We start from the raw sequence: 56,045 nt of genomic DNA on the forward strand, positions 1-56,045 counted from the left end.
ACCCTTTTTGCAGATTTGTTGCACTTTCCTGAAAAACCATTTCTTTTCATATGTTTACTCTAGAGTAAGTCCGTCTAACGCCGGAATCGGCATCGAATCGTCGCGATCGCGGCCCGAAATGAGGGCTCGCGCTCAACACCGATTTTTTACCCGCACGCGCTAAGCCCCACTCTGCCTATCCGCGCCCGCGTGGTGTGGGGAATCAGTTCAGGAATACGCGAAGACATGGCCAACCCGGCGATCACCGTTGCAATGAGCGTCTATAATGGCGAGCGCTTTCTCCTGCCCGCCATCGAAAGCGTTCTGGCCCAGACCTTCACCGATTTCGAATTCCTGATTCTCGATGACGGATCCCGCGACGGCACGCGCGCCACCGTCGAAGCGATGGCCGCCCGAGATTCGCGCATCCGGCCGATCGTTCGGGAAAACCGCGGCTTGGTCGCCAGCCTCAACCAGATGATCGACGAAGCGCAGGCACCGCTGATCGCGCGGATGGATGCCGACGACATCTGCATGCCCGAGCGCTTGGCCAAGCAGGTCGCTTTCATGGCCGAGCATCCCGACTACGGCGTCGTCGGATCCTGGTGCGACGAGATCGATGCGAACGATGAGCCCTGGCCGGTCACCAACACCGGTCCGCATCATCCCGCCAATCACGAAGACTTCCTGATCGCCATAGACAAAGGCTGGCCCCTGCTGTGCCATCCGGCGGTTATGTTCCGCCGCGACCTTGTGCTGTCGGTTGGCGGCTATCACGGCGCGTTCCGGCACTGCGAGGATCTGGACCTGTGGTTGCGCCTCGCGTCCATAACGCGACTGGCCAGCATTCCCGAGCCGCTGATCCGGTATCGCCATTACGACGAGCAGGTCTCCAGCCGCCATGCGACCGAGCAGCAAATCGGTGCCGCCATAGCCAAGCTGGCCTATTACGAGCGCCTCGCCGGGCGCCCCGATCCCACCGAAAATCTGGAGCGGCTTCCCGGAACCGAAAATCTCGATGCCTTGTTCGGCCGCGAAGGCGTCGGCCGCGAGGTCCGCGCGCAAGTCGCACCTGGATTGCTCTACTCGAAGGCAGGACTGCGTGACCACGGCTTCGAACTGTTGTTGCGCTATCTGAGCGAAGGCGGAAGCCACAGCGGCATGTGGCGCACGGTGGTGCGGCTGGTCCGCTTCGGCGAGCCGGCGCGCGCCGCGCGCCTTGCATTGCGCCTGGCATCTTCGCTGACCCCCAGCGCCCAGGCAGCTGGACCGGCATGATTACTGCTTCCGACATTGACACGCCCGCAGGTTCCCGGCCCGAGCGCGAGCCGGCGCGGATGAGTGTTCGGCACGCTGCACTGTGGTCGGTGAGCGGCCAGTACATCGGCTTCGTCCTGCAGTTTGCCAGCTCCGTCATCATTTCCCGCTTCTTCCTCAAACCTGCGGAAATAGGGCTTTTCTCGATCGCGCTCGGCGCAGCCATGCTGATCGCGATCCTGCAGGATTTCGGGCTGACCCGGTATATCGCCAATCTCGATCATCCGGACGAAACCGAAATCCGCCGCTGTTCCTCGGTAGCGCTGATCTTCGCTTTAGGCGTTGGCTTCCTGTTGGCGCTGGGAGCATGGCCGATCGCCGAGTTCTACGGCCACGCCGGGCTCGCGAGGATCCTCCTGATCATCGCGGCAAGCTATCTCTTCGTGCCTTTCGCGATCGTCCCGACGGCCATGCTTTCGCGCGCGATGGCCTTTCGCGGTCTCTTTTTCGTCAATCTGGCCGCGACGGCCGTGCAGACTGGTGTCGCGATCGGACTGGCCTGGGCCGGCTATTCCGCCACGGCGCTGGCTTGGGCCATGGTCGCCGCGGCCTTGGTCAAGGCGGTCGTCGCGCAGGCTCTGCACCCGGCGCTACCCTTTCCATTGCGCTTCGACGGTTTACGACCGGTGCTGCACTTCGGCAGCCAATCGAGCACACTATTCGTGATCGGTGCGATCGGATCGCGATCGGCCGACCTAGTGATCGGCGCACTGCTCAGCCTCACCGCGACGGGGTTGTTCACCCGCGCGACGGGCCTTGCCAGCCAGCTGCGGGCGCTGATCTCGGGCGCAGCTTCCAGCGTGCTCTATCCCGCGCTCGCGAGACTTCAGCGCAACGGCGAGGCGCTGGGCGATCCCTACTTGCGCGTCGTGGCCTGTTTCACCGGTGCTGGCTGGCCGGCGATGGCCGGTCTGGCAATCGCCGCCGCGCCGACGGTGAACCTGTTGTTCGGCGCGCAATGGGCCGAGACAGCACCAATTCTCGTCTGGATCGCGCTGGGCGAAATCCTGTTCATCGCGCTTCCGCTGCATGTCGAATTGCCGATCCTGCGCGGGGCCCTCCGCCCGCTGATCGCGCGCAATATTGTCGACACGGTTGCTTCGCTGCTGCTGCTGATCATCGGCGCAAAGGTCTCTGTGGCCGCCGCGGCGCTCTCACGCGTGGGATATGGCGCGGTCTGGTTGCTGCTCTACACGGGCTTCGTCTGTCGGATGGCCGGGCTGCGACCGTCCAAGTTGGCCCCGATCTATCTATCGAGCGCGCTGGCCACGGCCGCGGCCGTCACCCCGATGGCCATCGCCGCGCTGACGCTGCCCAAATTCGCCTCCATCGGCTTCTTGCCACTCGCCGCGCTGGCCGGCAGCGGCGTCGTGCTGTGGTTGATCGCGCTGCGGCTGCTCGGCCATCCGCTGTATGAAGAATTCGCCCAGTTGTTGGGTGGCCTAGGTGCACGGCTGCGTCCAGCTTGGAGCGAGGCAGCATGAAATTCGCATACCTGATCATGGCGCATGCCGCCCCCGAGCAACTGCTCGCCTTGATCGAAAGGCTGGCGGCTGGCTCCGCCGAGAATCGCATCATCCTTCATCTGGACCGCCGCTCGTCGCTTTGGCGCGAGCATCGCGAGCGCTTCGCGTCGCTTCATTCCCGGCAGCTCGTTTTGATCGACCAGCCGGTGGCCGTGGTCTGGGGGCATGACAGCATCTGCGCGGCGCAAAGACTGCTGCTGAAAGCCGCGCTGACCGAAGGTTTCGACTATTGTCACCTGCTCAGCGGTGCGGACTGGCCAGTGGCCTTGCCCGGCACAATCGCCCGAGACATCGCCGCTTTCGAAGGACGCCGGCCGGCCTTCATCGATATTTACGGTGAAGAACAGTGCGAGCGCATGGAAGACTGGTGGTTCGATAGCCGCCCGCTGCGCCTTTCCGGCTTTCCGCGTATCAACGAGAACGTCAATCGGGCACAGACACGCGTCAGTTGGACCTTCTCGCGCTGGTATCGCGAACGCCAGCTGCAACGGCGACGCTATGCCGGTCTGCCATGGCTGAAAGGCAGCATGTGGTGGTCCCTACCCCACGATGTCGCCCACGTCGTTCACGCCGAAGTCACCGCGCTGGAGGCAAGCGGCCGACTGCGCTTCACCCAATGTCCAGACGAGCATGTCATCCCGACCGTTCTGGCCCGGCGCTTCCCGAACCGAATCGAGCCAGGTTTCCGCTACATCGACTGGAGTGCAGGCGGGTATCATCCCAAGGTCTTGCGGCAGGAAGACGAAGCCTCGATCGCTACCAGCGGCGCATGGTTCGCGCGCAAGTTCGACAGCACGACCGACGACTTCTTCCTGGCGCCTGAATCTTTCGGGCCGATCGCACAAGCCGCAGAGTAGCGATCGCTTCGCCTTCCCCAAGCAATGTGATAGAAGCGTGACATAATCATCGGAGAGGTGCGATGGCCGGCGCTGCCCTGGCTTTGCTCGCCTATGTGGCCTTCGTGACGATTCCCGCCGCGAGCGGCGCTCAGGACGCCAGCGAGGTCGAGGTCCTGCGCACGACGGCCGACTCCGCCGATCGGATGACCGTTCCCGTGCAGATCGGCGACAAGGGTCCCTACCGTTTCCTCATCGACACCGGATCGCAGAAGACCGCGCTGTCGACCGACCTCGCCCTTCGCCTCGCCCTGCCCGCTCACGACAAGCTGCGCATCGTAGGCGTCTCGGGCGCGCAGATCACCGATACCGCGGTGGTCGACGAACTCGCGCTCGGCCGCCGCTCGTTCTACGGGCTGACCGTCCTGCTGTTCCAGAGCGAGCATATGGGCGCCGACGGCATCGTCGGGCTCGACAGCCTGCAGAGCCAGCGCGTGCTGCTCGACTTCGCGCAAAGCCGCATGGCGGTGGGCGACGCCAAGACCCTGGGCGGCAATTCGGGCTACGATATCGTCGTCACCGCGCGGCGTCGCCTGGGCCAGCTGATCATGGCCCAGGCCGCCATCGACGGCATCAAGACCGACGTCATCATCGACACCGGATCAGACACCTCGATCGGCAATCGCGCGCTCCAGCGCGCTCTCGGCCGACGCGGGGCACTGGGCACGGCTGTGCTGACGAGCGTGACCGGGCAGGAGGCCACGGCCGACATGGGCTATGCGCGCGAACTCGCAGTCGGTGACGTCAACATCAAGAATCTGGTCATCGCCTATACCGACAGCCCGGCCTTCGACGCGCTGGGGCTGACGCGACGGCCAGCGCTGATGTTGGGCATGCGCGAGCTCAGACTGTTCAAGCGCGTTGCGATCGACTTCTCGACGCGCAAGGTCATGTTCGATCTGCCCAGCGGGTTTTAGGCTGGGGGGTTCAAGGCCGGAGGTTTTGAACCGCGTGGTCTTTAGTTTTCGCGCACGCTCTCTACATAGCCTGCGATGCCACCCGACAATCCGACCTCCGGCGAGAACGCGCGCCACGATGGCTGGCGCACGCTGCGCCGCTTCCTGCCCTATCTGTGGCCAGTAAATAACAGCGCATTGCGCTGGCGAATCGTCGCGGCCATCGTGATGATCCTTGCAGGCAAAGCGGTGACCCTAGGTCTGCCGTTCTTCTACAAGCGCGCGGTCGATCTGATGACGATCAAACCGGATCCCGCCCTTGGCCCGGCGCTGGGCCTCGCCCTCGCCTTCGTGCTCGCCTATGCGCTCGGCCGCTTCGCTTCGGTGCTGTTCGAGAACCTGCGCAACATCGTGTTCGAACGTGTCGGCCAGGATGCGACGCGGGCGCTGGCCGAGAACGTTTTCGCCCGGCTGCACAACCTGTCGCTGCGCTTCCACCTCGCACGGCGGACCGGCGAGGTCACCAAGGTGATCGAGCGCGGGACCAAGAGCATCGACGTGATGCTCTACTTCCTGCTGTTCAACGTCGCACCGACCGTGCTCGAGCTGATCGTCGTCGCGGCGATCTTCTATTTCCACTTCGGTTGGGGTCTCGTCGCCGCGACGGGCATAGCCGTGCTCGCCTATGCCGCGATCACGCGTTGGATCACCGAATGGCGCTCGGTCCTGCGCGAGAAGATGAACCGGCTCGACGGCCAGGCGATGAGCCGCGCAGTCGATTCGCTGCTCAACTACGAGACGGTGAAATACTTCAGCGCCGAACATCGCGAGCTCGAACGCTACAGCCAGGCGACGCGCGCCTATTCGGACGCCGCGGTGAAGAGCGAGAACTCGGTCGGCCTGCTCAACATCGCGCAAGCGCTCGTGGTCAATCTGCTGATGGGCGGGGCCATGGCCTATACCGTCTGGGGCTGGTCGCAGGGCAAATTCACCGTCGGCGACCTGGTCTTCGTCAACACCTACCTGGTCCAGCTATTCCGCCCGCTCGACATGCTCGGCATGGTCTATCGCACGATCCGCCAGGGTCTGATCGACATGGCCGAGATGTTCCGCCTGATCGACACCCCAGTCGAGGTCGCCGACGTCCCGAGCGCACCGGCGCTGGTGATCAAGCGGCCGACCGTGGTCTTCGACAACGTCGTGTTCGGCTACGAGCCCGACCGCACGATCCTCCACGGCCTCAGCTTCGAAGTGCCCGCGGGACAGGACGTGGCGATCGTCGGCCCTTCGGGCGCGGGCAAGTCGACGATCGCGCGGCTGCTGTTCCGCTTCTACGATCCGTGGTCGGGCCGCATCCTGATCGACGGACAGGACATCCGCGAGGTGACGCAGGCGAGCCTGCGCTGCGCGATCGGCATCGTCCCTCAGGATTCGGTGCTGTTCAACGACACGATCGGCTACAATATCGGCTACGGCCGCGACGGCGCGACGATCGCGGACATCGAGAAGGCCGCACGCGGCGCCGCGCTCAGCGGCCTGATCGACCGCCTGCCCAAGCGGTTCGAAACCGAAGTGGGCGAGCGCGGGCTCAAGCTGTCGGGCGGCGAGAAGCAACGCGTCGCGATCGCGCGGACCCTGGTCAAGAATCCGCCGATCCTGCTTCTCGACGAAGCCACCTCGGCGCTCGATACGCGTACCGAGCAGGACATCCTGGCGACCTTGCACGAGGTTTCGGAGAACCGCACGAGCCTGTCGATCGCACACCGTCTGTCGACGATCGCCGACGCAGATCGGATCTTCGTGCTCAACGAGGGCAAGCTGGCCGAGGCGGGCACGCATAACGAACTGCTGCGCGCGGATGGGCTCTACGCAGAAATGTGGAACCGGCAGGCGAGCGAAATCGAGGAATTGGGCGAGGCCGCGGAGTAGTCTCGTCTATTTGACGACGTCGGCGTCATGCCAGACCACCGCCTGTGCGACCTTCATTTCGCCGTTGAGCGAATCGAAGCTCATCGCCGGCGAGCCGTAAAGCCGCCAGCCCTGTTCGAGCGCCTCGGACACGCGATCGCAGAAGGCACGATCGTCTTTGCCGGTGAGCAGGCGGTAGATCGGCTTGTCGTCGGGAGGAATGGACATGGAGTTCTTTCAATTTCTCCCCGAGCAGAGCCCGGGGAGGAATGATCACAGAATATACTTCGACAGGTCGCTATCCTTGGCAAGGTCCTCGAGCTTGCCGCGGACATAGGCAGCGTCGATCTTGACGGTTTCGCCCATGCGGTCCTCGGCCTCGAAGCTCAGTTCCTCCAGCAGGCGTTCCATCACCGTCTGCAGGCGGCGGGCGCCGATGTTCTCGACGCTTTCGTTGACCTGCGCGGCGATCGTCGCGACCTCGCGGATCGCGTCCTCGGTGAAGTCCAGGGTCACCTGCTCGGTGGCGAGCAACGCCTTGTACTGGGCGATCAGGTTGGCGCGCGTCTCCGATAGGATCCGCACGAAGTCCTCCTCGCTCAGCGCCTTGAGCTCGACGCGGATCGGCAGGCGACCCTGGAGTTCGGGCAGCATGTCGCTGGGCTTGGCGAGGTGGAAGGCCCCGCTGGCAATGAAAAGCACGTGGTCGGTCTTCATCGGCCCATACTTGGTCGAAACCGTGGTGCCCTCGATCAAGGGCAGCAGATCGCGCTGAACGCCTTCGCGGGAGACCGAACCGCCACGCACGTCGCTAACGGCAATCTTGTCGATCTCGTCGAGGAAGACGATGCCGTTGGTCTCGGCGTTGGCCAAGGCGACGCGCGCGACGTCGTCCTGGTCCATGCGCTTTTCTGCCTCTTCGTCGACCAGCTTGTCCCAGGCGTCGGGCACCTTGAGCTTGCGGCGCTTGAGCTTCTGACCGCCGAAGGCCTTGCCCATCATGTCCGACAGGTTGATCATGCCGATCGAGCCGCCCATGCCGGGGATCTCCATCGGCATGTTGGGCGCGTCCTCGACCTCGATCTCGACCTCGGTGTCGTTCATCGCGTTCTCGGTCACACGCTGGCGGAACGACTGGCGCGTCGCTTCCGAGGCGCCCTCGCCCACGAGCGCGTTGAGCAGCCGCTCCATCGCAGCGTGCGAGGCAGCCTCGCGCACGGCCTCGCGGCGACGCTCCTTCTCAAGCCGGATCGCCTCTTCGACGAGGTCGCGCGCGATCTGTTCGACGTCGCGGCCAACATAGCCGACCTCGGTGAACTTGGTCGCCTCGACCTTGACGAACGGCGCGTCGGCCAGCTTGGCCAGACGGCGGCTGATCTCGGTCTTGCCGCAACCCGTTGGGCCGATCATCAGGATGTTCTTGGGCGTGACCTCGTCGCGCAGGTCGGCGCCCAGGCGCTGGCGGCGCCAGCGGTTGCGCAGCGCCACGGCGACCGCGCGCTTGGCATCGGTCTGGCCGATAATGTGCTCGTCGAGCGCGGCGACGATCGCCTTGGGAGTGAGTGAGTCTTTCAAGGGAATGTCCTGATCAGGAATCGATGGTCTCGACCGTCACGCGGTCGTTGGTGAAGACGCAGACTTCCGCCGCCACGGCCATGGCCCGGCGCGCGATCTTCTCGGCATCGTCTTCATAGTCGTCAAGCGCACGCGCGGCGGACAGCGCGTAGTTACCGCCCGAACCGATCGCGGTGATGCCGCCCTCGGGCTCGAGCACGTCGCCGTTGCCGGTAAGCACCAGCAAGGTCTCCTTGTCGGCGACGATCATCAGCGCTTCGAGATTGCGCAGGTATTTGTCGGTCCGCCAGTCCTTGGCGAGTTCGACCGCGGCTCGCATCAACTGGCCGCGATACTGTTCGAGCTTGCGTTCGAGCCGTTCAAAAAGGGTGAAGGCATCGGCCGTCGCGCCAGCGAAGCCGGCGATCACGTTTCCGCCCTCACCGATCCGCCGAACTTTACGTGCGTTCGGCTTCATGACGGTATTGCCCATCGAGACCTGACCGTCACCCGCGATGACGGTCCTGCCATTTTTCTTGACGCCGATGATCGTCGTCCCGTGCCACTGGATCAGGCCGTGGCTCGCCCCGCTATTGTCCATGAGGCCGGATATGGGGCGCTGAGAATGGGCGTCAAGAGACGCAGGAAATCAGCTGCCGTCCGGATCAGCTTCCGTTGGGGCCGGGGCCCGCCGGACCGGCACCGCCGCCCGCGCCGGGAACGCCGACCGCGCCGATATTGCCGAACAGATCCTCGATGAAGCTACGCTCGCGGCCCAAGGTCGGCGTGACCTTGCCGTCGGGGCTCAGGCGCGCCACCTTCTCCATGCCGGCGCGATCGATCGCAGCGACGTTGCCCGTCGGATCGAAACGCACGCGGAGCACGGTCTGCTGATAGGTCTTGGGGCGCTTGAACGCCGCCTGCTTGGTATCGACCGAAACGTAGTACCAGTCCTGCGCGCCGAACTGGCTGACCCAGGTCGGACGGCCGAGCGTCTTTTCCACCGAGGTGCGGTTGTCGACCTTCGGCTGGATCGAATCGACCAGAGCGGTGTCGACCAGATAGCCGCGGTGATCTCGGATCGACGAGCAACCGCCGGCCAGCACTGCCAGTCCGAGTGTCGCGGCTCCGAGCATCACCATCCGACCGTTCACGCGCATTGAGAAACTCCGATCTGGTGGCCTAGATGGCCCTGGGGCTGGTGAGCACGACATCTGATTGCCATATGCCCGTAGCCCCGTGTAACGGCGCAGCCTTAGGCTGCCGCGCTCGCCACCGCAATGGCGTTGCCCCGGGGCACTGGCTTTATCCGCTTGAATTGCCGCTGAACGAAAGGCTGCTCTCGTGAACCTGCTCTCCCGCCTCTTCAGCAACCGCCAGGATGCGCTGACGCCGCTGCGTCCGCTGTGGCACCGCGTGGTGGAAATCGCGCGCGAAAAGGCCTGGTATGCCGAGCATGGCATGGCCGACACCGTACCGGGCCGCTTCGACACGATCACCCTGGTCCTGGCGCTCGTCCTGTTGCGCATGGAGCGTGAGTCCGAACTGATGGAGCCTTCGGTGCGACTGACCGAGCTGTTCGTCGACGACATGGACGGACAACTGCGCCAGAACGGCATCGGCGACATCTTCGTCGGCAAGCATATCGGCAAGCTGATGGGCACGCTCGGCGGGCGCATGGGCGCGCTGCGCGAGGTGCTGCCGCAGGGCGACGCGGCCGTGGCCGAAATGCTCGCGCGCAACATGACCCTGATCGAGGGCGCGAAACCGATCCGCGTCGCGGTGGCCGCGCGCGCGCTCCAGGTGGCGCTCAACGCGACGTCGACCGAAGACCTTCTGGCCGGCCGGATCGCCGAACGATGAGCGAGTTCGCCCGCCCGTTCGACGTGCGCCAGCTCGATCACCGCGCCGTCAAGCTCGTCGCCGACGCCGCGGAGCGCCAGGCCTTGGCCAAACGCTTCGACATCGTGCGGATCGATCGGATCGAGGCCGAAGTCGTGCTCGAGCGCGACGGTGAGGCCTTGAATGCCAAAGGCACGCTGGAGGCCGACATCGTCCAGGCCTGTGCGGTTTCGGCCGAGGACCTGCCCGTCGCGATCCGCGAACCGCTGGCCTTCCGCTTCGTGCCGGCCGGCGCTGGGCATGCGCCCGATGAGGAAGTCGAATTGGATGAAGACGAGCTCGACGAGATCGAGTTCAGCGGCACGACGGTCGATCTCGGCGAAGCCGTGGCGCAGAGCGTCGCTCTGGCGATCGATCCGTTCCTGACCGGCCCCGAGGCCGATGCCGCGCGCGCGCTGCTAAAGGACGAGGATGTGAGCCCGTTCGCGGCGCTCAAGGGTTTGAAGCTGGGTAAGGATTGACCGTCATCCCCGCTTGCGCGGGGACGACGCAATGCCCTCAGAACGGAATGTCGTCGTCGAGATCGTCGGCGAAGCCACCGGCGCCGCCGCGCGAGCCACCACCCGAGGAACCGCCCGAAGAGCCGCCACCCCAGTCGCCGCCACCGCCGCCGGACCGCCCGCCGCCGTAGCCGCCGCCCGAGGACCGGCCACCGCCGCCCATGCCGCTGTCATCGAAGCCGCCGCTGCGACCGCCACCGCCGCCGCCAGCACCCGGGGCGCCGTCGAGCATCGTCAGCACGCCGTTCATGCCGACCGAGATCTCGGTCGTGTAGCGGTCGTTGCCCGACTGGTCCTGCCACTTGCGCGTGCGCAGCTGACCCTCGATGTAGATTTTGCTGCCCTTCTTGAGGAAGCGCTCGGCGACGCCGACCAGACCTTCGGACTGGAGGACGACCGAATGCCACTCGGTGCGCTCCTTGCGCTCTCCGGTGTTCTTGTCCTTCCAGTTTTCCGAGGTGGCGATGCGCAGATTGGCGATGCGCCCGCCGTTTTGGAACGACTTCACCTCAGGATCGGCACCCAGATTGCCGATCAGGATGACCTTGTTGACGCTGCCTGCCATCGAATCACTGTCCTTTGAATTTCGAGGCTCGGAGGTAATACCTGCGCCGGGCGGCTGCTAGACCGCGCGGTGCGCTTTTCACCGACGAGCTACAGCCCCGCCCATACCGCGGTCCAGTAGGTCACCCCCGCCGCGACGTAGGCCATGGCGAAGAGGTAGGCCAACATGAACACCGGCCATTTCCAGCCGTTGGTCTCGCGCCGCGCGACGGCGATCGTCGAGAGGCACTGCGGCGCAAAGACGAACCAGGCGAGGAAGGCCAGCGCCATAGGCAGAGTCCAGCGCGACTTGAGCCGATCGCCGAGTTCCATCGCCTGCGCGTCCTCGTCGGTCGCCCCGACCGCATAGGTCGTCGCCAGCGCCGAGACCGCGACTTCGCGTGCGGCCATCGCCGGTATGATCGCCAGCGCCATCTCGTGGTTGAAGCCGATCGGCCGCACCACGACCTCGAGCCCGCTGGCGATCCGCCCGGCGATCGAGACCTCGAGCTGGCTCTGCCCTTCGCCGGCGCGCGGGAAGCTCAGCAGCATCCAGAGCACCACGGTGATCGTGAAGATGATCGTGCCCGCGCGGCGCAGGAATATCCAGGCGCGCTGCATCAGCCCGATCGCCAGATCCTTGATCCGCGGTAGCTGATACTTGGGCATTTCCATGATGAAACCGCTGGCCTTGCCCTTGGTCACCGAGCGGCGGAGGATCAGCGCGACGACCATGGCGCCGACGATTCCGGCCAGGAACAGCGCGAACAGCACCAGCCCTTGCAGACCGATGCCTGGTCCGACCGTGCGGTTGGGAATGAAGGCGGCGATGATCACGGCATAGACCGGCAGGCGCGCCGAACAGGTCATCAGCGGGGCGATCAGGATCGTCGTCAGCCGGTCCTTGGGATCGGTGATCGAGCGCGTCGCCATGATGCCTGGGATCGCGCAGGCGAAGCTCGACAGCAGCGGGATGAAGCTGCGGCCCGACAGCCCGACGAAGGCCATGAGCCGATCCATGATGAAGGCCGCGCGCGCCATGTAGCCCGAGGCTTCCATCACCAGGATGAAGAAGAACAGGATGATGATCTGCGGCAGGAAGACCACGACCGAGCCGACGCCGTTGATCACCCCGTCGACCAGGAAATCGCGCAGCAGGCTCTCGGGCAGAGCGGCCTGCACTGCATTACCCATCGCCGCGGCCGTGTCCTCAAGCGCGCCGACGAAGGGATCGGCCCAGGCGAAAACCGCCTGGAACACAACGAACATCAGCGCGAGGAAGATTGCCGGGCCGAACCAAGGGTTCAGCAGCACCCGGTCGAGCCGGGCATGCAGCGCGTGAGTCGCGGTTTCCGAGACGATCGCCGCATCGGCGATGGCATGGGCGGTAACGCGCCGCTCGGTCTGCGTGATGTGCGCGTGCTGAGGCTCGGGCGCACGCTCAGGTGCCGCCTCGATCGCCGCGGAGAGTTCAGCTAGACCGCGGCGGCGCACAGCGACCGTCGGGATCACCGGCACGCGCAGCGCCTGCTCTAGCGCCCTGGGATCGATCACCAGCCCGTCGCGCTCGGCCAGGTCGATCATGTTGAGCGCGACCACGGTGGGTTTGCCCAGCGCGATCACCTCTTGCGCGAAGACGAGATGCTGTTCGAGGTTCGAGGCGTCGAGCACGATGACCAGCACGTCGGGCGAGGCCTCGCCCTCGTGCTTGCCGAGGATGACCTTGGCGGTCACCTCCTCGTCGGGGCTTGTGGCATGGAGACCGTAGGAGCCCGGCAGATCGGTCAGTTCGATCGGCTGGCCGTCGGGCAGCACGAGGCGGCCCGACTTGCGCTCGACGGTGACGCCCGGATAGTTGGCGATCTTCTGGCGCGCGCCGGTAAGGGCGTTGAACAAGGCGCTCTTGCCGGCATTGGGATTGCCGACGAGCGCGGCACTGCGATGCCGGGTCACTGCATGGACGTTCACTGCTCGAGCACCTCCACGCGCATGGCCTGGGCATGAACGCGGCGCAGCGCCACCGTCATGCGGCCGACCATGATCGCGAGCGGATCGGCCCCGCCGAATACGCCGCGATGCGAGACCGCGACGCGCGCGCCTTCGTCGATTCCCAGTGCGCGCAGGCGCTGCGCTTCCTCATCGACCAGTTGCGACCAGTCGACCGCGACGATGCGGGCTCGCCGGCCGACCGGGAGCAGATCCAAGGTGTTGCTTTCGCTCATTCGAGGGTCGCTGCCAGATTGCATGCGTTTTTGCAACTGGTTCGCAATATGACAAATTGTGTCCGCTCAGCGCGCCGGATAGCGCAGCCTTCCGAGGAACCGCGCCACGCTGAAATGCTCGACCTCGGGGCGCAGGATCTGCGTCTTGAACTTCTCGAAACGACCGATTCCGGCGAGCCGGCGATCGAGGAAGGCCAGCGTCTCCGCCTTGCCCTCGCTCTTGTCATCGACGAAGACCGCGAGCGTCGCGGCGTAGACCGCACCGAGCGTCGCACGCTTGGTATAGTGGTTGTAATCGGTCGCGGTGTCGCCCGCGAGCCGCCACATGGAATCGGCGCTTTCCCAGCCGAGCTTGAGCGAACGTGCCGCGTTCTGCGGCATGGCCATGATCGCCAGCGCGCGGCGCAGCGCCTCTTCCATGCCGGCAATCGCCTCGAGCCTGAACACCAGAAGCTGTCGCACGCGCTTGTGCACGGGCAGTTCGGCGAGGGATTCGGGCGGAAACTTCGCGAACATCGCTGCGTCGACCGAGGCGATCCAGGCCGAGATCAGGTCCATCGGTCCGTCGGGAAAGGCATAGGCGGCAACGTCGGGATCGACGCCGGCCTGCGCCGCCGCGCCGGCAACGGCCTCGGCGCTCCAGCCGTCGAACACCGCAGCCTGGGCGATCCGCGGCGCCAGCGCGAGCCGCAGTTCGTCGACGGTCAGGTCATCGGCAAGGGTCATCGTCAGAACGAGGGGCCATAGACACGGCCCGAGGCGGCGCGCTGCGCGCCCGGCTTGGTATTCGCCTCGATCTCCGCGATCATGGGGCCGGTACGTCCCTCGATCGTGGCATAGTCGCGCGCCGAACGGCCCGAATTATCCTTGCGATCGGGATTGGCGCCGGCCTTGAGCAGGATCCGCATCATACCGATGTCGCGACGGTGCACTGCCGAGATCAGCGGCGTCTCGCCGGCATCGTTGGGCTCGTCCACCCGCGCCTTGCTCGCGACCAGCACGTCGATGCCCTCGACGAAGCCCAGGCTCGTCGCGAGTTGCAGCGGCGTCACGCCGCGCGCGTCGCGCGCGTTGACGTTGGCGCCCTTGCCGATCAGGAAATTCATCCAGGTGAGATCGCGGCGCTGGGTGACGATGTGCAGCGCAGTCTGCCCACTGGTGACATCACGCGTGTTGACGATCGTCGAGCCGGGCTCGTTGATCGCCTCCTCGACCTTGGTGCCGTCCTTCTTGCGGACGGCCTCGAGGAACTTGAAGCCCGCCGAGAACTGCGCCTGTGCGGGGCTTGCCACCAGCGCCCCCGCGAGCAGCGGCACCAGGACGCCGAGCATCCGTCCCCGCCACTTGCCTGCCTTGATCACCCTGTTATCTCCTGCTGAGCGGCGCGTGCGGCTTCCCGATCGCGCCAACTCGTCCTTGCGAAGCACGGTTTAGCAGAGCATGAACCGCCACGCCATGATCAAGACATTTCGCGGACTCACCGCGCTTTTCCTGCCGCTCGCGCTGCCCCTCGCCCTTGGCGCCTGCAGCGGCGGCGGTTCCCCGCAGCAGACCGCCCAGCGCCCGCCGCTCGAAGGGGCCGCGATCGGCGGGCCTTTCACGCTCGTCGACAAGACCGGCAGGGCCGTGTCGTGGAGCGACTTCGACGGCAAGTACCGGATCATCTACTTCGGCTACAGCTTCTGCCCCGATGCCTGCCCGGTCGACGTGCAGAAGATGATGCAGGGCTTCGCGCTGTTCGAGAAGGCGCAGCCGCAACTCGCAGCGCAGGTCCAGCCGATCTTCGTGACGATCGATCCCGCGCGCGATACGCCCGAGATCGTCGGCGAATTCGCCGCCGCCTTCTCGCCGCGGCTGCTCGGCCTGACGGGGACCCAGGCGCAGATCGACGCGGCGGCCAAGAGCTTCGCGATCTATCACGCCAAGGGCAAGGAAACCCCTGGCGGCTACCTTATGGATCACAGCCGCACGGCCTATCTGATGGGGCGCAAGGGCGAGGCGATCGCCATGCTGCCGGTCGATAAGACCAAAGAGGACGTCGCCGCGGAACTGGCGAAATGGGTGAAGTAAAGCCCGCAAAGTTCTGGGAACGCCCGCTCGCTTCGCTCTCACGCACCGAATGGGAGGCGCTCTGCGACGGCTGCGGCAAGTGCTGCCTGCACAAGGTCGAGGACGAGGACACGGGCGAGGTCTATCCGACCAACGTCGCCTGCAAGCTGCTCGATCTCGGCACCGCGCAGTGCAAGGACTACAAGCACCGCCGCGCCTTCGTGCCCGACTGCCTGCGGCTGACGCCGCGCCTGGCAGGCAAGCTCGACTGGCTGCCCGACACCTGCGCCTATCGCCTGCGCGCCGATGGCGAGCCGCTGCCGCCCTGGCATTATCTCGTCAGCGGCGATCGCCAGGCGGTGCACAGCGCAGGCGCCTCGATCGTCGGCAAAGTGGTGAGCGAAGAGGTCGCCGGACCCCTCGAGAACCACATCGTCTGGCCCGACGACGAAGATGACAATGCTTGACTGGCTGATGCGCAGCCCGCGCGAAACGCCGTCCATCGAGATTGCCGGGCAGGTCCTGCCGATCGTCGTGCGCCGGCTGGCACAGGCCAGGCGCATGACCCTACGCCTCGCGCCTGACGGCAGCGAAGTGCGCCTGTCGATCCCGCGCTGGGGCCGCACCGCCGAAGCAGTGGCTTTCGCGCGCGCGCGCCGCGACTGGCTCGAGAGCCAGCTCGCTGCGCTACCGCGCGCCCAGGCGCCAGCGCCCGACGGCATGCTCACCTATCGCGGCGCCGTACTTCGGATCGCGCATGATCCCGCCCGCCGCCGCAAGCCCGAACTCGCCGAGCGCACGATCATCATCGGCGGCCCCGCCGAATCTCTGCCCGCGCGGCTCAAGCGCTGGCTCGAGGGTGAAGCGCGCGCCGTCATGACCGAGGACCTTACGCATTACTGCGCGCTGGCCGGCAAGCCCATGCGCAAGCTCGCGCTCACGAGCGCACAGCGGCGCTGGGGCTCTTGCGGACCTGACGGAGCGATCCGGATCAACTGGCGGCTGATCATGGCGCCTGATTTCGTACGGCGCTCGGTCGTCGCGCACGAGGTCGCGCATCTCGTCCACTTCGACCATAGCCCGCGGTTCCATGCGCTGCTCGACGAATTGTTCGAGGGCTCGATCGACGAAGCCAATGCCTGGCTCAAGCGAGAAGGCCGCAAGCTCTACGCCGCGTTTGGCTAGCGCTCCGCAGCGCTAGCGCCTATCTAGCCCCCCATGGGTCTCATTCGGTCACGCAGCTTCCTCAGCCAGGTTTCCTCGCCGCGCGGCATGATCGCCGATTTCGCCGAGGTGTTCCGCCAGGCAGGCAGCAACCGCTGGCGCATCGGCGTCGCCGCAGCGATCTGCACGGTCGCCATCTTCTCGGTCATGTGGAACGAGGGCGGGCGCGGTCTGCCCAAGCCGCCCAAGGTTACCTACATCACGGTCTGGGACCCGCATCGCACCGAGGCCGAGATCGTGGCATCGAACATCGCCAACCAGCGCCGCAAGGAGCGTCTCGCCGCCGAGCAGGCCAAACGCGACGAGGACGTGCGCCAGATGTACAAGACGATCGGCCGCGCCAGCGGCATGGACGTCGACGCGATCGAGAAGCAGGCCAAGGCCGACCAGGCCGCCGAAGCCGCGCGCGAGCGCGCCAAGCTCAACCTCCCCAAGGACACGCCGAAACAGTGAGCGATGATGCGCGCTGGATGGCCGCGGCCGCGAGCTTGGCCGCGCGCGGACTGCCGCTGAGCCGGCCCAACCCTTCGGTCGGCGCGATTCTCGTTCGCGACGGCCGCGTCGTCGGGCGCGGTTGGACCCAGGCTGGCGGGCGCCCGCACGCCGAGGCCATGGCAATCGAGATGGCCGACGATTCCGCGCACGGCGCGACGCTCTACGTCACGCTCGAACCTTGCGCTCATGCCAGCCCGCGCGGCCCGGCCTGCGCAGATCTCGTCGCCGCGGCGGGCCTGGCGCGCGTCGTGCTCGGCTGTCAGGATCCCGATCCGCGTACCGCCGGCGCGGGCCTCGCGCGGATTCGTGCTGCCGGGATAGGCGCCGAACTTCACCCCTCGCCTGAAGTTACCGAGAGCCTGGCCGGCTATCTCACGCAACGCACGAAGAGCCGGCCACATGTAACTTTGAAACTAGCCACTTCGCTTGACGGCGGCATCGCCCTGGCCAGCGGCGAGAGCCAGTGGATCACCGGACCGGCCGCGCGCGCGCATAGCCATGTCCTGCGCGCGCGCGCCGATGCCATCCTCGTCGGCGGCGGCACTTTGCGTGCTGACGCGCCGCGGCTCGACGTTCGACTGCCCGGGCTCGAAGCGCGCAGCCCGCAACGCTGGGTGCTGACGCGCGGCGCCGCGCCCGAGGGCTGGCAGGCGCTGCCCTCGCCGCAGGCGATCGCCGGCATGGTAAACGTGCAATACCTCTTCGTAGAGGGCGGCGCCCAGACAGCGGCCGCCTTTCTCGCCGCGGACTTGGTCGATCGCCTCGTGATCTACCGCGCACCGATCATGATCGGCGGTGGCAAGCCAGGGGTCGGCGACATCGGCCTGGGCTCGCTCGCCGAGGCACACGACCGCTGGCACCTCATCGACCGCCGCCAGCTTGGCAGCGACACTCTGGAAGTATACGAGAACGCCCCATGTTCACCGGAATAGTCACCGCCGTCGGCACGATCCGCGAAGCCCGCCAGCAGGGCGACCTGCGCGCGGTGATCACCAGCCCCTTCGATCCCGCGGGAATCGCAATGGGTGCGTCGATCGCCTGCTCGGGCACCTGCCTGACCGTGGTCGACAAAGGCGGCATAGAAGGCGATTCCTGGTTCGCAGTCGACATCTCGGCCGAAAGCGTCGCGCGCACTGTGCCTGGGCGGTGGGAACAAGGCCGGCAACTCAACCTCGAACCCGCACTCAAGCTCGGCGACGAACTCGGCGGCCATATCGTCACCGGCCATGTCGATGGCGTCGGCGAAGTGCTGAGCGTGACCCCCGACGGCGATTCGCGGCGGATCGACTTCAAGATCGCGGCCGAGCTCGCGCCCTATCTTGCCGCCAAAGGCTCGATCACGATCGACGGCGTCTCGCTGACGGTCAACGAGGTCAGCGACCAGCCCGACGGCACCTGCCACTTCTCGGTCAACATCATCCCGCACACCGCCGAAGTCACGACGCTCGGCGCGCTGGCGGCGGGCAGCCAGGTCAATCTCGAGATCGACGTGCTGGCGCGTTATCTCCAGCGGATGCAGAGCTTGCGCGGCTAAGCGTTTAACGGACCTCGCGCAAAACTCTCGCGGTCGATTTCATATACGACATGCCGAACGAGGCCGCTGGCGGTCTCGACCACACTCGATCCGTTGGTCAGCCGCCCGCCGATCTTCTCCATCGCGCGGCGCGAGCGCACATTGTCTTCGCCCACACGAAACCGCGCGCGTGCGACGAAGTGCAGTGCGTGATCGAGCATGAGTCGTTTTAATTCAGGATTATAGGCACCAGACCAGTGGCTGCGTGCGAGGAAGGTCCAGCCGATCTCGACCGAACCTCCGTCGGCAGGATCGAAGCCCTCCCAGCGCGACGAGCCGACGATCGCGCCAGTGCTTTTGTCGATCACCGCAATGGCGCCGCCGCCGGCAAGCGCCTGATCGAAGAAGGCGCGGAACACCGGCTCCTGCCAGCGATCGTGCTGCGGGTGGACTTGCCAGATCAGCGGATCCGAAGCGACCGCGTAGAGCGCTGACCAATCGTCGGGACGCAGGGGACGGAGCAGCAGCCGATCCCCTTCGAGGACCGGCTGCCGGTCCATTTAGGACGTCACGTCCGCGGTGGCGGCGATGAACTTGTCGATGTTGCCGAGGGTCAGGCCGGCCACGTTGATGCGACCCGAGCCCGCGAAGTAGATGCCGTGCTTCTCGCGCATCGCCTGCACCTGTTCAGGGGTGAAGGGGATGATCGAGAACAGGCCGTTCTGGCCGCCAACCGGGGTCAGATCGACACCGCCAACCATGCCCGCCGCGGCGAGCTTGGCCCGGACTTGGCGCATGCGTTCACGCATCGTATCGAGCTCGTCGAGCCAGGACTTGGTCAGCGCCTCGTCCTCGAGGATCAGGCGGACCGCGGCGGCCCCGTGATCGGGCGGCTGCGACCAGTTGGCGCGCGCGAGGGCATAGGCGTTCGAGATCGGCACGCCGAGCTGCGAAGCTTCCGCCGCCATGATGTAGAGCGCGCCGACGCGATCGCGGTAGAGACCAAAGTTCTTATCGCACGAATAGGCGATCAGCGCCTCGGGCACCGAGACGAGCACGCGGCGCATGCCATAAGCGTCCTCTTCCATCCCCTGGCCCAGACCCTGGTAGGCGAGGTCGAGCACGGGCAGGATCTTCTTGCCGGCCAGCAGACCGGCGATCTCGTCCCAATGGGCATTGGTATAGTCGATGCCCGTGGGGTTGTGGCAGCACGACTGCAGCAGGAAGGCGTCGCCTTCGTCGGCCTCAGCGATCGCCGCGCGGATCGCCTCGATGTCGGCGGTGCCTTCGGGCGTCGCGTGGTTGAAGGTCTTGAGCTCGAGGCCCAGGTCCGCGCAGATCTGCGCGTGGTTCGGCCAGGAGGGCGTGCCCATCCAGATCCGCTTCACCTTAGCCTTGTGCACCACCGCCAGCGCCAGGCGCAGCGAGCCGGTGCCGCCTGGGGTCTGCATGCCCTCTATACGGCCGCCCAGCGACGGATCGTCCTTGCCGAAGACATAGGGCATCAGCTTCTCGACGAAGCCCATGTCGCCCTCGGGCCCGAGGTAGGCCTTGGTCTCCTGGCTCTCGACGAGATTCTTCTCGGCGGCCTTGATCGAGGCGAAGACGGGCGTGTCGCCCTGCCCCGTCTTGTAGACGCCGACGCCGAGATCGATCTTGTCAGCGCGCGGATCCGCGTTGTGGAGCTTGATCAGCGCGAGAAGCGCGTCGGCGGGCTGTCGCTGGAGGTTCGTAAGCATAACGGCGCGCCCTTAACCCCCGGGGGCGGCCGGGGGCAAGGGCTTTGGCCGCCTATTCAGAAATTCACCCGCGCCGTGACACGGATGTCGCGGCCGGCAAGCGGCGCGTAGTCCTTGAGCACCGAAGCGTGGCGGCGCGCATCGACATTGAAAATGTTGTTCGCCGACAGCGCCAGGGTCAGCGGGTGATCGAGCCCCCAAGGCCGCACGTTGAGCTCGGCATTGACCAGGGTGAAGCCGGGAGTGCGCGTCTCGAAGGGCGAGATGCGGTTCTGCGCGGTGACGTGTTCGACCTCGCCGCGCAGGTCGAATATCCGCGCCTTGTACGAGACCCCGCCGAGCACGCGCAGCGGCGGGATGCGCGGCGCCGGCCCCGAACCCTCGATCGTCGCGTGGACATAGTCGGCCAGGGCATCGACGCCGAGCTTGGCATCGCCGATCCGCGCAAGGACGAACGAGCCCTGCGCCTCGAAGCCGTAGTAGCGCGCGTCGGCCTGGCGGAACTGGTAGACGGGCAGGCCGTCCTCGATTGCGCCGGTCAGGTCCTGGTAGATGAAGTTCGAGAACCACGAGTGGTAGGCCGAGGCCTCGAAGGTGTAATTGTCGCCGCTGCCGCGCAGGATCGCCTCGACGCTCCAGGCGCGCTCGCTCTTGAACCCGGGATCGCCGATCTCGAAGGCTTCGGTGCCCGCGTGCGGACCGTTGGCGAAGAGTTCCTCGGCCGAAGGCGCGCGCTCGGTGCGCGAGGCATTGACGCCAAAGCGCCAGCCCGGCGCGAGCGCATAAGAGGCACCAAACGATCCCGAAAAGGCATCGAAGCGCCGCTCGCCGGTGAAGAACTGCGGCTGGTCCACGCCGGGCGCGGCACTGACCGTCGAATGCTCGAACCGCGCGCCGGCCTCGACCTTGAGCGCACCATAGTCGAGCTGCTGCAGGGTGAAGAGGCCGAGCTGTTGGGTCTTGTTCTTCGGCAGAAAGGCTTCGTCGCCAACCACGTCGAAATCGCGCGCAAAGAACTGCGCACCGGTGACGCCGCGCCAGGCCCCGCGCTTGGCCTGGGTCAGCTCGAGCCGGCCTTCGAGGCCCTTGTTGTAGAAGGCCGTGCCGATCGCACCGTCTTCCTCGAGCTCGAAATGGCTATAGTCGGCATAACCGAGCCGCAGCGCGATCTTGTCGATGACGTCGCCGCCGGCGTTGATCTCGGCACGCGCATCGACGCGGTCCTGCCTGAGGCTGATCCGCGGCGCTTCCTGCTCCTGCCCCGGCTGCGTCGCATAGCGCACGGGAATGCCATAGAGGCTGTCGTAGTGGCCATAGGATATGCCGATGCTGCCACCCTCGTCGATATAAGCGGCGCCGGCACCCGCGGCCCAGGTCTCGCTGGCGCTGTTGGGGAGCTTGCCGCGCACGGCGGCGTTGTCGGCGAAGCCCGAGGCCAGCGCCTCGGCCCGCAGCGCCGGCGACAGCGCATAGTCGCCGATCTTGAGATCGTCGGTCTTGGTGTAGCTGCCGTCGACATGGATCACCCAGCGCCCCGCCACGGGCACGTCGACCGCGCCCGCCACCGAGCGCTCGTTCGCCGCCGAACCGTAGGTCGCGAGCGCGCCGACATGAATCGCCTCGTCGGGCACGGTCACGGGAATACGCCGGTCGATGACGTTGACCACGCCGCCGATCGCCGAGGAGCCATAGAGCAGCGACTGCGGTCCGCGCAGGACCTCGATCCGCTCGGCCAGCAGCGGATTGACGACGGCCGCGTGGTCGGCCGAGGTGTTCGACACGTCGATCGCGCCGAGCCCGTCGGTCAGCAGCCGCACGCGCTCGCCCTGGAGGCCACGCAGCACGGGACGCGAGGCGGTCGGACCGAACGAGGTCGCGGAAGCGCCGGGCGTATGGGCCAGGGTCTCGCCGATCGACGGGCGCAGCGCCTGGGTCAGCGCCTCGGCCTGGACCACGGCGACACCGGAGAGCATGTCCTGCCGGGCGTTACGCAGCCCGCCGGTAACGACGATCTCGGTGCTCTTCTCGCGATGGAAGGCGGGTTCGCCGGTCTGGTCGGCATCGCCCGGCGGCGGCGCGGCATCCTGCGCCAGCGCGGCCACGGGGACCAGCAGAACGGACAAAGCAGCCCCGGCACCCAGAAGGGAACGCCGAAGCCGCGAATCGGTGTGATAATATATCGTCGCCATGAATCGCCGTTACGCCGGCACAGCTCATGTGACAATGTTACATTTATGAATTCGCCGTAATCTTACGCCGCCTGGCCCGGCCGTGATGGCTCAGAACGGCAGCCACTTCTGTTTGTCGGAAAACTTCATGTAGCCGGCGTTGATGCCGAGCCGCAGCCCCGCGCCCATGCGCACCGGGACGAGCACGACGTTTCCGCGGCGAAGATAGGAGACGTTGAAGCCGCCGACGAGATAGGCCTGGCCCTCACCCGCGCCGTAGCGCTTGTAGAGGTCCTGCGTGTCGTAGAGGTTATAGACGAGGACGAAGGCGTTGCCCGCGTTGGCGCCGGCGTCGAAGCCGATCGACGGGCCGGTCCAGTAGACCGGACGCTGGCCTTCGACCTTGTGGTGAAGTGTGCCCGAGCCGTAGCGCAGACCGACGACGAAAGCGCCACCGCCCTCGCGGCCGATGATGTAGCCGTTCGGCTCGCCCTGCTTCTTGAGCACGTCCTCGATCATCTGCGCGAGCCCTTGCGCGCCCTTGCCGAAGACGCCTTCGGCAGCGCCGATCAGGTCGTCCTTGTGGAAGGTGTTGCCGCCATTGGTCGGGATCGCCACAGGCGGCAGCGTCGGCGCCGCGCCCGGAACGCCCGGATTGCTCAGCGGCGCGTTGTAGACCGGATCGGCCGCGATCGTCGGCGCTGCCGGAGCCGCGACGGGCACTGCCGGCGCGCTCCGCGGGGCTGATAGATCGCCATCGATCGCATCAGGATCGACAGAGCGAATCTGTGCCGCCACGGGCGACGCCGCCATTGCGAAAGCCGATGCGATGCTGATGACCGTCGGCCAGAGAGAAGTGTTGCGCACCATCGTGCTTGCCTCCGTACCCAGGCAGTCTGCCTTGGACCTATTCGTGAGGCCTGCCTGCACCCATTATGGTTAACAGACAGTTACCCGCCCCGCCGCAATGCGCCCGCGACGAGGCGAATCGAAATTGCGGCCAGGCGAGTCGAAGCGCTCTTATTTCTCGCGCCAGGTGACCCGGTAGAGATCGAACCGCCGATCGTGGAGGTTCTGCACCACGCCAGAGCGGCGGCTGGTCAGCAAGTCGTCGAGGCTGAGGTCGGCGATCGCGATCGTCTCGGTGTTGGGCGCGGTGTCCGCGGCCACGCCGTCGCGCGCGAAGGCAAAGTCCGACGGCGTCAGAATCGCGCTCTCGGCATAGTGGACGTCCATGTTCTCGACATTGGGGATGTTGCCGACCACCCCCGAGGTGACGACGTAGCACTGGTTCTCGACCGCACGCGCATGGCAGCAGTAACGCACTCGCAGGTAGCCGCGCCGCTCGTCGGTGCAGAAAGGCACGAACAGCAGCAAAGCGCCCTGGTTGGTCAGGTGCCGTGCGAGTTCGGGGAATTCCGAATCGTAGCAGATCATCACGCCGATCGGACCGCAGTCGGTGATGATGACGTTAGCGCCATGGCCGCCCTTGATATTCCACCAGCGCCGCTCGGACGGGGTCGGATGGAGCTTGTCCTGGGTATGGACCGAGCCGTCGCGCAGGAAGACGTAGGCGATGTTGCGGATGTCACCGTTGTCCATCCGCGTCGGGTGCGAGCCGCCGATGATGTTGATGTTGTAACTCACCGCCAGCTTTTCCATGAAGGCGACGAAACGCTCGGTATAGTCGGCGATCCATTCGATCGCCTGGGCCGGCTCGAGCTTCTTCTCGGGGATCGACAGCAGTTCGAGCGTGAACAGTTCGGGAAAGCAGACGAAATCGGCGTTGTAGTCGGCGGCGACGTCGACCCAGTATTCGACCTGCTCCTCGAACTCGTCGATCTTGGCGATGCGGCGCATCTGGAACTGGACCGTCGCGACGCGCACCGACGAGGGCAGCCGTGTCTTGCGGCGGTGGAGTTTGACCGTGGTCTCCTCGGGCGCGAGCGGATTGGGCCAGAACATGACCACGCCGTTGCCGCCCGACGCCTTGTCCTCTCGGATATAGCCGGGCAGGACATCACGCGGGCTGAAGCCCTGATTGAGCTGGAAGTTGAGGACCTGGTCGCGCACCTGTTTGTTGACCACGGCTTCGACATAGGCTTGCGGCTCGGGATATTGCCGCTTCTTGCGCGCATAGCCGGGCATGCGTCCGACGATGACGATACCCTTGAGCTCGAACTCCTGGCACAGTTCCTTCCGCTTGCGATAGAACCGCTCGCCGATACGCAGGCGACGGAAGTCGGGATCGACGCAGACCTCCATGCCGTAGAGCACATCGCCGTTGTCGGGTGGAACGCGGCCATAGCCGTCGCCGGTTATCTCGTTCCAGCTGTGCGGCGCGAAGGCCAGCTTCGAATTGACGATCAGCGTCGCGCAGTGGCCGACGATCTTGCCTTCGTATTCGGCGACGATCTGGCCTTCGGGAAAATTGTTGATCAGCCCGCGGATCTGCGCGGCAGTGAAGGCATCGGCGCGGCCATAGACCTTGATCGACAGCGCGGCGATGGCCTTGGCATCGACCGACAGCGCCGGACGAACGATGAGTTTCGCATTGGAAGTGGCCATAAGTGCTCACAGTAGAGGTGCATCGACCATAGTCCAGCAACCGCGCGAATGTTCCCGGACGAGATTTACGCGAATTGCGCGAAGCCCCCCCTTGCCGCCCCCAAAACTGCTCGCTATAGCGCGCCCTCGCCGCTGCGATCCGGAGACGTGGGTGAGTGGCTGAAACCAACGGTTTGCTAAACCGTCGTACTGGTAAATCCGGTACCGAGGGTTCGAATCCCTCCGTCTCCGCCAGTCTTGCAGGACGAACTCCACCCTCTGGGGTGCCCTAAATCCCCTCAAGCGCTGGCGAATTTCCGTTCAAACGGGACATGGAGGGCGGGCTTTTCCCGCCGATTTCTCGCCAAAAATGGCCGAGCAGGCCTTCGATCAAATATGAGTGGTACCGTTTTTGCCTTCGAAGAGCGTCAGCAGGGCGACTTCTCGGGGCCTGTTTTTCAAAAATTCGGCAGGCCGCCTCTGACCGAGAAGCTCGCGCGGTCCTATAGCGCCCGAACCTTCGGCGTTTCAGCGTCGGCTCTCAATTTAGAAACCGCGCCGAGCCAAAAATAACAGGCCCCAAGAACTGCGATAACAGGGCTCGAGTTCACCATAACAGGCTCCGAATTTGCGATAACAGACGCTGTTTTCGAGCGTTCAGGTGGCAACCAGAGTTTTGCCCCACCCCCCGTTTTCCACAGATGGCTGTCGCTCAGCACTCGGTCTCGACTGCCCGCTCGCAGGTCGTGACAACAGCCTTGGCCCGTCCAAGCGCGTCGGGGCCGCTTCGGATCTCGTTCCTCGCCCCGGAGATGGAGGAAATTCGAACATGTCATCGCGCAATGCAGCGACGCCGAATGATCGCTCCGCGAAGAAGCTCGCGTATGAGAATATCGGCATGTGGTACGATCTGCTGGTCGAGGACACCCATGGGGTCGAGGGCAACTCGGTGCTCAACCTGCTGTTGAAACGGCAGTTTAAGGCTGCGGCAGAGGGTAATCTGACCGCGATCCGCCAACTTTTGAAGTACGCTGTCCAGCTTCTCAAGGCGCGCCTGGAGCGTGAGCGTTATCCGTTGATCGATGAGCGTGCCGCTCGTCGCGCTTCGCAGGAACCGACCAATGCCGATCTGGCGATGGTGATCCTCGGCATCGCGAGCTTCGACAACAAGGCCTTGGCTTCGACGGCCGGAGCCGATGGCGAGATCGCGGACAGCCGTTTTGCGTCGCTGCGCCCAAATGTTCTCGAGGATTGGGTCGTCGACTTTGCGCGACATCGCGCCGGCACGAACGATTCCGGTGAGCACAGCGCCAACGTCGATTCCAACCATCTCGTCGCAGCCGGCCGCCACAATGTCAGCGAGTGGGATGGCAATAGGGAGAACCTGCTCGCTCGTCTAATGCGCTTGCGCGGCCCGGGGGCATCGCGGTTCAAGGCGGGGGTCTCGGGCAATCGCCGCGGGAGGCCCCGCAAGCAGCCCCCCCTGCATCCGCATGAGGACTTCCTGCTCGCACCGCTGACCAAGACGATCCGCGGGAAGCCGATGACGCTGACCCGCCTGGATATGCTGCTGCACTCGCTTTCGATGATGGCGTTGAAGGATCAGAAGATCGCCACGCTGCTTCTGCGCCATGCCATGCCGTTGCACGAAGCCGGTTGGGAACACGCCAACGCCATTCCGCTCGAACCGATCAAGGGCTGAGGAGGGACTCAATGACTTCGATCACACAGAACCTGCATGCCCTTGGGCTCGTCAGCACCCGCGCGCGGACGCGAACGCTGCTCGATCCTGCTCTCGTCGAAGCAGCGTTCGCACACCTCGATCGCGTACTCACGCGCGACGAGCAGGAGATCATCCTGCGAGCGGTCGGGGACCGCAGCAAGGTCAATTGGCCCGACTGGTGGCAGATCCGCTGAGAGCTGACTTTGGCCCCCGCGGGGACAGCGTCCTCGCGGGTATCGCCGCGTTTAGCCTGTCGCCACGAACCGTTGCACCTGCTGCTCCCAGGACAGCGGAATGACGTCGGGTTTGTAGAGCATCTTGGCCGTCACTCCGTTCTTCAGCCGCCCGGCGAAAATCGCGTCAATCACCTGCGGGGCAAGAAAAGCGATCCGCACGACACGGACGATGTAGGTGCGCACCACGCCTTCTTGTTCCGCGAGCTGGGTGGTGTTCAACTTTCCCTCCCGTAGGATCGACCACCACTTCTGCGCGCGCATCACGAGCTGCACCAGGGCTGGATCGGTCGGCTGCCTAGAAGCGAGCACCCCATCACCATGGATCAGACGAACAGCACGGCCTGACCGTGTGAGCTGCATCGCCTTCGAAATCGCGAAGGTCTTCGATGCCAGGGGCGAAAGCGGGATACCAAGCGCATCGCCAACAGCCTTGGTCGCAAGCACGATATCGATACGGCCATCATGAACCTCGATACGATCCATCAGATCCCGATAGTCCCAGAGCGCATCACCGCGCAGTTGGTCCGCCATTTCGCCGGAACAGCGGATCAGCTCATTGAGCTTGGCTGGCTCGACATGAAGCTGGCACCGCTCGATGAGCGCAAGCGGATCGTCGAACAGGCTCGCGAGTTCACCGGCGACCGCGGTTTCGATCTCGCCCGCGGGCACGCGAATGCCGGCACCGGGTCCGCGCCTCTCACCGTGGTGAAGCGCCTTCGTGACGTAGTAGCGATAGCGCCGGCCAGACTTGGCAGCATGCGTTGCGATCAGCGGTTCCCCCGCCTCGTCGAACAGGCGCCCGGCTAGCGCACTTCGGTGCGCCGAGTTCGAGCTGCGAACACCCTGTAGATTGTCTTCCAGCTGACGCTGGACGACCTCCCACTCTTCGAGCGCGATGATCGGTTCGTGCATCCCTTGATGGACATTGCCGCGGTGCGCGATGTTGCCGGCATAGATCGGGTTCTTCAGGATCGCGTAGATCTGCCCGCGCGAGAACGGACCGGTTCCGAGCTGTCGTCCCGAACCGAGCGTGCGCGGGGGGATCAACACGCCCTCGGCTTTGAGCTCGTCCGCGACGAGCCGCACGTTCTTGAGCTTGCGGTAGCGCGCATAGATGTCGCGGATGAGTTCGGCCTGCGCTTCGACGATCTTGAGACTGCGACCTTCGGGCGCATAGCCGAGCGGCGGGACGCCGCCCATCCACATGCCCTTCGCCTTCGAGGCCGCCAGCTTGTCGCGGATCCGTTCGGCGGTCACCTCGCGCTCGAACTGCGCGAACGACAGCAGCATGTTCAGCGTCAGGCGGCCCATGCTGTTGGTGGTATTGAAAGACTGGGTCACGGCCACGAAGCTCGTTCCCTTCTTCTCGAACACCTCGACGAGCTTGGCGAAGTCGAGCAGCGAGCGGGTCAGCCGGTCGATCTTATAGATGACGACGATGTCGATCTGCCCTTCCGCTACATCGGCGAGGAGCCTTTGCAGAGCCGGACGCTCGAGCGTGCCGCCCGACATGCCACCGTCGTCATAGTGCGCCGGAATGAGCTGCCAGCCCTCGCTAGCCTGGCTCAGGATATAGGCCGCGCAGGCCTCGCGCTGGGCATCGAGCGAATTGAAATCCTGCTCGAGCCCTTCGTCGCTCGACTTGCGGGTATAGATGGCACAGCGAACCGTCTTCATGCCGCGCGGCTCTCCTGCGGCAGGCCGAAGAAAGCCGGGCCCGACCAGCGCGTGCCGGTGATGGCGCGGGCAACGGCGCTCAGCGAGTTCCAGGTCTTGCCGTTCCAGTGGACTTTCCCGTCATCGCCGACCGTGACCATATAAAGGACGCCTTTCCACTCGCGCACGAAGCGCGTGCCCGGCGCCAGGTCCCGCTGATTGGGCGTGCGGCCATCGGCCGCGGCGATGTGCTGGCGCAGGCCGCGCGAATGGCCACCATGGATCTGGGCCTGCATCTCCCAGGCAATTGCGCGGTGCAGCAGGCCGGACTGGATCTTGGGCGCCGGCGTGCCGGTCAGTTCACTCCATCGGCAACGCAGCTCGTCGATGCTCATTCCGGCAAGCGCGGCAAGTTCGGCATCGAGATGCGATCCCGCCATCATCGGCCGTATTCCAAGATCAGGCATGAAATCGTCATCGTTGGTTTCCTTCCTGGGCGGCGGCCGAGGCCATCTCCGCGACGCGCGTTCCGACTCGCAAAACCCGCTCGACGTAACGCGACGTTTTTCGAATGTGGACGCATAAAACGACGTCGGATAAATTTTTCCTGACTTATTTCAGACGGTTGTTGACGACTTCTCAGAATTGTGGACGACAAGACCGTCGACGGCGGGCGACGCCCCGCGTCTTCCAAAGGAGGACATCGATGAGAACCAGCGCCACCCATCCCCTGCAGATCGCAGAGGTCCAGTTCGCCGAAGGCCAGGGCAAAATCGGCATCACGTTCTGCCCGGGCAAGAAGCAACAGGGCGCGTTTACCGGCAACTGGGATCGCGATCTCGATATCGATCTCGAGGCGATACGCACCTGGAATGCGGCAGCCGTCGTCACCCTGCTCGAAGACCACGAGTTTGTGAGCCTCGGGGTCGCTGGTCTCGGGCAGGCGATCCAAGACCGCCACATCCAGTGGTACCCGCTCCCGATCCGTGACGTCTCGACGCCGGATCGTGGCTTCGAGGAAGCCTGGCTCGCTGCGGGTGAAGAGCTGCGCGCGATCTTGCGCGATGGCTTTAATGTTCTGGTTCACTGCAAAGGCGGGCTCGGCCGTGCCGGTATGACGGCAGCGCGCCTCCTGATTGAGCTCGGCATGGGGGCTGACCACGCGATCAACCTGGTTCGCCAGGCCCGCCCCGGGGCTATCGAGACCGCTTCTCAGCTCGAATTTGTACGAGATCTGGCAGGCATCCCCGAGCGGCAACCCGCGCAATCTCGCAATGTAATCGAGGACCGGGCCTTGGGCGCGATGCTCGGCTTGGCCGTCGGCGACGCCGTCGGCACGACCCTGGAGTTCAAAGCCCGCGACCAGGCCCCTCGCCTCGTTGACATGGTTGGCGGTGGACCGTTCCGCCTGAAGCCCGGCCAGTGGACCGACGATACCTCCATGGCGCTGGCCCTAATGGATAGCCTGCTCGCGTACCCCGATCTCGATGAAGCCGACCTGATGAACCGCTTCGTCGATTGGCATGAGAACGGTGCCTATTCGTGCACCGGCCAGTGCTTCGACATCGGCATCACGACGCGCAATGCGTTGGCTCGCTGGAAGGAGACCGGCGATCCTTTTGCCGGCTCGACCAATCCCCGCACTGCCGGCAACGGCAGCCTGATGCGCCTGGCGCCCGTCGCTGTTCGCTACTGGAACGATCTCGCCATGCTGCGCGATGTGGCCGCGCGGCAGAGCCGCACGACCCACGGCGCGCCCCAGGCCGTCGATGCGTGCGTCGGCTTTGCCGAAGTGCTCGCCAACGCAATCGCCGGCCGGCCGCGCAGCAAGGTCGTACAGCTATCCGCGGAGCCGTGCTCGCGCACGATATCGACAATCATTGGTGGCTCGTGGCGAGGCATGCCCCGCGATCAAGTCGCCTCATCAGGCTATGTTGCGCACTCGCTCGAGGCGGCGCTCTGGTGCGTGGGTCGCACGGGCAATTTTGCACAGGCCGTCCTCCTAGCCGCAAACCTCGGCGACGACGCCGACACGACCGCCGCCATCACCGGCCAACTCGCCGGCGCGCTCTACGGCGCTACCGCTATCCCGGCCGAGTGGAAGGCCTTGCTGGCCGAGGATGTCGAGATCGAGGCCGCCACGAAGCAGCTCTTCGCGGTCAGCTAACTGCGCGAGGATTCTTCGCCTATTCGCCAATCGAGGCTGGCAGAACCTGCCGGCGATACAGCGGTTCATCAGCGCGCCAAGGTCCTCGTTCGTCGCGGACCAGCGGAACGCCGCAGGTCTCGCAAAGAGCTGCATAGCCGCCGTGCTTGCCATGCGACATCGACGGCGCAGATGGCCGGTGTCGGCGAAGGAGGCACAGCAGCGACATGAACGGAGAATAGGCCTTTGCGGATGGCTTGTCAGCGAGAGAGCGATGAACGGGGCACCGCCGCTAGCGGCTCCACCGTCAGTCGCGCAACATCTCGAAGCCGGGAATTCCCAGAACATCGGCAAGCTTCTCGATCGTGTCGAGCGAGGCGCTGTAGACCTCGCGCTCGAGCGCGCTGATGTAGGTGCGATCGAGCCCAGCCGCGTCCGCGAGCGCCTCTTGGGAGAGGCCACGCTCGCTGCGCAATCGCCTGAGGTTGGTCGCAAATGTCCGCCGTAACATGGGCGGTATGTCGTTGTTCCGCCGACTTTACATCCACGGAGTATACTCTACAAATCAGCTCTGATGCAGCGCTCCTTGGGGAAAATAGATAATGCAGATGACCCTTTCCGTGCCCTGTCCGACTTGCAAGGCTGAGGTGGGAGAGACTTGTTATGATGCCGAGCATGACTGGGTTGCCACGCACGCCAATCGTCTCATTCCAGATGCAGTCGAGGTCCATTTGATCATTAGCACAGGACTGGCCTACCACCTCGCCCGAACGATCGACACGACCGAAAAGGGTACTGATCCAAGCCTTGTGGCTGAGTTGCATGAGGTCGCCATTGCCTTCGCCCATGCGAGTGAAAAGGTCTGGAACAGGTCCGAGCAGACCCAACAATGAAATCGGCTGCAATCCATCTCCCCACCCACGCTCGCCTCGAACACATCTCATGAGCCCGCGCAAAAAGGCCAAGGTCACCATCCTGGGCTTCAATGTGGCGGCGGCAGCGCTGGTCGGTACATGGTACTGGCGATCACCGGTCGCGACGATTGCCGCGATCCGTCAAGCCGCCATTGAGGAGGACGCGGTTGAACTTGCCAAGGGCGTCGATCTTGCCGCGCTGCGCGATCAGATGCGCCTTCGCGTTGGGCGCAGCGGGAGTGCATCTGACGGCCAGAACAGTCCAATCGGCATGGCGCTCGCCAGCGCAATGGTGGATTCGACATTCGATCTTGGCGCGGTGCAGCGGACGATCCTGACCGGCAGCCCTTACGCTGCGCTGGGCGCGGGCTCGGATGAACCTGTGGGCTGGACTGTTTCGAGCCGCGGCATTGACGTTTTCCGGGCTCGGATCGCCGCGAACAGCGACAATCCGATCGAGCTCATGTTTCGGCGCGACATTCTGCGTTGGAAGCTTTCCGGCATCAAAGGCATTCCTGATCCCGCCGCGCTGCGAGAAGAACAAGATGCTCGCAGAGACCTCGTCTTGAACTTCCCGGCGAACCGGCAGGACCGCCGCGTCATGCCGAACGGAGCCGAGTTCTTCAGCGTCAGCGGAACGATCACCAATGTTGGCGACGTCGCACGAGAGCTGGGAGCAATCGTCGTGACGCTTCGCGACCGATCCGGACGCCGGCTATCCAGCCTGGAGATAACGCCACCGCGGTCGCGCCTGGAACATGGCGAAACCACCGAGGTCAACGAGGCCTTCACGGATATTCCAGTCGAAGCTACGACGGCAGAGATTTCTTGGAAGCCGCGCCAAGGGATAGCATCGCCAGTTACGGCTCGTTTTAATATACGTTCACAGTTCAATGACCTGCCATAGGCCATCTCGTTAATGTGACGCAAAGTCACGTTCACCCACGTTCATATCGAACCCAGATCTGGAAAAGCGATGAAGCGGATAACCTACGTTGCTGTGATCGAGGAGGGAGACCGCGGCTTCGGGGCTTATTTTCCTGATCTGCCCGGCTGCGCTACCGCAGGCGACACGATAGCTGAGACAATCGCTCTGGCGAGCGAAGCACTGCAACTGCATGTTCTTGGAATGCGCGAGGATTGCGAAATTCTGCCTGAGCCGACCGGCCTCGATGATATCCCGATGGACCCCGAAGTACGCGAGATAAAGCGCGAGCTGATTACGGCCGCGATTCACGAATAACTTCGGACGCTAGCTTCTTCAAAGCAGACAGCCATGTTGGACGATCCGGAACGTCGCCTTTCAGCAGCGCTGCCTGGGATATCGGACGTTTCAGACGCCGCAGGGCCGACCGTTAACATCCCCCGCCGCACGAGCCCGAATTCACTGCTGCTGGGCATTTCAAAAGATGCTAGAGCCGAGATGAACAGAAAAGGGATGGTATGGGGGCGGATGACGTACTGGAATGACAAGGTTGCCGACGCGACACAGCTGCGGCTGTTCGTCCCCGGCGATGGCTGGCGTGCGTTCAAGGACAAGATGAACGCGGAAGGCGATCGTGTTGAAGAGCCGGGCACGCAGCGCGCAGTTGAAAGCAGTCTCTTAAACGTCCTCAATGCTACGAACGTTGTCGTTCTGACCGGAACGGGGTCTTCGTTCGCCGCTTCCAACCCGGCAGATAAGCTCACGCCAGCCGGCATGTGGGATGTGTGGAAAGCTGTGGAAGCCAAGGTCGGCGCTGAAGCCTTCAAGGCTGTGTGCGATACGTTCGCCAGCGCTAAGATCGAAGACAATATTGAGCGGCTGCTGACGCTGTGCAAACTCTATCTCGAACTGCACGAGACGGCCGTGGAGGATTCCACCTATCAGAGAATTGACGGGTTCGTGAAGGCGGCCGAGAAGGCGATCCTCGCCCGTGTCGACTTCGTCGATCGGACCACCAATCTCGATGCGCACGCCAGCCTCATCCAGAAAATCGGGCGTCGCGGCGTTCGTAAGGCGCGCTCGAAGCTGTTCACGACCAACTATGATCTCTGCTTCGAGGAAGCAGCCCGCCGGCATCGTTTCACCATCATCGACGGTTTCTCGCACGGCCTCGATCAGGTCTACGACCGCAGCCACTTTGAGTTCGACATTGTCCGTCGTTCGGGTCAACGCGACGCGCCCGACTATATCGAGAATGTTTTCCATCTCTATAAACTGCACGGCTCGCTCGACTGGCGCAGACAGGCATCGGACATTTTCCGCTCGCGCGGCCCCGAGGGCAATCCGGTCCTCATCTATCCCCGCTCGAGCAAATATCAGGAAAGCTTCGAAGCGCCCTATCTCGACATGATTGGCGCATTTCAGGCGGCGTTGCGCGAGCCCGACACGGCGGTGCTGATATCGGGGTTCGGGTTCAACGACGATCATATCAGCCGACCGATCCTGTCAGCGGTGGAAGCCAATATGTCGCTTCGGCTAGTGATCTGCGATCCCGCCTTCATCCCCTCGGCAGATCTGGACGGAGGAGATCAGTCGCTGACAGCGGTGGCGGAACCCCAAAACCAGTTCCTGGCGGCGTTCAAGGACATGGTGGCCGGGGGCGATGCGCGAATCCATCTGATCAACGGTCGCTTCCAGGACTTGGTCCCGGCCTTGCCCGATCTGATCGGCGAGACCGATCGCGAACGGCATATGCAGCGTGTGCGCACGCTCAGGAACGGCATGGACGTCAAGGCGTGATGCGCGTCAATCCGATTAATCCCGATCGCTACATCGGCACGATTACGCAGGTGACGGCCTCGTATGTGCATATGAATTTGCCCAACGCCGCAGCGGTGCCGGAACGGCGCGGGCTTTCGCTGGGCGCGGTCGGCGATTTCGTCTTCGTCGACTGCGAGCGGTTTCAGATCCTGGGTAGGATCGTCGAGACGAAAATACCCGATGCCGAGCGGCTCACGGTTGAGCCGTCGCTCGGGACGACGGCAGTCACCAATCCGATCGGTCGTGTGCAGCTCCTCGCCGCGGTCGAGCAACGCTCGAACAAACTGCGGCGCGGCTTGCCGGATTTTCCGAGAATCGGCGACGGGGTGTATCTGGCCGAGCCGAGCCAGTTAGCCACGCTCATCCGCAATGCAGTCGCGAATGAGGACGAGCTGACGTTGAGCATTGGCCGAATCGATGCCGCCGACGGCGTCGATGTTTGCCTGCCGCCGGAGAAAATCTTCGGTCGGCACTGCGGTGTGTTCGGTGCCACCGGCGGCGGCAAAAGCTGGACGGTCGCCACGCTGGTACAACAGCTTAAGAAAGCCGGTGGCCGCGCGATCGTCCTCGATCCCACTGGCGAGTTCGCCGACATGGGCAATGTCGACGATGTCTTCGTCTTCGATGCGGCCGTCGGCGCCGCGAAGTTGGTCCACTTCCCCTATCGCCAAGTCACCGAGGACGATCTGTTCTCGCTGTTCCGGCCATCAGGTCAGAGTCAAGGTCCACGGCTACGGGAGGCGATCAAGAGTCTCAAGCTCGTCACGGCGGTCGGTGCGGCGGTGCCTCAGGGTTTGATCATCAATAACGGCCTGATTGAGAAGGCAGGGCGGCAACGGGCGCCTTATTTCAACGCACTCCACGCGCATGCCGCCCAGCTGCATGATCCGGCGTGCGCGTTCGACATCGCGAACCTTGCCGAACAGGTTAAGAATGAGTGCGTCTGGGGCAGCGCGCAGAACAATGCCGGCGCGTTCGGCAATACCGATCAGAATTCACTCGGCTATTGTGAATCCCTGATTGCACGGATCAACACCCTTCTCGCGTCACGCGAACTCGAATGCATTTTCGCGACGCGCGGTACGTCGCTCGTCGCGGAACTCCGTGCATTCCTGGCGGATGACAGCCGGGATATCGCGGTCATCTCGTTTAAGGACGTGCGGTTCGAGCACAATACGCGCGAAATCCTGCTCAACGTGATCGGTCGCTTCCTACTGGCGGAGGCGCGTGGCGGCGCGTTCAGGACATCACCGCTCGTCGTTTTCCTCGACGAGGCGCATCAGTTTCTCGGACGCTCAGTCGGCGACGATTATAGCGCGGTGAAATTAGATTCCTTTGGTTTAATCGCAAAGGAAGGTCGCAAATATGGCCTGACGTGCGTTCTCGCCACCCAGCGTCCACGCGACATCCCGCAGGATGTCATGAGTCAACTCGGTACGTTGTTTGTCCATCGCCTGACCAACGACCAGGATCGTGAGACGGTCGAGCGGGCCTGCGGTGATCTCGATCGCGGTGCCGCGCAGTTTGTTCCGATGCTGGCGCCGGGCGAAGCCGTCGTGATTGGCCCGGATATTCCTGCCCCCGTTCCGCTGTTCATCCACCCGCCGGAATATCCGCCAGACTCAAAAGGCCCAGAATTTCAGAGCTTCTGGAAAGCGCGGCGCGCTCGGGCTACTCTGGCTTCAGCCCAGGTCCCTGCGAATGCAAACGTTGCACAAATTGCAGCGGAGCCCGCTAACGTGCCTACCGCCGCAGCAGCTATCGCCGCTCTAGCTGCCCCCACGCCGAACCCGCAGTTTGATGGCGATTTTGACGACGAGGTTCCGTTCTAGGCGGAACTACGCCCACGGACCGCGCGCCGGCTTCGATTGTTGGTTTGCATGGCCAGACGACTTCGAGCACGAGTGGCGAGATAAGCTTTGAGACATATTATAAACGTACCCAATCTTTGCAGGTAGACGGCGACGGGGTAGATTAACGGATGCCGATCAAAGACGATTTGTTGAGGAAGGGCTACCTTCCTGAAAATCTTCCGCCGACATTTACGACGGAGGCGCTTGGCATTTACCTGGCACAAAAACGCACTTGGTATTCCCAGTCTCGCGATCCAGTTCGCGCGGCTACCTACAACGCATCGAAGCGCGGAATGACGCGACGAGTTTTTTCACTCGTGCATCCTGAAACCGGCCACGATTTAGCAGAGTTTATTTCAAATCGGGAAATTGAACTCAGTCGGTTCTTCCAACAAAGTCAGTTTAGCCTATCTGTACCGCGCGTGACGCCCGATGGTGAGCGCGCCGTCGAAATCGCGACGCATTCAGAGTTGGAGTCTGCCCGCCTTGGGAGGCTCGCGCCTTACCGTTTCGTCGCAAAGACGGACATCTCACGATTTTACCATTCGATCTATACCCACTCGATTCCTTGGGCCTTTCACGGTAAGGCGGCTTGCAAAGCCGATCGGCGCGCGAACTCGGCCAACCTCTTCATGAACCGGCTCGATCTCATCCTTCGAGCTGGGCAAGATGGGCAGACAATCGGGATCCCAGTTGGGCCCGACGCCTCCCGATACATTGCCGAGGTGATCTGCACCGCTATTGATCAAGAATTTGTCGCACGTGGCGGGGCCGCCGGGTGCGCGGTCTTGCGCCACGTGGATGACGTATGGATCGGCGCTAACTCACACGCCGAAGCTGAGGCGGCACTCTATAAATATCGTGAGGCAATTCGAGCGTTCGAACTCGACATCAATGAGACCAAGACGCACATTTATTCCGAGAGCTTTCGCTTTTCCGATAGCTGGCCCACCGACGTTGCTTCCCGAATTGAGTTTGCTCTTGCCTCTCCCTCTAGACGCGTATCAGAACGCCTGCGTGCCGCACTCGAACACGCATTCGCTCTCGCAGCGGCGGGCGGTGACGATGGCATTCTGAAGTACACCCTGCGCTATTTGGACAAGTCCAATCTGCCTGCTGCGCAGTGGGAGGTGGTCGAGCCATTTCTAAAGCGCGCCGCAGTACATTATGGGCACACTATCGATTTCGTGGCACGCATCCTTGTATGGCGACACCTCGCCAAACGCGACCTCGACATCCAAGCATGGGGTAGCATCCTTGCTACACTGCTTGACCGACATGGCCGCCTTGGGAACGATGGTGAGGTCTGCTGGGCTCTCTATGCTGCCTTGCGCTTAGGCGTTCCGATCCCGCTCTCCATCGCTTCAGAGATTTCGAAAAACTGCGGTGCTATCTCAATCGTGGCATTACTGTCTGCCGCGCAAATAGGCCTTGTCGATCAGGCAATTTTTGGTGAGGTAGAGAATCTCATTATCGCGGAAGATGCCTCTGGCCCTTACTGGCCGCTATTCCTCGAGTGGCGGGTAAGAGGGTGGCCAGAGGGAATCTTTCTCGTTCCGCGCAATGCGTTGATCGAGGAACTTATCGGTCAAAACATCTCCATCTTCGATGCTACTCAACTGCCATCCGTTTTCCGCGACCTCGACGAAGATGAATTCGGCGACGTTGAGCATGCAATCGAAGAGCGTAGCAGCTACGACGATGAAGGCGACGAGGATGACAACGAGGAAGAGGAGGAAATCGAAGTCGATTTCTGAGCAAAGCGCTCACCATTCGCCGCCTTGGCCGACTCCCGCGCTGGAAAGGTTCTACCGTTTCAAAGTCGACTTGCATGTGACGCCGAGCCACCTCGACTTCGATCGAACTCCGTCGAGCGCCGCACCCCGCCGCAAGAGGCCCCTACGCGCCCTTCTCCTCATTCTTTGGAGACGACTCTATCGTAGCGCTATAGCGTAGACGTAGTGCTCATCTTCATCGTAAGCATACGCCGAGGGCCGCGGCAAAGTTAGGTCAGGCGGCGAGATCGACCTTATCGGTCCGCCAGTTCCACGGGAGCAATTCGTTGATCCGGCTAATGGGATGGTCGGCGATGCGGGCGAGCACGTCGGCGAGCCATGCCTGGGGATCGACGTCGTTGAGGCGACAGGTCTGGATCAGCGAGAACGCAACCGCGGCCCGTTGACCACCGCGGTCGGAGCCGCAGAATAGCCACGACTTACGTCCCAGGGGTACACAGCGCAGCGATCGTTCGGCGGCGTTGTTCGATAGGCAGACTCTGCCGTCGTCGAGAAAGCGGGTGAACGCACCCCAGCGGCGCAGCATGTAGTTGATCGCCTTGGCGAGATCGTGGTTGCGCGAGATTCGGGCGAGCTGTGCGTTCAGCCATTCGTGGAGCTCGGCTATCAGCGGCGCGCTGAGTTCCTGGCGGGCCGCGAAACGTTCGACCGGGCTCTGGCCGTTGATGCCGCGCTCGATCGCAAACAGGGCATCGAGCTTCTGCACGGCCTCGAGCGCGATCGGATAGACGAGCCCGGCCTTCTCGCCGCGGCTCTTCTTGCGCGCCGCGCCATCGACGTCGGCCAGCTCGAAGAATTTTCTCCTGGCATGCGCGAAGCATCCAGCCTCGAGGATCTGCCCCGGTTGCCGGTTCGGAGCGTATAGCTCGTTGTAGCCGCCATAGGCGTCCGCCTGCAGAATCCCGGACCAGGCAGCAAGATGGTGCCTCGGGTGATCGCCGCGCCGGTCGCGCGAATAATAGAAGATGGCCGAAGGGGGATCATTGCCACCGAAGGGCCGATCATCGCGAACGTAGTCCCACAATCGCCCTGTGACGGTCTTGCCCTTGGCCAGGATCGGCACGGTGGTGTCGTCGCCGTGCAGGCGCTCGGCGGCCAGGGTGTGGGCCTCGATCAACTGGTAGATGGGCGTCAGCGCGAGACAGGCCGCGCCGATCTGGTCGGCGAGCGTCGAGACGCTGAGCGGCACGCCTTCGCTGGCAAAGCGCTCGGCCTGACGGTGAAGCGGCTGATGCTGGCCGTACTTATCGAACAGCAGCATGGCGAGGAAGCTGGGTCCGGCCCAACCGCGCGGAGTGACGTGGAAGGGCGCGGGCGGCTGGGTGATCTTCTCGCAGTCCCGGCAGGCGAACTTCTCGCGCACCGTCTGGATCACCTTCCACGAGCGCGGGATCACTTCGAGCGTCTCGGTCACATCCTCGCCGAGCTTCGACAGGCGGTTGCCGCCGCAGGCCGGGCACGAGCACGGCGCAGGGACCACGACGCGTTCGCGCGGGAGGTGATCAGGGAACGGCTTCCTGACCGGCTTCTTGCGCTCGAACGCAGTGATGGTTGACGTCTTCGCCGCGGCAGCTTCGGCGGCGAGCTCGTCCTCGGCCGCGTCAGCTTCGAGATCTTCGAGCTCGAGCTCCATCTGCGCCAGCAGTCGCTCGGTGCGTTCGGCGCTGGGGCCATACTGCTCGCGCCGCAGCTTGGCGTTCTGCAGCTTGAGATGCGCAATCATCGCTTCGGCGGCACTCTCCCGAGCACGGGCATTGGCCAGTTCGGCCTCCGCTTCATCCGCTCTCTGGGTCGCAATCGCGAGCAACGCCTGAAGCGCTTCGATGTTGTTCGGAAGGGGCGAAACGGCGGCTTCCACGGCCTTGAGTGAATCATCGCCGCCGCTCACGCGCAAGCCGAAAATGGGCTAATCCAAAGCTATCCGGCGCTTTGCGGACGCCAGGAATATTGCGGGTTCCTCCAGTCGATCCCGTCGAGCAAGCAGGCAAGCTGTGAACTCGTCAGCGACACCACACCGTCCTTCGCCGAGGGCCATATGAAGCGGCCCTTCTCGAGCCGCTTCGCGTAGAGCGAAACGCAGTTCAGCGCAGCTACATGCCGATCCCATCATGCCAAATGATCTTCACCAGCGTGCCGCTGCGGCCCCGGAAGACCCAGAGATCGCCGGCAAACGGGTCCTTCAGGAAGTGCTGCTGCACCATCGCAGCAAGGCTCTGCATCCCGCGACGCATATCGGTGTGCCCCATCGCAATCCACACCCGTGCGCCTGCAGGGATCATCGCATCGCCCTCAACGCGGCCACGGCTAACGCCGGCGGCGTTGATGCGGAAATCCGCAACCGCCGACCATCGGTCAGTTCCAGCACGATCGCGGCCTCCGCTTCGTTAGGAGCGACGGGGACAGCGGCCGGCTCCGCGGCATCATCGATCACCGCAGGAGCAAAGGCTGCCTGCGCGCGGCGCAAAGCCGTCCGCCGCCACTGATAAATGAGGCTACGAGAAATGTCGTAGCGCCGAGCAACGTGCTGAACCTTGGCCCCCGGCGAAAACGCCTCTCGCAAAATCTCAAGCCGCTCCTCATCCGACCAATCCCGGCGGCGACCCGCCCCCGTCAGCACCGTTACCTGCGTCATGGCTGTCCTTAAGCGCGTCCTTGTGTGCGACCTTAAGGACGTCTTCAGCTCACAGCCCAACCTCGACAAGCGGCTCAGGCCGGACGGTTACTCTTCATCGGGCGTGGCCCGCCATTTGCCGCCGTTTGGTGCTCCGAAACCGCCCTGCCTACGCCAGCGTGGTACAGTTCACTCGCCTGAACTCACCTCCCGTTCCGCCTCATGGCAGCTTCGCGACCCGGTCTTTCGGGTTATTTGTTTGCCAGCCTCTTTACCAACCGTTGTTAAAGCGTCACGGCTCCGTCCAGTCGATGAGGGAGGATTGGATGGGCCTGACCAACACAAGAATACAGCATGCAGTAGGTCAAGGTTTTTTCCACGCCGCGGAGCTTCATGAGGGAAGTACGCTGCGACTTCGATACGTTTATGACTGTGGAGCGATGACGAAATATCAGGCTGCTCGTTCAAATCGCATCAAAGGGTATCTCAAGTCGATTGGAGCCCGCTCAAAGCTCGATCTTCTTTTCATTTCCCATGTCCATGCCGACCACCTGAACGGCTTGACCCAACTTCTCGACATCAAGAAGGGCGTTGCGGTCGATACGATCGTATTGCCATTCTTCAATGTTGCCGATCGCCTGATCGCCTATGCGCGCGACGCCATCGAAGACCCTGCAACGCTGCTTGATGACTTCTATCGGGAGTTCGTGATCGATCCGACAACGGCGCTGTCGGGATTTCGTCCACGTCAGATACTTTTCATGGCTCCCGGTGGTCCGGACAGTCCCGGCGCCCCGGATCTGGACGGCGGGAGGCCCGAAGGGCCTGAAGGCCACGACATACAAGGACTGCGCGACGAAAAGGGTCAGGTGACTTGGAAGCCGCTGGGCCGGGGATGGGTCAATTCTCCGAACGGCAGACTCCGGGCAGAGTCGGCGCTTCCCGGCCCGATCGTCGTCACTCTACCCGACAGCGTTGGGCTGGTTTCACCTAGCATTGATCCCAACCTGGGATTGTGGCTTCTCTCCCCCTTTGTCGATCCGGCGGTTGACGCACAGCAGGCCGTGTTTTTCCGCGCTCTCCTAAAGGCGCTCAACCACGGCGTTTCTGCCAAGGCCAAGATAAAGGCTGCGGCCTTGAAGCCCTGGCTGGCCGTGCCGGCCAATCTGCGGGATCTCGTTACAAATCGGGTGGGTGACCTGACACAGGCATATTCTGCCCTCTCGAAGAACCTCAACATCACCTCGATGTGCCTGTATTCTGGACCGCTCCCCGACGGCGTCGTTCGACCGGAGGGACATTATGGGACATTCGGCACCTGGAACGCGCAGGGCAAGGGCGGAATAGCCTGGCTGGGAACGGGGGACGCAGCGCTGAAGGAAAAGGCCCGACGAAAGCGCTTTCTCGCGCATTATCGCAAGCTCCTCGACGAAGTCGTCACGCTGACCGTCCCGCACCACGGATCGGAAGGCAATTTCGACGTCGAACTCCTTACCAAAATAGACCCTAGCTTCTGCATAGTTGCCGCCGATGCCATCGGGACATGGAGGCACCCCGGCACGGCGGTAGTGCAAGCCGTCGCATCCCATGGCCTCTTCCTGTCGGTCGTGACTTCCGACCCCAAGTCATGCGTGCGCGAAGAGGTCGTGATCGGCTGAAGGCCGTCCACAAGCGGGAGTGACAAAGTGGAAGATGGCTTGCTCGTTCTCAAGCGTCACATCGACACTCGCAACATCGCGGCGCTGATCGAGCGAACTGCGCGTTGGGTGGACCCAGAGACCTTCAGGCTCCTGCCGGTATGGTTTCCCGAGTTTGCGCGGCGTGGCGCACTTTACAACGCGAACTGGTCAATTCGCCGGCAAAACACCAACCGCCAGTCAGGTGACGTCACCAACAAAATCGAGGGAAATACCCAGGCGAACAAGGCGTTATGCGAGGCCATGGGCATCACTCTCAAAGAAAGGCCGCACTGGACGTGCTGCCATATCTGGGGCGTCGACGATCCCACCTTCGTGAAAGCCAACTCGGTCGTGCAGGATCATCGCTTTTTCTCCTGCATCGCCAACATGGTCCTTCTGCCGACGCCGCTGAAGGCATTCACCGATGTTATGCCTGAGGTGAAGGCAATGCTTCGCCGGTGTTCCGGAGACCTCTTCGGCTGGTCATGCGATCACCCCGATCTGCTGCCGCAGACCGGGGATGCCTTCGATCCCGCCGACTATCCTGAGAGTTGGAGGGACGCTGCGTCGGGTTCGGTGCCCGGAATAGCCCCAATCAACGACAAGATCCGGGCCAAGGCGCGAAATCGCAAGGCCGCGATTGCCCGCGATCTCGAAAACGCAGGCGAATACTACCCCCGAGAGAAAGTTCGGGACGCGCTCTCTTATTGGAATATCGTGCTGTAAGGTCATGCCATCCTCGAATACTCCCGTGGCGTTGCTCATGCTGAATTTCGATTCCCGTCACGCTCACTTGTAGCTTAGCTGTCGTTGGAGCACGGGGTGGCGGCTTGACCGGGGCCAAGGGCCGGCTCCGCCGGCGTCGATGTCGAAGGAAAAAGGAAGGGGGGCGCCGAATGGAAGTAGACGAAGTTGCTGGCGACTTAGCGCATTCCGAAGCCTGGGCTGGCCTCATCGATGGCGACTATGATCGCGGCGTGGTGCGGATCGCCACTCTCACTCGCGACCGCACCAATTATCTCCTATTCGCTTCAGTCGAACTCTTGCCTCCTGAGATACCGAGCCCACCAAACGGCGCTCAGGCAATGAATTGCGATCCCGGTCGACTCTATATGTCGAGGAATGTGCTGCCGATATCCGCAGCGCTCGACTGGTATCAGGCATGCTGGAATGCGCCGACGCAAGCGCATCCCGGCGCCCCGGCTGATATCTCACTGGGCATCTTGTCTCCCGAGCCCTCGGTCCGTCGCTTCGTCCTGCGCGATGACGTCCCTTTCTCGCCGGCCTGGCATGTGATGCCCCGGCTCCACCGGCTCGTATCGATGCAGCCGCTTCCAGCGCCGATCGTGGAAATGACCGAAGGCATGACGAGCGTTGAACGGTATCGGCGCGCCCGGTCTTGGCTGCTCGAAAGGCTGCATTTCGACCTGCTGGCTCACGACGACTGGCTTGGCGGAATCGGACTTGTCGCTCCCAATCCGCTGCTGGGCTCCAGCCGAACGAGGATTTCGACGCGCGGCTACGGCGCGGAGACGGTCACCGTTGCGGGCCGTCCCCGTCGCGGCGCCACGCTGGACGGACTGAAAATTATCTTCCACGAGCGGCGCGTCGCAGGAGCGGGGTTTCATGCCGAACATGTGACGGACGCATTCGGCGCGGCCAGCGCGTTGATCACCGGCGGCGTCGAAGAACTTGGCCACCGGATCGTCTGCCCGCGGCGAGGCTTGTTGCATGACGAACCTCCGGGCTGGTTTTTCCGCAGCTTCTCGATGCAGACCAATGTCCCCATCGGCGAACGCATCGCCAATCCGATGCGCCGCCGACGTTCCACTGTTGCGGGGCCCCTCGTCACTTCAGTTTGGCGCCCACCAGAAGTGCAGCAACCCGTCGTAACGACGTCGCCGGTCATGCGCCTCGAGCAACTCCAGCGACTGCGCCAGGATCGATTTGGCGAATATCGCGCCCTTCAGGCGCGGGGGGACCGGGATGACGTGCGCGTTCTTGAAAATGAGCGTGAGGAGGCCGTTCTCTTTATCCGACGGCTCGTTGCGCGCGCGCGTCGCCGGATATTGCTGGTGGATCCCTATCTCGTGGCCGCTGACTTGCAGGAATTCACCTACGCAGCCGAGCAACAAGGCGTTGAAATCCAGGGGCTGATCAGCCCGCCTAAGCGATATTATACGCGAGCGAGCAGCGAAGTAGGGGCGACCATGCTAACCGGCGAGGAGCTCGTCGCGCAGATCGTTGCCATGAGAGAGCCGGCTCTCGGTTTCGGCAAGATCGACGTGCGCGCGACGACGCAAAGAGGTTTGCACGACCGGTTTCTTTGTGTCGACGACGACCTTTGGCATTGCGGCCATTCGTTCAACGGTGTCGGGACAGGTGACGTCAGCGTCATGTCCCGCGTGACGAGGCCCGCCGAGCTTCTCACGCTTCTCGACGAGATCTTCTCCGCCGCCGGTTCGTTTGAGGATTGGTGGTCGCGCCGGCCACAGTCGCGACCGCGCACGATACGCGATCGCGTCGCCGATCTGCTCCGCCGTGCCGCGAGCGCAATAGGCGGTTCAAGCGGGTCGAAAGACGCAGGCGGCGACGATGTCTGACACACACATGGATACCCTACTCTTGGCAGAGCCCGATTGTGAGGCAGCCTTGGCGGCGGCACTCACATGGCTCTCTGCATCTCCCTGGCCGCGCGCAATTCTTCCATGCCATATCAAGATCGGATCGTACGCCGACTATGCGTGCAGCTTGCGCGACGCGCTGGCGGCGAAGGGATTGAGCGAGTGGGCCGCGCGCTTCGCCAACTTCTCGGGTGACCCCGAAGGCGGTGGCTCGCTATGGACCGACCCCCTTGTCGTGGCGCTGCTCGACGAAGTGGGACTTCAGGTGGCCGCCCAAGGGACCCATCCACAGTTGTTCGCAGTGGTCGACGACGTTTGGGAGATGTCATCGACGCAAGCGGCCCCCCCCACCCAGACTCTGATCGCTCGTCTTGCCGATGCGCCGGACGATCATCCACTCGTTGCACGGCTGGCAAGCCGCATCGCTGAAATCTCGTCTCTGCCGTCAGTCCGGCTGAGCGAAAGGCGCGGGAGTCGGTTGAGGACGCGCGATCTGTGGCCGGGTCCGAATGAGTTGCCGATCGATCGCCGCTGGGCCTTCAGGGTCGTCAGCCATCTTTGGCCTCAGCGTTTTATGAGCATGCTCGACGGTACGCCCGCGATGGTCGCCCATGCCTCGGTGATGGCGTGCAAGCCGTTTGATCTGGTGACGCTCGAAAATCTTCTGGGCGACCAAAATGCGCCCGGCGGCGCCGCATCGGGCCAGCCAGCATCGCCAGCGGTCTTCGCCTTGCTCGCCGAAGTCGCGCCGCTTGTCGCCGAACTTGTGGGCACATCCGGGAAGCCGGCAGCGACCGCAGCAATCCAGCCCCTGTTGGCGCGACTGGCGTCGCGACCGGACTGGCCATGGCTGTCACGGGCGTGGCTGCAGCAACTGATCTGGCACGGGAGCGACCGGCTGCCGTGTCGCTTGCAGGAGGAGAGTGATTGGCCAGCAGCGCGGAGCCTGCTGATCGATGCACTAGCGGCTTCGGCACCGCCGGTATCTGCCGGCGTTCAAGAGTGGATCATGGAGGAAGAGCCGCTCTGGCGCGTCGATCGGGTTCTGGCTGAAACCGCCGTCCTGACTGCAGGCGGCGCCCATGAAGACGCCGGGAAGCTGCTTTCGAATGGGATTGTCGCGCAGCAGGTCACCCAGACCGCTCGCGACCAGGCGATCTGGACGGGCAGGCCCGAGGCCAACATCGTGGGTGCCGCGATCGCGAACGTCCCTGATCCGGTCGCCTGGTTTACCCAACTATGGAAGCAAACCTACGAAGTGCGCGAACGCGCATGGTTCAGCCACACAGACTCCTATGAAAGCCCCGCCGATGCGGCACTCGCATGGGGCCTGACCGGTCTGAACAGCGTGGCCGACATCGGCGTCCAAAACGCATACTGGCAGGCGATCTCGGAGGCGCTGGTCGAACGTATCGTCACCGACCCCCGCGGCGATGTTCCTTCAGACCTGCGCGACATCATCTATCGCGCGGCGGTGTTCGTCGGCACCAAGCTGAATCTTGGCGGCGCCATCGCGCTGGACGATCTCGCGCGGATCGTCGGTCCGTTGATCCAGCCGACATCTGGCTTCCTGCAAATTGTCGGCACCATGCTTGTTGCCGATGGAGAGGGCCTTGTTGCGGACCTGAGCCAGACTGCTGGTTGTACAGCGTTCACAGAGTGCTTGTCGCGGGCCCTCGCCGTGGACTTTGGTCCGGGCGACCAAATCACTCCGGAACTTATGGCCTCGCTTCGAGCATTGCTCGGAGACCTTCGATCGTCTGGTTGATGGACGGCGATCGGGCGTATCATAGTGCCACAGCGTAGATGTGTAGCCATCCGGTGAAAGCCGCGGCGTAGCGCGGATCAGGTGGTGATCGAGCGCTGGGTTGGCTGTCAGTTCCATGGCAGCAGCACGTCGAGTTGGCGGGCCGGATGCTCAGCAATGCGAGCGAGCACGTCCGCGAGCCAGGCCTGCGGATCGACGTCGTTGAGGCGAGCGGTCTGGATCAGTGTGTAGAGGATGGCCGCGCGCTGGCCGCCGCGATCGGAGCCGCAGAACAGCCAGGCCTTCCGACCAAGGGGCACGCAGCGCAGAGCGCGTTCTGCCGCGTTGTTCGTGAGGCAGACCCGGCCGTCGTCGAGGAAGCGGGTGAAGGCCTCCCAACGCCGCAGCATGTAGTTGATAGCCTTGGCGAGGTCGTGGTTGCGCGAGAGCCTGGCGAGCTGGGTGGTGAGCCAAGCATGGAGCTCGGCCATCAGAGGTGCGCTCAGTTCGCGGCGCACCGCGAGCCGGTCGGTAGCGTCTTTGCCGTTGATTGCACGCTCGACGTCGAACAGGGCATCGATCCGCTGCACGGCTTCGAGCGCGATCGGGTAGATCATGCCGGCATGCTCTCCGCGACTCTTCTTGCGGGTCGTGCTGGCAACGTCGGCCAGCTCGAAGAACTTGCGCCTCGCGTGGGCGAAGCAGCCGGCCTCGAGCACTGGCGCCGGCAAGCGACCGGGAGCGTAGAGCTCGCCGTAACCGCCATAGGCATCGGCCTGCAGGATCCCTGACCACGACACGAGATGCGCCCTTGGATGCTCGCCGCGGCGATCGCGCGAGTAGTGGAACAGCGCCGCGGGCGGATCGGCGCCGGCGAACGGCCGATCATCGCGCACGTAGACCCAAAGTCTGGCCGTATCAGTCTTCACCTTGGCCATGACCGGCACGGTCGTATCGTCGCCATGCAATCGCTCGGCGGCGAGGACGTGCGCCTCGATGAGGCGATAGAGCGGCATCAGCGCAAAGGCGGCGGCACCGACCTGGTCGGCAAGCGTCGAGGTGCTCAGCGGCACGCCCTCGCGGGCGAAGCGCTCGGCCTGGCGGTTGAGGGGTTGGTGCTGGCCGTACTTCTCGAACAGCAGCATGGCGAGAAAGCTGGGGCCAGCCCAGCCACGCGGCACAACGTGGAAGGGCGCCGGTGGCTGTGTGATCGTCTCGCAGTCCCGGCAGGAGAACTTCTCGCGCACGGTCTGGACGACCTTCCAGGCGCGCGGGATCACCTCGAGCGTCTCGGTGACGTCCTCGCCGAGCTTCGACAGCCGGGTGCCGCCGCAGGCCGGGCAAGAGCACGGCGCCGGCACGACGACCCGCTCGCGCGGCAGGTGTTCGGGAAACGGCTTCCTGGCCGGCCGCTTGCGTTCGAAGGCGGTGACGGTAGCGGTCTTCTCGGCCGCGACCTCGGCAGCCAGATCGTCCTCGGCGGCGTCGGCCTCGAGATCTTCGAGCTGCAGTTCCATCTGGTCGAGCAGGCGGCGAGTGCGCTCGGCGCGGGCGCCGTACTGCTCGCGCCTGAGCTTGGCGATCTGCAGCTTGAGGTGCGCGATCACGGCCTCGGTGGCACTCTCCCGGGCATGGGCGTTGGCGAGCTTGGCCTCGGCCTCATTGGCCCGCTGGGTCGCGCTCGTCAGCAGCGCCTTGAGCGCTTCGATATCGTCAGGAAGGGGCGAAACGGCGGCTTCCATGACCGCGATGGAATCACAGAATGGGGTCTGAATGAAGCCCAAAATGCGCGGGCGACGAAGAAAACGAACGCGTTATCCGGCGCTCTGCGGACGCCAGGAATACTGCGGGTTCCGCCAGTCGATCCCGTCGAGCAGGCAGGCCAGTTGCGAGGCTGTCAGCGACACCATCCCGTCCTTCGCCGATGGCCACACGAACCGGCCCTTCTCGAGCCGCTTGGCGTAGAGCGACATGCCGATCCCGTCGTGCCAGATCAGCTTCACCAGAGATCCGGCGCGTCCGCGGAACACGAATAGATCGCCGCCATGGGGATCGCGCTTGAGGCCCTGCTGGACCAGCAAAGCCAGGCCCTGCATCCCCTTCCTCATATCCGTGTGGCCCATCGCAATCCACACCCGCGCACCCGAAGGGATCATCGCAACGCCTTCAACGCCGAGGCCACCAGCGCTGGTGATGCGGAGGCAAAGATGCTGATCCGCTTGCCGCGCGCCAGGTCGATGACGATCGCCGGTTGCACACCCGCGTGCGGGCCCTCCGCATCCTCGATCATCACGGCCGCGGCGAAACCGGGGGCCGCCAAAGCGTCCGGTTCAGGCTCGGCATGAGCATCGCGCAGCTTCCGTCGCCAAGTGTAGATCAGCGCCGACGAGATATCGTACCGCCGGCAGACCTCAGCGACGCAGGCACCCGGCGCAAACGCCTGGTTGAGGATCTCCAGCCGTTCCTCGTCGCTCCAACGGCGGCGGCGCTCCGGCCCGGAAAACACTGTGATCTGACCCATCGACCGCTCCAAAGCGCACTCTTACGAGCGCACTTAAGACCGGTCGCTCACCTCATCGGCAAGGCGGGGCACGCCGGATGGGTACGTAGATGTAGTGCTCATCATTGTCGGGCGTGGCCCGCCATATCAGATCGGGTGAACGATCGGCAGGTATCAGGTGAATCGATCGACACGTCGAACGTCAGCTATGTTGGCGTTGGTCGCAACGCGCTGCTCTAATGCCACTATGTTGATGATACCACATTGCGAAGCCGCAGGCCCGGATGAATAAGGCACGCCGATGGACCCCACGATAAGAGGCACCGGCACGACCGCAACCGAACGCTCGCTCGCAAAATTGGCCGATAGGACGTTTCTCGATCTGTGGTCCTATCCGAACACCTTCAATGACCGCGATCTGAGCAACGGCCAAGGCAAGGAGCTTTGCGACCTCTTGGTCCTCTGCGGGAATGATCTGCTGATCTTCAGCGACAAGAACATTCGGTGGCCGTCAGGCAAAATCGACTTGGCTTGGCGCCGCTGGTATCGGAGAGCGGTCCAGCACAGCGTGGACCAGATCAAGGGTGCCGAGCGGTGGCTCCGACGCTATCCGGATCGGGTGTTCATCGATCCCGCTTGCCGGACGAGGCTACCGGTTCGGCTCCCCGATCCCGAGGACCTGAGGGTACACGGCATCGCGGTCGTCAGCGGCGCGCGCGAAGCCTGCCGGAGCTACATGAACGACCGAGACGGCGGGCTCATGCTCACCGGGCATCTTCGCGGTGACGAGCACCTTGATCCGATAACGAGGGGACTCCATCCGTTCATGGTCGGAGACGCCAATCCAAACGGCGCCTTCGTGCACGTCATGGACATGGACGCGCTGACCGTTGTCATGCGCGAACTCGACACGATATCGGACTTCGTTGCCTATCTCCGAGAACGGGCTGACGCGATCCGCGACTGCCGAGTGAGCATGGCGGCGAGCGAGGCCGATCTCCTCGCTGCCTACCTGATGTCCGGCGACTCAGAGGGCCGCCCGTTCATCCCGGACATCGCGGACCTCGCGCACCCCCTCGAGCTGGGGATATTTCCCCCAGGACACTACATGGCATTCCGCAATTCGGCGGAATGGCGAGCCCGGCGCGAATTCAACCAAAGCAGCTACGACTGGGACCGACTGATAGGCAGCTTCTCCAAGAACCTGCTCGACGGCACGTCGGTAGCGATAGCCGGAATGCAGCCGGAGTTGCATCTCGCCGAGCGGGCGTTGCGGAAGATGGCGCTCGAACGACGCACCGTCCGAAGAAGCCTCAGCAGAGCGTTTATTGACGCATACTTCAAGGCCGAGAAGGTCAATCAGGATCGTTTCGCGCGCCTGGTGATGCCGCCGGAAGGTGGTGCGGATCCGGAATGCCTCTATCTATTCCTCGTGTTGGCGTTTCGGGGAGAGTGGCTCGTCGAGCACGGTTACGACTACTATCGCGATGCTCGGGGCGGCATGCTGAAGGCCTACTGTCAGGTCGCGCTCATGCAGCACCGGAGCGCGAAGCGGATCGTCGGCATCGCTCTCGACGCGTCGTCCAAGCAGACCGGAAGGGTAGGCCGATCCGAGGACATCATGCTGCTTGAGATTACCGACTGGACCGAAGACCTCATTGCTGAAACGAGGGAGCTGCAAGAGAAAGCCGAGATACTTCTGCCCTCGAGGCTTCGGCCTGCATATCTGAGGCAAAAGAGCTTGGCGGAGATGGACGAGGGTGGGATTTATTCCGGCAACAGGTCAGATCGCAGGGCAGCACGAGCGAAGGCGCGTCGGAAGCGGCCGTGAACTCCGCTCTCAGTCGATACTTTGAACGAAAGGCCGCTTCTAGGGAGCGAGCATCGGGCGTCAAATGTCGGCTAAGTCGGGGGCTCCGTTGATTTCTCACTTTGTCCCGGCAAGCGATGAATGAAATTAGATGCAGCGCTATGAGGTAGGCCATGGCCAAAACTCATCTGGGTCTGCAGGCCTAAAGACCCTTATTATTTCCTGACGCCCAGAGCGTAGGAACCAAAGGCTGCGGAATGTCCCTTCCAGAAGAACCTGAGATTTTACGCCATTTAACAATGTGGAAACGGCGATCACAGGTTCCTTGTTAGGGTATTTCGTGGATTGGACGTTCTGCAGGGCACTTCCAATATCCGCGTCGGGGTGCCGATCGTACTCCTCGACTGTCTCGCAATTGAAATATGGAACTAGGCGAACCTTCCGTATCTCATCATGTGTCATCTCTCCTTCTACGAATTCTCCGAAGAGCATCAGCAGTTTGTAAAAGGTGGATCGATCAGAATGGCCTAAAGCTTGCCTGAGCCGGCGTTTCTCTTCGTCGTCGAGATCGGCGAACGCAACGCCTTGTCTTTCCTTTTCGGCCAAGTCTCGCAAGTCGCTCAGGTATTCCTCAGCGTACCAGTTGGCTGCGCGAGGCGAGTTGAGCTCAGAATAACACCACCGCCCGGCTAAATGCGATGCCGAGATGATATTCTGGGTCACTGGACATCTTTCCAAGCAGGAGTGACATAAGTCCGCGCTATCCAGATTGAGATTGGGCGCGACGGCCGGCTGGGTTCCGTATGCCTGAGCGAAATCAAGAGGCCAAGGCCGACCCGAAGGTTACTCAGATATAACCGCTGTTGGGCAGTCGCTCAGAGCACCTAAATGTCCCTTTTGTCGGATGAACGGATGGCTGGATTCACTCCTCCCGACCGACCTGGCGAACGTCCACTATGTTGGCGGATCACGTCACGGACTTGGTACGATAATCGCTACGTCACCAAGCTGAGCGTCCACGCAAAAGGATACCTGCCACGGCCTCTGCCTTGAGCGAGAGTGCGTCGGAATCAAGCTGTTGAGATTCCCCAATTTCCCGCACGGCATCAACCATGCCCATGAAAATGCGCACCAGTTCCCGCGGATCCGATGGGGGAGTTCCGTCAATCGTCGCGAGGCAATTGATCTCCTTCACCAGCAAATCGATCATCGGGTCACGCAAGGCCCGATCGAGTTCGCGAGCGATCTCACCGGCTTCGCCGATAGAACCCTCCACGAGTCGCCGGGTAGCCATGACCTCTGGATGCTGACTCCAGCGCAACATCGTCCGCGCATAATGGACCAACCGCTCTTCGAGTGTTTTTCCCGTTGTCCAATCGGTTAGTCGGGCGCGTTCGCCCCATTTGCCGGTCCGATCAGTAATTACGGCGCGCAACAGCGCCAATTTGTCGACATGCCGCAGGTAGAGGGTCGTCTTCGTCACACCGGCCCAATTCGCGATGGCCTCCATACTCGTGCCGTTGAACCCATGCGCCAGGAACGCTTTCCACGCCGCTTCGAGAATGCGTGCGTCGATCTCCGCGATTGCCGCGCGGCTTGGGCGTCCCCGGCGCGGCTTGGACGTCTTACCCTCGGCGACGGCTGGGAGGTTCGGCTCTATCATCGCAACTTTCTAAATGGCCGTTCCAGGCGCTTGTTCAGCATCCCGACCGCCGAACTGAAAGCATATCCGATCGAGCAAGGGAAAGTCTTAAATCACTACCAAACTCTCGCGGCTGAATGGCTTGTGCCTCGCTGCGGCACTGCCTTCATCGCAGCTGCGCACGACCAGCGGCGGCTCAGGACCAGTGATGTCAGCACCGTAGCTTTCATAATATACGGTTTAGTCTATTTTAACCAACGCCCGACATATCGCCGCCACCCGCAAAAAATCAGCGGGGCAACATGGGATCAAGTGGGGCATTCATGACGATTTTTAACCGTACCCTTTTCAAGAGCACCGTCTCGCTCGCCGTGATGGCCGTGGCCGCCTATGCGCCGGCCGCCTTCGCTCAGGACGAGGCCAAGCCGACCACCGCCTGGCAGGCCAGCCGCACCAACGACGACGACGCCACGGTGAAAACGGGCGTTGCCAAGGCGCGCGATCCGCTCGACAGCGCCACGTCGACGAGCGTCCTCAAGGACAACGAGGTCGTGAAGCTCTCGGCCCCTTCGCTCGCTGATCTCCTGCGCAACGTTCCGGGCATCCGCGTCGAAGGCGGCGCGGGCGAAGGCCTCAACGCCTACACCGTGCGCGGCCTGCCTCTGGTCAACGGCGGCGCCAAGTACGTCCAGATCCAGGAGGACGGCCTACCCGTCCTCGAGTTCGGCGACCTGACCAACATGGGCCCCGACGCGTTCGTGCGTGCGGACATCAACCTCGCCTCGGTCGAATCGATCCGCGGTGGTTCGGCTTCGACCTTCGCCTCGAACGCACCTGGCGGCGTGATCAACCTGATCTCCAAGACGGGTGAGGTCGAGGGCGGCTCGGTCCGGCTTTCGATGGGCATCGACTACGACAGCAATCGCATCGACTTCGACTATGGCCATCGCCTCGGCGACGGCTGGCGCTTCCACGTCGGCGGCTTCTATCGCCGCGGCGAGGGCCCACGCGAGACCGGCTACACCGCGACCCGTGGCGGCCAGATCAAGCTCAACGCGACCAAGGAATTCGACGGCGGCTACATCCGTTTCTACGGCAAGGTCCTCGACGACAAGTTCCCCGGCTACGTCGCCAGCCCGATGGCCGTGACCGGTACCAACGACAAGCCGATCTTCCGCGCGCTGCCGCAGTTCAACGCGGTCGATGACTCGATGATGTCGCGCTACATCTCGGACCTGAACCAGGTGGATTCCGCCGGCAACGTCGTGCGAAACAACGCCCAGGACGGCTATCGCGTCAAGGCCAAGACCATCGGCACCGACGTGGTCTTCAAGCTCGGCGAGTGGAATTTCTCCGAACGCTTCCGCTACTCGAACAATTCCGGCCAGGCCGACATCCTCGACCCGCAGATCCAGGTGGCCGGCGCCGGTGTCATCCTCGGCTATTTCGTCCCGGGCGGCTCGATGTCCTTCGCATCGGGCTCGAACAAGGGCGCTGCCGTCAATCCGGCAACCGTGAGCGGCAATGGCCTGGTCTCGCTGACGACGATCGGCCACACCAAGATCAACAGCCTGGACAACGTGACCAACGACTTCCGCGTCAGCCGCGTCTGGGAAGTCGGTGGCGGTGACCTGACCACCACGGCGGGCCTCTACAATTCGCAGCAGAGCCTCGACCGCGAATACTATGGTTCGGTCATCATCCAGGACATCGTTGGCGGCGGCAATTCCTCGCTCATCGCCGTCAAGGACGCGGCGGGCCGGGACGTCTTTGCAGGTGGCATGTTCGCCTATGACGACGCGCTCAACCAGAAGCGCCGCGTAAACCTCGACTACAACGTCCTGGCGCCCTACGGCTCGTTCAACTTCCACACCGGCAAGCTGTCGGTCGGCGGCTCGATCCGCTACGATCGCGGTTCGGTCTCGGGCACGATCGCCCAGGCTGGCGCGCGCAAGCTGATCGACGTCAACGGCAACGGCACGACTGTCGGCGATCGCGCCGAGCAGGGCGCTTCGACCGGCCAGGTCTTAGGCGTGCCCTACATCGCGCCGAGCTCATCGCAGCCGGTCGACTACGACTACGACTACGTGTCCTACTCGATGGGCGTGAACTACCGCGTGAGCAATTCGTTCTCGCTGTTCGCTCGCCACAGCCTCGGCGGCCGCGCGGGTGCCGATGCGCTGCTGTTCTCGCCGGCCATCAGCGCGACCTCGGGTGCGCTGTTGAACGAGGACGCAAGTCATGATTCGGTTCGACAGACCGAAGCGGGCTTCAAGTATCGCGACAACGGCGTCTCGCTGAACCTGACCGGCTTTTACGCCACCACCAAGGGAACCTACCTGCCGACGATCGCCGACAGCCTCGGGATCAAGACGCCCACGCTCGTGTCGCGGTCCTACCGCACCTACGGCGCGGAACTCGAAGGTGCCGTACGCCGTGGTCCGTTCAGTGTAGCCGGCAGCCTCACCGTCACCGGCGGCGAGATCAAGGCGGCCGAGCAGGCTGCTCTGGTCGGAAAGGAACCGCGTCGTCAGCCGACCTTCCTCTACACGCTCACGCCGCAGTTCGACGTCGATCAGTTCACGATCGGCGCCAACGTGCTGGGCCAGACGTCGAGCTATGCCGACGACGTCAATCTCCTGAAGATGCCCGGGTTCACGACGGTCGGCGTGTTCGCACGCTTCCGTCCGGTCGAGCGGATCGAACTGGGGCTCAACGCCTCGAACCTGTTCAACACGCGGGCCATCACCGAGGTCAACACCGGCGGCGGCGCCGTTCCGACGTCGGGTGTCGGCACCGTTCGCACCCTCTACGGTCGCTTGATCTCCGCATCGGCGCAGTTCTTCTTCTGACGACGACGGGCCAAAAGGCCCGCAAAAGTCCCAGCCCGACGCCAATGTCCCCGGCGTCGGGCAAACTCCCGGCGATGACTTCTTCCCCGTTGGCATCGCCGGGAGCCCCTATCGACCAAGGTGGCGCTCTCCCGTCGTTTCGAGATGAGCGCGCAGGCCTCACCCGGATGGAACCCGGCCGCTAGCGACCAAGACTGCGGTCGAGCGCCTCGGCCACGGCCGTCATGCCCGCCAGATTGGGATGATAGGGTACGAAGCCCCGACTTGCGTCCGGCGGAATGAACCCCGCCATCCAGGGCGCTGCGGCGCAGGCATCATGCCGCCCTCTCGACAACCGCGACACAGGGAGCACCTCAGCGCCGTTGCGCCTGGCAACAGAGGCGGTCAGCGCCGCGAGACGCGCGGCTGTGGCACGGCCGCCGCGCGCGGCCTCGAACGACAGCGGTGTCTGGCTGCACAAGGCGCCATCTGGCAGGACCGTGAGGTAGTCGACGAAGACGATGCGCGCGCGCGGCGCGCGGCGGCGGATTTC

Annotated in this window: 55 protein-coding genes and 1 tRNA gene (1 of these 56 running past the window's edge); 30 read left to right on the plus strand and 26 right to left on the minus strand. The window is 63.6% G+C overall.

The features are described 5' to 3' along the window. Nucleotides 1–225: 225 nt before the first annotated feature. The 5 genes from WG901_RS21225 to WG901_RS21245 all read left to right on the plus strand — a co-directional run bounded on the left by WG901_RS21225 (nt 226) and on the right by WG901_RS21245 (nt 6,543). Nucleotides 226–1,257, plus strand: coding sequence for a glycosyltransferase family 2 protein (locus WG901_RS21225; RefSeq protein ID WP_339589131.1), 1,032 nt, complete (start codon nt 226–228; stop codon nt 1,255–1,257). Further along, a complete protein-coding gene (locus WG901_RS21230) occupies nt 1,254–2,780 on the plus strand; it encodes an oligosaccharide flippase family protein (protein ID WP_339589132.1) in 1,527 nt (508 codons plus the stop codon). The genes WG901_RS21225 and WG901_RS21230 overlap by 4 nt, the downstream gene beginning before the upstream one ends. After that, nucleotides 2,777–3,679 carry a beta-1,6-N-acetylglucosaminyltransferase gene (locus WG901_RS21235; protein ID WP_339589133.1) on the plus strand — a complete coding sequence of 301 codons (903 nt, stop codon included), beginning with the start codon at nt 2,777–2,779 and terminating at the stop codon, nt 3,677–3,679. The genes WG901_RS21230 and WG901_RS21235 overlap by 4 nt, the downstream gene beginning before the upstream one ends. A 62-nt stretch (nt 3,680–3,741) precedes the next feature. Then, nucleotides 3,742–4,635 (plus strand): retroviral-like aspartic protease family protein, encoded by an 894-nt coding sequence (locus WG901_RS21240; RefSeq protein ID WP_339589134.1) that lies wholly within the window; start codon nt 3,742–3,744, stop codon nt 4,633–4,635. A 75-nt stretch (nt 4,636–4,710) separates the two neighbouring features. Further along, complete coding sequence (locus WG901_RS21245; RefSeq protein ID WP_339589135.1) at nt 4,711–6,543, plus strand: ABCB family ABC transporter ATP-binding protein/permease; 1,833 nt, start codon at nt 4,711–4,713, stop codon at nt 6,541–6,543. A gap of 6 nt (nt 6,544–6,549) precedes the next feature. Here WG901_RS21245 and WG901_RS21250 read toward each other — a convergent pair whose 3' ends face one another. From WG901_RS21250 to WG901_RS21265, 4 genes are all read right to left on the minus strand, one after another. Further along, nucleotides 6,550–6,750: a DUF1737 domain-containing protein gene (locus tag WG901_RS21250; protein WP_339589136.1), complete on the minus strand. Its 201-nt coding sequence runs from the start codon at nt 6,748–6,750 to the stop codon at nt 6,550–6,552. 45 nt (nt 6,751–6,795) lie between these two features. Next, nucleotides 6,796–8,097 carry an ATP-dependent protease ATPase subunit HslU gene (gene hslU, locus WG901_RS21255; RefSeq protein WP_339589137.1) on the minus strand — a complete coding sequence of 434 codons (1,302 nt, stop codon included), beginning with the start codon at nt 8,095–8,097 and terminating at the stop codon, nt 6,796–6,798. A 13-nt stretch (nt 8,098–8,110) separates the two neighbouring features. Further along, entirely contained in the window at nt 8,111–8,677 is a 567-nt protein-coding gene (hslV, locus tag WG901_RS21260) for an ATP-dependent protease subunit HslV (RefSeq protein ID WP_339589138.1), read from the minus strand. A gap of 64 nt (nt 8,678–8,741) precedes the next feature. After that, the gene (locus WG901_RS21265) at nt 8,742–9,236 is read right to left on the minus strand and encodes an outer membrane protein assembly factor BamE (protein WP_339589139.1); all 495 of its coding nucleotides are present in this window, start codon (nt 9,234–9,236) and stop codon (nt 8,742–8,744) included. Nucleotides 9,237–9,420: 184 nt separating this feature from the next. Here WG901_RS21265 and WG901_RS21270 point away from each other — a divergent pair, with 184 nt between their 5' ends. Both WG901_RS21270 and WG901_RS21275 read left to right on the plus strand, forming a co-directional pair. Further along, nucleotides 9,421–9,939 (plus strand): ubiquinol-cytochrome C chaperone family protein, encoded by a 519-nt coding sequence (locus tag WG901_RS21270; RefSeq protein ID WP_339589140.1) that lies wholly within the window; start codon nt 9,421–9,423, stop codon nt 9,937–9,939. Then, a complete protein-coding gene (locus WG901_RS21275) occupies nt 9,936–10,439 on the plus strand; it encodes a YceD family protein (RefSeq protein WP_339589141.1) in 504 nt (167 codons plus the stop codon). Before WG901_RS21270 ends, WG901_RS21275 begins: the two co-directional genes overlap by 4 nt. A gap of 37 nt (nt 10,440–10,476) precedes the next feature. Here the strand turns inward: WG901_RS21275 and ssb are convergent, their stop codons facing one another. The 5 genes from ssb to WG901_RS21300 form a co-directional block, all read right to left on the minus strand. Further along, on the minus strand, nt 10,477–11,043 hold the full coding sequence (gene ssb, locus WG901_RS21280; RefSeq protein WP_339589142.1) for a single-stranded DNA-binding protein: 567 nt from the start codon (nt 11,041–11,043) through the stop codon (nt 10,477–10,479). Between the two features lie 89 nt (nt 11,044–11,132). Then, on the minus strand, nt 11,133–12,974 hold the full coding sequence (gene feoB, locus WG901_RS21285; protein WP_339589237.1) for a ferrous iron transporter B: 1,842 nt from the start codon (nt 12,972–12,974) through the stop codon (nt 11,133–11,135). 11 nt (nt 12,975–12,985) lie between these two features. Then, the gene (locus tag WG901_RS21290; protein ID WP_339589143.1) at nt 12,986–13,243 is read right to left on the minus strand and encodes a FeoA family protein; all 258 of its coding nucleotides are present in this window, start codon (nt 13,241–13,243) and stop codon (nt 12,986–12,988) included. A 66-nt stretch (nt 13,244–13,309) separates the two neighbouring features. Further along, on the minus strand, nt 13,310–13,969 hold the full coding sequence (locus WG901_RS21295; protein WP_339589144.1) for a COQ9 family protein: 660 nt from the start codon (nt 13,967–13,969) through the stop codon (nt 13,310–13,312). Between the two features lie 2 nt (nt 13,970–13,971). Further along, nucleotides 13,972–14,604, minus strand: coding sequence for an ankyrin repeat domain-containing protein (locus tag WG901_RS21300; protein WP_339589145.1), 633 nt, complete (start codon nt 14,602–14,604; stop codon nt 13,972–13,974). Between the two features lie 79 nt (nt 14,605–14,683). Here WG901_RS21300 and WG901_RS21305 point away from each other — a divergent pair, with 79 nt between their 5' ends. The 6 genes from WG901_RS21305 to WG901_RS21330 are packed head-to-tail and all read left to right on the plus strand — an operon-like array spanning nt 14,684 to nt 18,545. Continuing rightward, a complete protein-coding gene (locus tag WG901_RS21305; protein WP_339589146.1) occupies nt 14,684–15,313 on the plus strand; it encodes an SCO family protein in 630 nt (209 codons plus the stop codon). Continuing rightward, the gene (locus WG901_RS21310) at nt 15,301–15,759 is read left to right on the plus strand and encodes a YcgN family cysteine cluster protein (RefSeq protein ID WP_339589147.1); all 459 of its coding nucleotides are present in this window, start codon (nt 15,301–15,303) and stop codon (nt 15,757–15,759) included. Before WG901_RS21305 ends, WG901_RS21310 begins: the two co-directional genes overlap by 13 nt. Next, complete coding sequence (locus WG901_RS21315; RefSeq protein ID WP_417603886.1) at nt 15,752–16,477, plus strand: M48 family metallopeptidase; 726 nt, start codon at nt 15,752–15,754, stop codon at nt 16,475–16,477. Before WG901_RS21310 ends, WG901_RS21315 begins: the two co-directional genes overlap by 8 nt. Before the next feature lie 33 nt (nt 16,478–16,510). Beyond that, entirely contained in the window at nt 16,511–16,969 is a 459-nt protein-coding gene (locus tag WG901_RS21320; RefSeq protein ID WP_339589149.1) for a hypothetical protein, read from the plus strand. Next, complete coding sequence (ribD, locus tag WG901_RS21325; RefSeq protein WP_339589150.1) at nt 16,966–17,943, plus strand: bifunctional diaminohydroxyphosphoribosylaminopyrimidine deaminase/5-amino-6-(5-phosphoribosylamino)uracil reductase RibD; 978 nt, start codon at nt 16,966–16,968, stop codon at nt 17,941–17,943. Before WG901_RS21320 ends, ribD begins: the two co-directional genes overlap by 4 nt. Beyond that, nucleotides 17,928–18,545, plus strand: coding sequence for a riboflavin synthase (locus WG901_RS21330; RefSeq protein WP_339589151.1), 618 nt, complete (start codon nt 17,928–17,930; stop codon nt 18,543–18,545). Before ribD ends, WG901_RS21330 begins: the two co-directional genes overlap by 16 nt. Here WG901_RS21330 and WG901_RS21335 read toward each other — a convergent pair. From WG901_RS21335 to WG901_RS21355, 5 genes are all read right to left on the minus strand, one after another. Then, nucleotides 18,542–19,084 carry a GNAT family N-acetyltransferase gene (locus WG901_RS21335; protein WP_339589152.1) on the minus strand — a complete coding sequence of 181 codons (543 nt, stop codon included), beginning with the start codon at nt 19,082–19,084 and terminating at the stop codon, nt 18,542–18,544. The genes WG901_RS21330 and WG901_RS21335 overlap by 4 nt on opposite strands. Then, nucleotides 19,085–20,263, minus strand: coding sequence for an amino acid aminotransferase (locus WG901_RS21340; RefSeq protein WP_339589153.1), 1,179 nt, complete (start codon nt 20,261–20,263; stop codon nt 19,085–19,087). A gap of 56 nt (nt 20,264–20,319) precedes the next feature. Beyond that, the gene (locus WG901_RS21345) at nt 20,320–22,452 is read right to left on the minus strand and encodes a TonB-dependent receptor (protein ID WP_339589154.1); all 2,133 of its coding nucleotides are present in this window, start codon (nt 22,450–22,452) and stop codon (nt 20,320–20,322) included. Nucleotides 22,453–22,542: 90 nt separating this feature from the next. Then, entirely contained in the window at nt 22,543–23,301 is a 759-nt protein-coding gene (locus WG901_RS21350; RefSeq protein WP_417603861.1) for a DUF1134 domain-containing protein, read from the minus strand. 150 nt (nt 23,302–23,451) lie between these two features. After that, a complete protein-coding gene (locus WG901_RS21355) occupies nt 23,452–24,999 on the minus strand; it encodes a bifunctional GNAT family N-acetyltransferase/carbon-nitrogen hydrolase family protein (RefSeq protein ID WP_339589156.1) in 1,548 nt (515 codons plus the stop codon). A 141-nt stretch (nt 25,000–25,140) separates the two neighbouring features. Here WG901_RS21355 and WG901_RS21360 point away from each other — a divergent pair. The 4 genes from WG901_RS21360 to WG901_RS21375 all read left to right on the plus strand — a co-directional run bounded on the left by WG901_RS21360 (nt 25,141) and on the right by WG901_RS21375 (nt 26,895). Beyond that, a tRNA-Ser gene (locus tag WG901_RS21360) sits at nt 25,141–25,233 on the plus strand. A 141-nt stretch (nt 25,234–25,374) separates the two neighbouring features. Further along, complete coding sequence (locus WG901_RS21365) at nt 25,375–25,551, plus strand: hypothetical protein (protein ID WP_339589157.1); 177 nt, start codon at nt 25,375–25,377, stop codon at nt 25,549–25,551. Between the two features lie 256 nt (nt 25,552–25,807). Further along, nucleotides 25,808–26,680, plus strand: a complete 873-nt coding sequence (locus tag WG901_RS21370) for a DUF5681 domain-containing protein (protein WP_339589158.1) — start codon at nt 25,808–25,810, stop codon at nt 26,678–26,680. Nucleotides 26,681–26,691: 11 nt separating this feature from the next. Then, complete coding sequence (locus WG901_RS21375; protein WP_339589159.1) at nt 26,692–26,895, plus strand: hypothetical protein; 204 nt, start codon at nt 26,692–26,694, stop codon at nt 26,893–26,895. A gap of 51 nt (nt 26,896–26,946) precedes the next feature. Here the strand turns inward: WG901_RS21375 and WG901_RS21380 are convergent, their stop codons facing one another. Further along, entirely contained in the window at nt 26,947–28,614 is a 1,668-nt protein-coding gene (locus WG901_RS21380; RefSeq protein ID WP_339589160.1) for a recombinase family protein, read from the minus strand. Then, complete coding sequence (locus WG901_RS21385) at nt 28,611–29,033, minus strand: DUF2924 domain-containing protein (RefSeq protein WP_339589161.1); 423 nt, start codon at nt 29,031–29,033, stop codon at nt 28,611–28,613. The genes WG901_RS21380 and WG901_RS21385 overlap by 4 nt, the downstream gene beginning before the upstream one ends. 266 nt (nt 29,034–29,299) lie before the next feature. Here WG901_RS21385 and WG901_RS21390 point away from each other — a divergent pair, with 266 nt between their 5' ends. Further along, nucleotides 29,300–30,760 carry an ADP-ribosylglycohydrolase family protein gene (locus tag WG901_RS21390; RefSeq protein ID WP_339589162.1) on the plus strand — a complete coding sequence of 487 codons (1,461 nt, stop codon included), beginning with the start codon at nt 29,300–29,302 and terminating at the stop codon, nt 30,758–30,760. Between the two features lie 286 nt (nt 30,761–31,046). Here WG901_RS21390 and WG901_RS21395 read toward each other — a convergent pair whose 3' ends face one another. After that, complete coding sequence (locus tag WG901_RS21395; RefSeq protein WP_339589163.1) at nt 31,047–31,250, minus strand: helix-turn-helix transcriptional regulator; 204 nt, start codon at nt 31,248–31,250, stop codon at nt 31,047–31,049. Between the two features lie 91 nt (nt 31,251–31,341). Here WG901_RS21395 and WG901_RS21400 point away from each other — a divergent pair, with 91 nt between their 5' ends. The 6 genes from WG901_RS21400 to WG901_RS21425 all read left to right on the plus strand — a co-directional run bounded on the left by WG901_RS21400 (nt 31,342) and on the right by WG901_RS21425 (nt 38,009). Continuing rightward, nucleotides 31,342–31,632 carry a zinc finger domain-containing protein gene (locus tag WG901_RS21400; RefSeq protein WP_339589164.1) on the plus strand — a complete coding sequence of 97 codons (291 nt, stop codon included), beginning with the start codon at nt 31,342–31,344 and terminating at the stop codon, nt 31,630–31,632. A 49-nt stretch (nt 31,633–31,681) separates the two neighbouring features. Next, complete coding sequence (locus WG901_RS21405; protein WP_339589165.1) at nt 31,682–32,560, plus strand: DUF2939 domain-containing protein; 879 nt, start codon at nt 31,682–31,684, stop codon at nt 32,558–32,560. Nucleotides 32,561–32,629: 69 nt separating this feature from the next. Beyond that, nucleotides 32,630–32,896, plus strand: coding sequence for a type II toxin-antitoxin system HicB family antitoxin (locus WG901_RS21410; RefSeq protein ID WP_339589166.1), 267 nt, complete (start codon nt 32,630–32,632; stop codon nt 32,894–32,896). A 33-nt stretch (nt 32,897–32,929) separates the two neighbouring features. Next, a complete protein-coding gene (locus tag WG901_RS21415) occupies nt 32,930–34,378 on the plus strand; it encodes an SIR2 family protein (RefSeq protein ID WP_339589167.1) in 1,449 nt (482 codons plus the stop codon). Beyond that, on the plus strand, nt 34,378–36,231 hold the full coding sequence (locus tag WG901_RS21420; RefSeq protein WP_339589168.1) for an ATP-binding protein: 1,854 nt from the start codon (nt 34,378–34,380) through the stop codon (nt 36,229–36,231). The genes WG901_RS21415 and WG901_RS21420 overlap by 1 nt, the downstream gene beginning before the upstream one ends. Nucleotides 36,232–36,380: 149 nt before the next feature. Next, nucleotides 36,381–38,009 (plus strand): RNA-directed DNA polymerase, encoded by a 1,629-nt coding sequence (locus tag WG901_RS21425; protein WP_339589169.1) that lies wholly within the window; start codon nt 36,381–36,383, stop codon nt 38,007–38,009. Between the two features lie 253 nt (nt 38,010–38,262). Here the strand turns inward: WG901_RS21425 and tnpC (WG901_RS21430) are convergent, their stop codons facing one another. Genes tnpC (WG901_RS21430) through tnpA (WG901_RS21445) form a run of 4 tightly spaced genes read right to left on the minus strand, consistent with a single transcriptional unit; the run spans nt 38,263 to nt 40,680 of the window. Further along, nucleotides 38,263–39,906, minus strand: a complete 1,644-nt coding sequence (gene tnpC, locus WG901_RS21430) for an IS66 family transposase (RefSeq protein ID WP_339589170.1) — start codon at nt 39,904–39,906, stop codon at nt 38,263–38,265. A gap of 59 nt (nt 39,907–39,965) precedes the next feature. Then, a complete protein-coding gene (gene tnpB, locus WG901_RS21435; protein ID WP_339589238.1) occupies nt 39,966–40,133 on the minus strand; it encodes an IS66 family insertion sequence element accessory protein TnpB in 168 nt (55 codons plus the stop codon). Nucleotides 40,134–40,138: 5 nt separating this feature from the next. Further along, complete coding sequence (gene tnpB / locus WG901_RS21440) at nt 40,139–40,327, minus strand: IS66 family insertion sequence element accessory protein TnpB (RefSeq protein WP_339589171.1); 189 nt, start codon at nt 40,325–40,327, stop codon at nt 40,139–40,141. Then, nucleotides 40,324–40,680 carry an IS66-like element accessory protein TnpA gene (tnpA, locus tag WG901_RS21445; RefSeq protein ID WP_339589172.1) on the minus strand — a complete coding sequence of 119 codons (357 nt, stop codon included), beginning with the start codon at nt 40,678–40,680 and terminating at the stop codon, nt 40,324–40,326. Before tnpA (WG901_RS21445) ends, tnpB (WG901_RS21440) begins: the two co-directional genes overlap by 4 nt. Before the next feature lie 305 nt (nt 40,681–40,985). Between tnpA (WG901_RS21445) and WG901_RS21450 the strand changes: the two genes are divergently transcribed. The 4 genes from WG901_RS21450 to WG901_RS21465 all read left to right on the plus strand — a co-directional run bounded on the left by WG901_RS21450 (nt 40,986) and on the right by WG901_RS21465 (nt 46,730). Then, entirely contained in the window at nt 40,986–42,317 is a 1,332-nt protein-coding gene (locus WG901_RS21450) for a ComEC/Rec2 family competence protein (protein ID WP_339589173.1), read from the plus strand. A 27-nt stretch (nt 42,318–42,344) separates the two neighbouring features. Continuing rightward, the gene (locus tag WG901_RS21455; RefSeq protein WP_339589174.1) at nt 42,345–43,064 is read left to right on the plus strand and encodes a hypothetical protein; all 720 of its coding nucleotides are present in this window, start codon (nt 42,345–42,347) and stop codon (nt 43,062–43,064) included. 170 nt (nt 43,065–43,234) lie between these two features. Beyond that, entirely contained in the window at nt 43,235–44,941 is a 1,707-nt protein-coding gene (locus tag WG901_RS21460; RefSeq protein ID WP_339589175.1) for a VPA1262 family N-terminal domain-containing protein, read from the plus strand. 148 nt (nt 44,942–45,089) lie between these two features. Then, complete coding sequence (locus WG901_RS21465) at nt 45,090–46,730, plus strand: hypothetical protein (RefSeq protein ID WP_339589176.1); 1,641 nt, start codon at nt 45,090–45,092, stop codon at nt 46,728–46,730. A gap of 107 nt (nt 46,731–46,837) precedes the next feature. On the opposite strand, the gene tnpC (WG901_RS21470) is transcribed toward WG901_RS21465, so the two are convergent. From tnpC (WG901_RS21470) to tnpA (WG901_RS21480), 3 genes are all read right to left on the minus strand, one after another. Then, nucleotides 46,838–48,451, minus strand: coding sequence for an IS66 family transposase (gene tnpC, locus WG901_RS21470; protein ID WP_339589177.1), 1,614 nt, complete (start codon nt 48,449–48,451; stop codon nt 46,838–46,840). Between the two features lie 72 nt (nt 48,452–48,523). Continuing rightward, nucleotides 48,524–48,865, minus strand: coding sequence for an IS66 family insertion sequence element accessory protein TnpB (gene tnpB, locus WG901_RS21475; protein ID WP_036524680.1), 342 nt, complete (start codon nt 48,863–48,865; stop codon nt 48,524–48,526). After that, the gene (gene tnpA / locus WG901_RS21480; RefSeq protein WP_339589178.1) at nt 48,862–49,230 is read right to left on the minus strand and encodes an IS66-like element accessory protein TnpA; all 369 of its coding nucleotides are present in this window, start codon (nt 49,228–49,230) and stop codon (nt 48,862–48,864) included. Before tnpA (WG901_RS21480) ends, tnpB (WG901_RS21475) begins: the two co-directional genes overlap by 4 nt. 280 nt (nt 49,231–49,510) lie before the next feature. On the opposite strand from tnpA (WG901_RS21480), the gene WG901_RS21485 reads away from it, so the two are divergent. Beyond that, nucleotides 49,511–51,040: a nuclease-related domain-containing protein gene (locus tag WG901_RS21485; RefSeq protein ID WP_339589179.1), complete on the plus strand. Its 1,530-nt coding sequence runs from the start codon at nt 49,511–49,513 to the stop codon at nt 51,038–51,040. Nucleotides 51,041–52,019: 979 nt separating this feature from the next. On the opposite strand, the gene WG901_RS21490 is transcribed toward WG901_RS21485, so the two are convergent. Further along, nucleotides 52,020–52,682, minus strand: a complete 663-nt coding sequence (locus tag WG901_RS21490) for a TetR/AcrR family transcriptional regulator (protein WP_339589180.1) — start codon at nt 52,680–52,682, stop codon at nt 52,020–52,022. 302 nt (nt 52,683–52,984) lie between these two features. On the opposite strand from WG901_RS21490, the gene WG901_RS21495 reads away from it, so the two are divergent. Beyond that, entirely contained in the window at nt 52,985–55,513 is a 2,529-nt protein-coding gene (locus WG901_RS21495) for a TonB-dependent receptor domain-containing protein (protein WP_339589181.1), read from the plus strand. Nucleotides 55,514–55,694: 181 nt separating this feature from the next. Here WG901_RS21495 and WG901_RS21500 read toward each other — a convergent pair whose 3' ends face one another. Continuing rightward, nucleotides 55,695–56,045 carry the 3' end of an SGNH/GDSL hydrolase family protein gene (locus tag WG901_RS21500; protein ID WP_339589182.1) on the minus strand. 540 nt of this gene lie beyond the right edge of the window, so 351 of the gene's 891 nt are visible here — the last part of the coding sequence; its start codon lies beyond the right edge, outside the window; it ends in the stop codon at nt 55,695–55,697.

It is taken from the genome of Novosphingobium anseongense (assembly GCF_037482895.1).
Taxonomy (GTDB): domain Bacteria; phylum Pseudomonadota; class Alphaproteobacteria; order Sphingomonadales; family Sphingomonadaceae; genus Novosphingobium; species Novosphingobium anseongense.

Excerpts from the sequence above, each read along its gene's own strand:
- WG901_RS21245 (WP_339589135.1), top strand. The coding sequence starts at position 4,711 with ATGCCACCCGACAATCCGACCTCCGGCGAGAACGCGCGCCACGATGGC.
- WG901_RS21315 (WP_417603886.1), top strand. The coding sequence starts at position 15,752 with ATGCTTGACTGGCTGATGCGCAGCCCGCGCGAAACGCCGTCCATCGAG.
- WG901_RS21450 (WP_339589173.1), top strand. The coding sequence starts at position 40,986 with ATGGGCCTGACCAACACAAGAATACAGCATGCAGTAGGTCAAGGTTTT.
- WG901_RS21225 (WP_339589131.1), top strand. The coding sequence starts at position 226 with ATGGCCAACCCGGCGATCACCGTTGCAATGAGCGTCTATAATGGCGAG.
- WG901_RS21485 (WP_339589179.1), top strand. The coding sequence starts at position 49,511 with ATGGACCCCACGATAAGAGGCACCGGCACGACCGCAACCGAACGCTCG.
- WG901_RS21385 (WP_339589161.1), bottom strand. The coding sequence starts at position 29,033 with ATGGCGGGATCGCATCTCGATGCCGAACTTGCCGCGCTTGCCGGAATG.
- WG901_RS21420 (WP_339589168.1), top strand. The coding sequence starts at position 34,378 with ATGCGCGTCAATCCGATTAATCCCGATCGCTACATCGGCACGATTACG.
- tnpA (WP_339589178.1), bottom strand. The coding sequence starts at position 49,230 with ATGGGTCAGATCACAGTGTTTTCCGGGCCGGAGCGCCGCCGCCGTTGG.
- WG901_RS21355 (WP_339589156.1), bottom strand. The coding sequence starts at position 24,999 with ATGGCCACTTCCAATGCGAAACTCATCGTTCGTCCGGCGCTGTCGGTC.
- WG901_RS21330 (WP_339589151.1), top strand. The coding sequence starts at position 17,928 with ATGTTCACCGGAATAGTCACCGCCGTCGGCACGATCCGCGAAGCCCGC.
- WG901_RS21375 (WP_339589159.1), top strand. The coding sequence starts at position 26,692 with ATGACTTCGATCACACAGAACCTGCATGCCCTTGGGCTCGTCAGCACC.
- WG901_RS21335 (WP_339589152.1), bottom strand. The coding sequence starts at position 19,084 with ATGGACCGGCAGCCGGTCCTCGAAGGGGATCGGCTGCTGCTCCGTCCC.
- WG901_RS21390 (WP_339589162.1), top strand. The coding sequence starts at position 29,300 with ATGAGAACCAGCGCCACCCATCCCCTGCAGATCGCAGAGGTCCAGTTC.
- WG901_RS21365 (WP_339589157.1), top strand. The coding sequence starts at position 25,375 with ATGAGTGGTACCGTTTTTGCCTTCGAAGAGCGTCAGCAGGGCGACTTC.
- WG901_RS21305 (WP_339589146.1), top strand. The coding sequence starts at position 14,684 with ATGAACCGCCACGCCATGATCAAGACATTTCGCGGACTCACCGCGCTT.
- WG901_RS21405 (WP_339589165.1), top strand. The coding sequence starts at position 31,682 with ATGAGCCCGCGCAAAAAGGCCAAGGTCACCATCCTGGGCTTCAATGTG.
- tnpB (WP_339589171.1), bottom strand. The coding sequence starts at position 40,327 with ATGATCCCTGCAGGCGCACGGGTGTGGATTGCGATGGGGCACACCGAT.
- WG901_RS21275 (WP_339589141.1), top strand. The coding sequence starts at position 9,936 with ATGAGCGAGTTCGCCCGCCCGTTCGACGTGCGCCAGCTCGATCACCGC.
- WG901_RS21295 (WP_339589144.1), bottom strand. The coding sequence starts at position 13,969 with ATGACCCTTGCCGATGACCTGACCGTCGACGAACTGCGGCTCGCGCTG.
- hslV (WP_339589138.1), bottom strand. The coding sequence starts at position 8,677 with ATGGACAATAGCGGGGCGAGCCACGGCCTGATCCAGTGGCACGGGACG.
- ssb (WP_339589142.1), bottom strand. The coding sequence starts at position 11,043 with ATGGCAGGCAGCGTCAACAAGGTCATCCTGATCGGCAATCTGGGTGCC.
- WG901_RS21320 (WP_339589149.1), top strand. The coding sequence starts at position 16,511 with ATGGGTCTCATTCGGTCACGCAGCTTCCTCAGCCAGGTTTCCTCGCCG.
- WG901_RS21345 (WP_339589154.1), bottom strand. The coding sequence starts at position 22,452 with ATGGCGACGATATATTATCACACCGATTCGCGGCTTCGGCGTTCCCTT.
- tnpB (WP_036524680.1), bottom strand. The coding sequence starts at position 48,865 with ATGATCCCTTCGGGTGCGCGGGTGTGGATTGCGATGGGCCACACGGAT.
- WG901_RS21425 (WP_339589169.1), top strand. The coding sequence starts at position 36,381 with ATGCCGATCAAAGACGATTTGTTGAGGAAGGGCTACCTTCCTGAAAAT.
- WG901_RS21460 (WP_339589175.1), top strand. The coding sequence starts at position 43,235 with ATGGAAGTAGACGAAGTTGCTGGCGACTTAGCGCATTCCGAAGCCTGG.
- WG901_RS21495 (WP_339589181.1), top strand. The coding sequence starts at position 52,985 with ATGACGATTTTTAACCGTACCCTTTTCAAGAGCACCGTCTCGCTCGCC.
- WG901_RS21240 (WP_339589134.1), top strand. The coding sequence starts at position 3,742 with ATGGCCGGCGCTGCCCTGGCTTTGCTCGCCTATGTGGCCTTCGTGACG.
- tnpC (WP_339589177.1), bottom strand. The coding sequence starts at position 48,451 with ATGGAAGCCGCCGTTTCGCCCCTTCCTGACGATATCGAAGCGCTCAAG.
- WG901_RS21290 (WP_339589143.1), bottom strand. The coding sequence starts at position 13,243 with ATGAGCGAAAGCAACACCTTGGATCTGCTCCCGGTCGGCCGGCGAGCC.
- WG901_RS21395 (WP_339589163.1), bottom strand. The coding sequence starts at position 31,250 with ATGTTACGGCGGACATTTGCGACCAACCTCAGGCGATTGCGCAGCGAG.
- WG901_RS21490 (WP_339589180.1), bottom strand. The coding sequence starts at position 52,682 with ATGATAGAGCCGAACCTCCCAGCCGTCGCCGAGGGTAAGACGTCCAAG.
- WG901_RS21265 (WP_339589139.1), bottom strand. The coding sequence starts at position 9,236 with ATGCGCGTGAACGGTCGGATGGTGATGCTCGGAGCCGCGACACTCGGA.
- WG901_RS21350 (WP_417603861.1), bottom strand. The coding sequence starts at position 23,301 with ATGGTGCGCAACACTTCTCTCTGGCCGACGGTCATCAGCATCGCATCG.
- WG901_RS21410 (WP_339589166.1), top strand. The coding sequence starts at position 32,630 with ATGAAGCGGATAACCTACGTTGCTGTGATCGAGGAGGGAGACCGCGGC.
- WG901_RS21235 (WP_339589133.1), top strand. The coding sequence starts at position 2,777 with ATGAAATTCGCATACCTGATCATGGCGCATGCCGCCCCCGAGCAACTG.
- tnpA (WP_339589172.1), bottom strand. The coding sequence starts at position 40,680 with ATGACGCAGGTAACGGTGCTGACGGGGGCGGGTCGCCGCCGGGATTGG.
- WG901_RS21340 (WP_339589153.1), bottom strand. The coding sequence starts at position 20,263 with ATGCTTACGAACCTCCAGCGACAGCCCGCCGACGCGCTTCTCGCGCTG.
- WG901_RS21230 (WP_339589132.1), top strand. The coding sequence starts at position 1,254 with ATGATTACTGCTTCCGACATTGACACGCCCGCAGGTTCCCGGCCCGAG.
- WG901_RS21370 (WP_339589158.1), top strand. The coding sequence starts at position 25,808 with ATGTCATCGCGCAATGCAGCGACGCCGAATGATCGCTCCGCGAAGAAG.
- WG901_RS21250 (WP_339589136.1), bottom strand. The coding sequence starts at position 6,750 with ATGTCCATTCCTCCCGACGACAAGCCGATCTACCGCCTGCTCACCGGC.
- WG901_RS21310 (WP_339589147.1), top strand. The coding sequence starts at position 15,301 with ATGGGTGAAGTAAAGCCCGCAAAGTTCTGGGAACGCCCGCTCGCTTCG.
- WG901_RS21415 (WP_339589167.1), top strand. The coding sequence starts at position 32,930 with ATGTTGGACGATCCGGAACGTCGCCTTTCAGCAGCGCTGCCTGGGATA.
- WG901_RS21400 (WP_339589164.1), top strand. The coding sequence starts at position 31,342 with ATGCAGATGACCCTTTCCGTGCCCTGTCCGACTTGCAAGGCTGAGGTG.
- WG901_RS21380 (WP_339589160.1), bottom strand. The coding sequence starts at position 28,614 with ATGAAGACGGTTCGCTGTGCCATCTATACCCGCAAGTCGAGCGACGAA.